Below are 57,497 nucleotides of genomic sequence, written 5' to 3' on the forward strand. Positions count from 1 at the left end.
TTGCTTTCAAGTTACTACCTCCGTTCTTCCTCACTTTCAAAAAAAGCAGAACGAACCAGTCAGTCCGGTGTTCGCAGCAAAAGTCCATAAATTCCATATTTTATTTTAGGTAAATCATCTCCGGGTCCTGCTGCCACATCCGGAGACCTGTTATTCTGCCTCCAAATCCATATCTTCGATCAACTGTTCAAAAATTTTGAAAACCGACGCAAGCTCTGCCTCATCTTCCACCATCTCATAGGTCTTCATGCCGTTTTCCTCCTCGGCACTCTCCTTCATGATATAAACGAGGGTCTCCTCATCGTCTTCCCCTTCCGATTCATTCAAATCATCGGAAACGAGCAGATAGTTCACCCCGTTGATCCTGGTCTGTTCTATGACGCAGAATTCGATTTCCAAACCGTCGTCCGTCAGAAATGGAATACTCTCATACTTTTTCATTCCAACCTCTCTCTTCCGTTCTGCCGACCCGTTATCACCTGTCCGGGACCGGATGGGAATCCATATAACTTTGCAAAATGAGTGCTGCCGCCATCCAGTCAATCCGTTCCTTACGGTGTTCTCTTCTCACGCCGCCACTCATAAGAATACGTTCTGATTCCATTGTCGTCAGCCTTTCATCCCATAATATGACCTCAAGTCCTGTTCTCCGCTCCAGCATCTCCTGAAACGCTGCTGTTTCATCCGCACGCGCGCCCAGTGTATTGTTCATATTCTTTGGTAATCCAAGCACAATCTTTTCAACCTGATATTCTTCTATCAATGCCTCAATTCTTGCCAGTGTCTGCCTCAGTTTCTTACCGGACTTCCTGGTGATCGTCTCCACGCCCTGGGCAGTGATCCCTAACGAATCGCTCACGGCGACGCCGACAGTCTTTGACCCGAAGTCCAGACCCATCCAACGTTCCTTCATATCACTTTAACTGAGTATCAATATAGTTTTCAAATAAAACTTCCAGAATCTCGTCTCGTTCTACTTTCATAATCAGGCTTCTGGCATTCTTATGACTGGTAATATACGTCGGGTCTCCGGACATAATATAACCCACAATCTGATTAATCGGATTATATCCTTTTTCTTTCAGGGCTTCATAGACATCCTTCAAAATAGACGCAACGTCATATTCCTGTTCTTTGACTACCTGAAAAAACTGTGTATTATTTCTACCCATGTTAACCTCCTTTTACAGATTTGCACTCATAAATTATTCTACTATGAGTCTGGTTAAAATTCAATCGAAACTTTTCCATACAGTAAATTTTCATCTATAAAACCTTGAATTTTCACCACAATTATATTATTTTGTCGCAAAATTTTAAGATTTTCGTCAAATTTCACTACAACTTTCACATAACGTTCCGTGTGTCCCTGCATGTATTTTGTACCATTGATCTCGACCATTTCTTCCAGCAGTACTTTCTCTTCTTTTCCAATATACCTCTGTTCGAAGTCTTTTTTGTGTCTTTCGGCCATGGCGAGAAGCACTGCCGACCGTCTTGTCTTGATGTCTTCCGGCACCTGTCCGGGCATTTTTTCTGCACGGGTGCCCTTCCGCACGGAATATTTGAAAATATGCATCTCATAGAGGTTAATCTCCTCCAGATATGCCCTTGTCTTTTCAAATTCTTCCTCCGTCTCTCCGGCAAATCCCACGATCACATCCGTGGTGAGAGCCGGGTGTTCAAAAGTGTTCCGGAGAATGGCGAGAGCCTTCCGGTATTCTTCCGTGGTATACTTCCGGTTCATCCGCTTCAGCGTCTCATCACAGCCGCTCTGGAGGGACAGATGAAAATGCGGGCAGACTTTATCACATTCCTTTAATCCCTGCGCGAATTCTTCTGTGATGATCCTCGGTTCCAGAGAACCCAGACGAATCCGGTCAATGCCGTCAATCTTCTGTACTTTCTGAATGATACTTAACAGATTGACATTCTTTTCTCCCTCAAAATCCATTCCGTAAGAACTAAGATGGATGCCGGTAAGCACCACCTCCCGGTATCCTTTTTCCGCCAGCGTCCGGATCTCCCGGATCACCTCCTCCGGACGTTTACTCCGGATTCGTCCCCTGGTATAAGGAATGATGCAGTAAGAGCAGAACTGATTGCATCCGTCCTGTATTTTAATATATGCTCTCGTATGCTCACTTACCTTATGGATCGTCAGGGATTCATATTCTTTTGTGGCGGAAATATCGAGTACTTCCGAGGTTTTCTCTCTTTTTTGGAAATATTCATCAAGAATCCGGACGATGTCCTTCTTCTTATTATTGCCAATGAGCACATCGGCGGTCTCTTTTGCTTTCAGTTCCTCCTCCGCCGACTGAACATAGCAGCCTGCTGCCACAATGACAGCATCCGGATTATGTTTTCTGGCACGATGAATCATCTGGCGGCTTTTTCTGTCCGCCATATTGGTCACAGAACAGGTATTGATAATATAAACATCCGCCGGATCCTTAAAATCCACGATATCATAACCTGCTGTCTCTAAGAGTTCCCGCATGGCGTCGGTCTCATACTGGTTGACCTTGCAGCCGAGGGTCAGGAACGCCGCTTTTAAAGTTTCTCCCAATGTATCGCCTCCCTTTTCCCGGTCTTTCTTTCCCGCATTTTTTGCTGTGATTCTTTCCTGGTCCCGCGCCCGGCGCCGCCAGAATTTTCCCTCCGAAACGCCGGAATATCCCCCCTGTAAAACAGGTCTTTCTATTGACTTTTGTGTCTGAAAAAGGTACTATAATTACAATATAATTATTAGAAAACCCGAGGAGGATATGTCCAATGAAAACAGTAAAAATCTCTTTAAATTCTATTGATAAGGTTAAAACTTTCGTCAATGTCATCAATCGTTTTGACGCTGAGTTTGACTTAGTTTCCGGCCGTTATGTGATTGACGCCAAATCCATTATGGGCATCTTCAGTCTGGATATCTCCAAGCCAATCGACTTAAATATTCATAACGCCGACAACATGGATGAGATTCTCGAACAGCTGCAGCCGTACATCGTAACAGAAGAATAATAATCCGACAGCACAGATATCCGATTTCTTAAAAATACCATTCCCGGAGCCACAGGCTCCGGGATTTTTCTGTTCCGCATTTAGTGCGCGTGAACTTTTATCACTTCTTCTGTCTCAATGGCGGTTTTCAACAGCTCATCGATACAGTCATCAAGCTTTCTCTCCGACTTCCTGATCACGTCAAGCCGCGGCTTTGTCACCGGATGCTTTGCCACAAAAATGGTACAGCAGTCCTCATATGGCAAAATTGACGTCTCATAAGTACCGATTCGCTCGGAAAGTTCCACGATATCCTGCTTATCCATGCCGATACACGGCCGGAACACCGGCATCTCGCAGACTTCGTTGGTCACATAAAGACTCTGCATGGTCTGGCTTGCCACCTGTCCGATGCTCTCTCCGGTTACCAGGGCCAGACATCCGCTCTCTTTCGCGAAATGTTCCGCAATCTTCATCATATAACGGCGCATGATGATGGTCAGTTCATCGTGCGGGCACTTCTCATAAATGGCCATCTGAATATCCGTAAAATTGACCACGTGCAAAGTGATCGGTCCCGTATAACGGGCAATGAGTTTTGCCAGATCGACCACCTTCTGCTTTGCCCTCTCGCTGGTGTACGGCGGCGCGTGAAAATAAGTCGCCTCCAGACTCACTCCTCTTTTTGAAATCATGTAGCCCGCCACCGGACTGTCGATACCGCCGGAAAGCAGCAGCATAGCTCTTCCTCCGGTCCCCACCGGCATACCGCCCGGTCCCGGTATCTCATCGGAATAAATGTACACTTTATCGCGGATTTCTACGGTGAGCAGTACATCCGGCTCATGGACATCCACATGGAGGCCTTCTTCCTCATACCGTTCCAGCAGTTTCTCGCCCAGCAGAGCCGCCACTTCCATAGACTTGATCGGATATTTCTTATCGGCTCTTCTCACATTTACCTTAAAAGAAAAAGCCCGGTTTTCATACCGCTCTCCCACGTAATCGCAGACCACCGCTGCAATGTGGTCAAAATCTTTATTTTCCTCCACCACGATCGGGCAGATGCCGGCAATGCCGAATACCCGGGACAGCGCCTCCACTGCCTCATCATAGTCATATTCTTCCAGAGCGTCCACAAAAATCCGGCCGGACTCTTTCCGGATACTGAACTCTCCCACCGGCTGCAATGCATAGCGCATCTGCTGGATCAGCGCATCCTCAAACCGGAACCGGTTCTTTCCCTTAACGCCAATCTCCGCATATTTAATCAGAAATGCTTTGAAATCCATAAAATCTCCTTTCACATTTTCTCTCATTTTTATCATGATACCAACCGCCGCCGGCCACAGCTCTTATCGGCACAGCAGTCAGTTTATCTTCTTGTAAACCGCCGCAGTATCGGCAGGATCTCCTTCAGGGCATCCACACAAATGTCTGTTTCCTCCACAGTATTATAGATAGAAAAAGAGAAACGCAGGGTGGATTCATAATGATCTTTATCAAGGCCGATTCCCCGGAGAGTTCCACTGACTTCCGGCTTGTTGGATGAACAGGCAGATCCGGCGGACACATAGATGCCTTTTTCCTCTAGGGAATGAAGCAGCACCTCGCTTCGCACGCCCAGAAATGAAATGCTGGCAATGTGCGGCGCCTCTCCCGAATTATCTTTCACATCAGGAATCTCCGCCATGACCCTCTGCCGGAAATGATCCTTGATCTCCCGGAGCTTCTCCACCTTTTCTTTGTGATCCTTATAAATCAGCTCTGCCGCTTTTCCCATACCGGCAATCCCCGGTACGTTTTCTGTTCCGGAACGCATCCCTTTCTGCTGATTACCGCCCCAGATGATCGGCTTAATCTTAGTTCCTTCCTTAATATAAAGAAAACCAATCCCTTTCGGGCCGTGGATCTTGTGGCCGCTGACAGACAACATGTCCACTTTCCATTTTTTAGGGAAAAGCTTCATCTTACCGTAAGCCTGAATACAATCCGTATGGAACAAAATCTCCGGATTATATTTCTTCACAATGCGCCCGATCTCAGCGATGGGCTCCACGGCACCAATCTCATTGTTGACACACATGACAGACACAAGAAAGGTATCCGGCCGAAGTGCCTCCTGCAAGGCTTCCAGGCTGACAATCCCCTTCTCATCCACCGGAAGGTAGGTCACCTCAAAACCTTCCTCCTCCAGAAATCCCAGGGGATTATATACCGATGCATGTTCAATACAGGTAGTGATGATGTGCTTTCCTGTCCTCTTATGGGCCATGGCCGTTCCGATGAGTGCCAGATTATTGGCCTCCGTGCCGCCGGACGTAAAATAAATCTCCTTCGGCTCCACCTTGAGACTTCTGGCAATCTCCTCTTTCGCTCTGTTCACATATTGTTCCGCATGATATCCCTTCAAATGCATAGATGAAGGGTTTCCATATTCTATGTCCAGAACCTCAGACATAATCTCTTTTACTTCCGGAAAAACACGGGTCGTCGCTCCGTTATCAAAATAAATTTCTGGCATATCTTTCACCTCACAATTAAGATAGAATAACACAGAACAGGTGGGTTGTAAACGGGAAAATCATTCTTCTTTCACACCTTTTTCAATATCATTTATAAATACCAACCGAATGTATCTTGACAGGCATCCATTTTTCCCATATACTGAATACATAACGAATGTATGTAAATGAAAGGAGGACAGGGTATGGCCCGAAATAAATATCCGGAAGTCACGGTTGAAAAGATTCTTGATGCGGCCCAACGCCTTTTTCTGGAAAAAGGCTATGACAACACCACGATCCAGGACATTGTCAATGAACTGGACGGTCTGTCAAAGGGAGCAGTCTACCATCATTTCAAATCAAAGGAAGAGATCATGGACGCGGTGGGCGACCGGATGTTCTCTGCCAATAATCCTTTTGAGGCCGTCCGGAATCGTTCTGACCTGAATGGATTGCAGAAGCTTAAGGAAGCAATCCGGCTGAATCAGTCTGACGAAGCCCGTACAGATATGACCATCCAGGCTATCCCTCTCACAAGGAATCCCCGGCTTCTGGTGGAGATGATCGAATCCAACAGGCGGATCCTCACCCCTTATTATCAGGAGCTGCTGGAAGAGGGCAACCGGGACGGATCCCTGCACACAGAGTATGCCAAAGAACTGGCGGAATTAATGCCCCTGCTCACCAGCCTGTGGCTGCTACCCTCTGTATTTCCGGCTGACAAGGAAGGCATGAAGCACAAATTTCATTTTCTCGGCGATATGCTGGAAAAGATGGGCGTTCCGCTGATGGATGACTCCATCTACGAGCTGGTGGAGCAGTTCTTTGAGAAAATGCCGGATGAATCCTGAAGACACAACCCCGCCGCGCCCGGTTCAGAGTTCCTTTTACGGAACTCTATTCTTCTGGATTATATACATTCGTTCAGACGGTATTAAAATACCGCATTTTTTCTTATCTATTATACATACCAACGTTCGGTATTGAAAGGAGGAACCTATGCAGGAAACCGCAATATCCACAAATCACCTCACAAAAACATTTTCCGGAAAAGAGATCCTAAAGAATTGCAATATTTCTGTGAAAAAAGGAACTATTTACGGGCTCTTAGGAAAAAACGGAGCCGGGAAAACCACTCTCTTTAAATTGCTGCTGGGTCTGCTAAAACCCACTGCCGGAACCGCTTCTGTCCTGGGCCGGGACAGTGTAAAAAACCGGATTCAAATTCTGAGACACACCGGGAGTCTCATCGGGACTCCTGTCTTTTATGAACATTTGTCAGCCGCTGATAATCTCCGGCTCCATCTGGCCTACATGGGCCTGGACGACACGGAGGCCGAACCGGCCCTTGACCGGGTAGGTCTTTCCGGAACCGGTCCGCAGCCTGTCAGAGAATTCTCCCTGGGAATGCGGGAGCGTCTGGCCATTGCCCGCTCCATCGTTCACAGACCGGAAATCCTCATCCTGGATGAGCCGACCAACGGACTGGACCCTGCCGGCATACGGGAAATCCGCTTTCTTTTCCGGCAGCTTGCAGAAGAAAGTGGAATGACTATTCTTCTTTCCAGTCATTTTTTATCTGAAATCCTTCAAAATACTGACCGCATAGGAGTACTGGCAGAAGGAAGAATCGCTCTGGAAGAAGATACTGCACGAATCCGCGCCCGTCATCCCAATGATCTGGAAGATTATCTGATCACCGTCATGGAAGCAGCCACATCCTATGAACCACAAAACGACCACTATAAAAGGAGGAACTCTCAATGAAAGCTCTCATATCACTGGAAATCAGACGAAGCAGTCTGCGGCCATATCACAGGGCAGCACTGATCTGTTCTGTCACTATGCTGTTTTTTTATTATTTTATGGCATCCATTCCTCTCATCGATCCGACAGAGACAGACATCGGACTGTTCTCTTCCTATGAATTTCTGTTCAGTCTGAATCATCTGCTGAGTATGGCTGCCTTTACCATTCTGGGATCAGTGATGGGCGCCCGTTTTATCGTGGAGGAATATACCGGCGCCAGAGCCATTTTGTTATTTTCTTACCCAGTCAGCCGGAGAAAAATCATGGGTGCCAAACTGTGCCTGGTCTTTTTCTATTCCACGGCCGCCATGCTGCTGTGCGGAATCGCAACCGGGTTTTTCTTTATGCTGACAGAGTGCTTCTTCCCCATCTGTACCGATACCATGACAGGCACCATGGCAGCATGGATTTTCTTTTCTCTTCTCTTTCATTCTCTGCTGGCTGGTTTTCTGGCACTGCTGTCTTCATGGATCGGCTTTCTGAAAACATCCGTGCCTGTCACCATCGTATCCGGAGTTATCATCTCCTGTGTCGTGTGTCAGATATTGTCTGCTGTTTATATCTTCCATCCGGCACTTTTTCTGGTGACCGGCGTGGCGGCGGCCGGTGCCGTGACAGCCATAAAACATTTGTCTCGTTATGTGGAAAATATGGAAGTATAAGCGCCGGCAGAAATGCCGGATTCTGAAAAACCTAGATATGAACGGAAAGGAATAAAAATGAAACAGAAGCTTTTTACCCGAAATTTTATCTTTTTGATCGCGGGGCAGACCAGCTCCCCGATTGGTAATTACACACTGAAATTTGCCTTGTCCATGTATGTGCTGGAAAGTACTGGTTCTGCCTCTGTGTTCGCAGGCCTTTTATCACTTTCCATACTTCCCACCATCCTTCTCTCCCCTTTTGGAGGGATTCTTGCCGACCGGGCCAACCGGCGAAATATCATGGCAGCGCTGGACGCCCTCTCCGGTCTGTCCGTGTTCCTGGCCAGCTTCGCCATGGCAGAAAGACGGGATATCATCGTCATCGGCGCACTGCTGGTGATTCTGTCCATGCTGGGAGCCTTCGAATCTCCCACCGTGCAGGCCTGCATTCCGCAGATGCTTTCCGGCAGTAACATCGTAAAAGGAAATGCCATCGTCAATCAGGTTTCATCCATCACCTCCCTCATCACCCCGTTCCTGGGAAGCGTTTTTTATGCGGCTTTTGGCATCTGCCCTGTCTTTTATGGGGCAGTCCTATGCTTTTTCCTCACGGCCCTGCTGGAATGTTTTATCCAGCTTGATTATCAAAAACCGGCAGACCACATGGGAATCGGCGCTATAATTAAAGAAGACTTCTCTGTCAGTATGCATTTTCTGCGCCGGGAGCAGCCAGATATTCTGAAACTGCTTCTGCTGGCGGCAGCCGTAAGTCTTTTTGTAGCCGGAACTGCCGTCGTTGGCTTTCCATACCTGGTGCGCACGGTTCTCGGACTTCCTGCCGCATATTACGGCGTTGCGGAGAGTGCCATGGGTGCGGCATCTATTCTGGGCAGCCTTTGTGTCATGGCGCTGGCGAAAAAAATCCGGCCGCCGCATCTTGTCGGCATACTGGCCGGTTTCGGCCTGTGCCTGTTTCCCTGCGGCCTTGCCTTTTTATTCCCCCTTCATGCCTTTACCCGCTATCTGATCCTTCTTATTATGTTCTGCACCTGCCAGCTGGGATGCAGCCTGTTTTCCACCTATGCCATCTCCGTGATACAAGCCCATACACCGGAAGACCTGATGGGAAAGGTGATGTCTTATGTATTTACTCTCTCCCTATGCGCTCAGCCGGCCGGACAGATCATTTATGGCTTTCTGTTTGATCTGTTTTCTGACAGTGTCAGCCGGGTACTGGTTCCCAGCGGAGTTATCATTATCATCATCAGTCTGGCCTCCGCCAGATTTTTCAGACAGCTGGCAAAACCAGACTTTGACAGCTGACATTCTCCGCATGCAGCCTGACTTTTAAACGTCGGCAACAGAAAAAAAGGACCATGACAGCGGTATCCTGCCCGAAAGCGGAATATCACATGGCATGGTTCTTTTCTCAGAATATTGGTCCTTTTTTTCAGAACATTTTAAAATGTTTTGTTATAATTCTTCATATTTTTCTTAATGACAATTTTGCCTTTGAAACCAAACTTCTTCAGCTGTTTCCTGACCGAAGCATTTCTGACATAGATTGTACTGGACTTTGGCGCGCCCTTCAGATTACCCTTTTTCAGGTTCTTACTGTACAGATAGATCTTTTTGACGCTCTTGATCTTTTTCTCCACATAATTATAGTGAATCTCTTTCACCTGTGCCGGCACATAAACCGTTTTTACTTTTGGATTACCTTCCATCCATCCCCAGTGGAAGATATCCATTTTCTTTCCAAAACGAATCTTTCTAAGATTCGGCAGATTATTTATCGTATCTGTTCTGATTTCGGTCACTGAATCCGGAAGATAAAGCTTCTCAATGGAAGTGTTATGGCTGAGACCGCTTCCCGCGATCTTCTTCACGCCTTTTCTCACACAGTATACCCGGCTGCCGTTGACCACATCGTAGAGCGTCTTCCCGTCTTTGGAATAAATATCTTTTCCGATGACCTTCATATATGGATTGGCGCTGTCAATGGTCACCTGGAGAGACGGACAGTTTTTAATATCAAGATTATAATCCGAAATCCTGGACCCGAGATGGAGAGTCTTCAGCTTCGGACACTGGTTATAGTAGGCGTCCAGCATGTTGTTGGAATCTTCCAGCACCACTTCCTCCAGCTGATCAAACTGATAAGCCATGCCCTGCACCAGTACCCCTTTGGCAATGGTTATCTTTTTCAGGCAGGCATAGTACGAACGTTTCTGGTCCGGAATGTTCACCGTTTTCCAGGCAAGACGGTCAAAAGACGGCCTTCTCTGATCATAGGTTCCCATATCCCCCCAGTAAAATTGTCTCACACGATATGTTTTTCCATTGTATTCCACTGTGGAAGGAATATAGAGTTCACTTTTCAAATGATCCCCCCGCACCCGGTCAATGGATGCCACGGCATTCTGAGGTCTTGTCAGATTATATTCTACCCCGTCAATAAACACTGATGACAAATCTTCTGCGGATACCGGTGTTTTTACTGCCAGAAACAGGCCAAACACCAGCAGAAGAAAACAGGCCACGGTATATTTTTTGATTGCTTTCATTGTAATCTCCTTTCTGTCCTCCGTAAACGTTTTATTTCGGCTTATCTTTCATACAAGAATTCCGCTCATAAACATTCTACAATATTGCCTATAAGATGAAAATTTTTCCTTTAAAACCATACTGGCGAAGCTGATTTCTTACCTTGCTGTTTCGCACATAAACTTTGCATTTTGAAGAAAGGCTGCTAAAATTTCCCTTTTTCAGACTTTTCGCGCGAATGGTTATCTTTTTGAATTTGTTAAAGGCATTTCCTCCAAATTCACCTGTAAACGTGCGCATCTTCTTCGGCAGATCCAGCTTTTTAAGTTTTGTGGAGTGTTTGAAAACTCCTGCGTTGAGCTTCTTTACAGATTTACTCATGCGGACAGAGCGGAGATTATCCATACACCCCATGGCATGATCTCCAATCTTCTTCACAGAGTTTGGAATGTATACACTCTTAATCTGGTTATTACCATTGAGCGCATATTCTTCAATCTTTGTCACGCCTTTTCTTACCCGGTAATTCTTTACATTATTGGTCACATTATAAAGGATTTTTCCGTCTTTGGAGTATACATCATTGTCAATGACCCGGAAATACGGGCTTCTCTCATCGACAGTGATCGTCACAGACGGACACCTCTTAATATCCACAGCACTTCTCTTGTTCTCCGATGTGCGGTAATCCGCCGGAATATACACGTTTTTCAGTTTCGGACAGTTATAGTAATAGATGCCATACGGATAAGAAATTTTTCCTTCAAAAGAGACTTCTTCCAGGTTCGGGAAATTGACGGCCCGTCCGACCACGTCCACATCCGATGCGATGGTGACCTTGCGAAGATTCTGATGCACCGGGATATATTTGTCCATATCCAGCTCTTCCCAGCCATCCCCGTATCCTCTTTCTCTGCTGACAAATTCGTCATCATCCCACTCAAAAGTAGCGATAGGATAATATTCTCCCTGGTACTCTACTTCATTGCGCACATAGACTTCTGTCTGTGTGGAGATTTCATCCAGCCGTGCCTCTCCGTATGATCCGCTGTCCGGATCTTCCAGAGTATATACCACTCCGTCTATGGACACCGTCACCTCATCTTCGGCTGCTTTCGTCTCCATCGGAGAAACGGCCAGAAGCACCGCCGCCGCAAATGCGCTGAAAACAATGGATGCAAAATAATTTGTGAATTTTTTCATTCTCCTTTTCCTCCTGTCAATTATGAAATCTTTTATTTTACTGCCGGAAAACACTCTGACTTTCATCAGCTATACCGGCACATTTAACGATTCCGCCACTTCCTCCATGGCCTCCTCCATAAAGCTCTGCCTGGTCACCTCATCGATATCCGGCAGCTCCTCGATGGAAGATACTCCAAAACAACGCAGGAACTCTTCCGTGGTACCGAAAACGATCGGTTTTCCGATGGTATCCAGACGTCCCAGCTCCTTTACCAGCTTGTACTCCACCAGCTTGTTGACGGCAAAGTCACACTTCACCCCGCGGATGGCCTCAATCTCCTGCTTGGTTACCGGCTGTTTGTATGCGATAATGGAGAGCGTCTCCAGCATCACATCCGTAAGAGAACGCTTCTTCGGCTGGCTGACCAGCTTACGCACATAGTCATAAGTCTCAATCTTGGTACAAATCTGCCAGGAATCATCCAGCTCAATGAGACAGATGCCTCTCTCTTCTTCTTTCGCATACTGTTCTTTCATCTCAAGAAGAATCTCCCGGAGCGGTTCCCTGTCCATTTCCAGCACATTCATGAGCTGCTCCAGGGGAACAGAACGCCCCATGGTAAACAGAATTGCCTCAATAATGCCTTTTATTTTCTTTTTATCTTCCAAACCTTACTGCTTCCTTCCTGTTGATTATTTCCCTCATGCATCCACCGCATCCATATATATTTCGCCAAAATTACTCTCCTGACTGACAGTAACCTGTCCCACTTTCATAAGCTCCAGCACCGCAAGAAACGTCACAATGACCATTTCTTTGGTGGGCTGGATGTCAAGAAGGGTACGGAAATTAATTCTCCGAAGACCATGTATCTGACGTCGGATGTCTCTCATGCGGTCCTCCACCTTATATTTCTCCTTCTCAATCTTTCCGAAGCGGCTGCGCACCGGATCTTCCCGGTCTTTCTTTCTTCGCATGACCATCTGAAAAATCTGATTCAATTTCTCCAAAGTCACATCTCCCACAATCTCCGAAGGCTTCACGGGTTCTTCGTACTCCCTGATCTCTTTCGGGATGGTCTCCGGCTTATAAAAAACCTTCTCCGCGTCCACACTCATGTCTTTCAGTTCTCCGGCGGCATACCGGCACATTTTATATTCCACCAGCCGCTGCACCAGTTCCTCCCTCGGATCTTCTTCCTCCTCTTTTTCTTCTTTGGGAAGAAGCATCCGGGACTTGATCTTCAGAAGAGTCGCCGCCATGACCAGGAACTCACTCATGGATTCCATGGAAGTGCTCCTCTCCATCTCCTGTATGTACTCCATGTACTGATTGGTAATCTCCACAATAGGGATATCATAAATACTTACTTTATTTTTTTCAATGAGATGCAAAAGAAGGTCCAGCGGACCTTCAAATGCCTCAAGCTTTACATCGATTTTCATTCTCTGACCGTAATCCTTTTGTCAAACTCGTATCCTGAAAATGTGTGAGTCTGCGTGTTTCTTCTTTCGGCTCCGGCAAAAACTCCACACGGTACACGATAGCCGCCAGCGCAGGGACCACGATGCCAAACTTCCGTTTCCACCATTTGTATCCCTTGATCTGAGCCGGTATATCTTCTTTCGGGCCATCAAAATAACCGCCGTATTCCTTTCTCTCTCCGGAAAGGACCTCGTGAAGCACCGCATTTCTGTCATAGCCGAATTCAAAATTATTATACTGCTCATCGCTCATGTTGATAACGACGATAAAGTTCTGTCCCGCTGACATTCTTTCATAGACATACACCCGCTCTTCGGCGGCATCCGCTTCCAGCCATCGGAAACAGGCGGAATTATATTCTCCGTCATAGAAAGCCGGTTCCGTTAAATACAGATGCTGCAGATCCTTCATGAAGCGCTTAAAATCACTGTGTTTCGGATACTCCAGCAGGGACCAGTCACATTCTCTTTTCTCGTCCCACTCCCGGAACTGCCCGATTTCATTGCCCATGAAATTCAATTTTTTACCCGGGCGCGTAAACATATACGTATATAAAGTCTTCGCCTGCTGGAACTTAAAGTCATAATCGCCCCACATCTTCTGCAGAATGGTTGCCTTTCCATGCACCACCTCATCATGGGACAATGGCAGCAGATAGTGTTCATTATAAAAATACATCATGGAAAATGTAAAGGTATGATAGCGGTACTTTCTGTCGTGAGGATGGATCTTGAAATATTCCAGAGTATCGTTCATCCAGCCCATATCCCATTTGTAATCAAATCCGAGACCGTCGTATTCCACCGGAGCCGTCACCTTCGGATAGTTGGTGGAATCCTCCGCGATGAGCATGGCCGTCGGATGTCTCCTCTGCAGTCCCTGGTTCATGCCGCGGATGAACTCGATAGCCCCTTCGTTGACACCTCTGGCTGCATCTCCCGACCAGAAAATCGCATTGCTGATGGCATCCATCCTGAGCCCGTCAAAATGGAACCGGGTCAGCCAGAAATCCGCCGCCGACTGCAGGAAGCTCCGCACTTCTCCCCGGAAATAATTAAAATTACAGGTCCCCCATTCACTGCGTCCCGTATCGTCTGCCGGATGCTCATACAGCGCTGTTCCGTCAAAATAACTTAACGCATAGTCATTGACCACAAAATGCACCGGCACAAAGTCCATGATCACGCCGATCCCCGCCTGATGGAAAATGTCCACCATCTCCATCAGATCCTCTGCCGTTCCATACCGGGAAGTCGGACAGAAGAATCCACTCACCTGATACCCCCAGGAGCCGTCAAACGGATGCTCCGAGAGCGGCAGGAACTCCACATGAGTATACCCCATTTCCTTCACATAGTCCACCAAAAGATGTGCCAGTTCCTGATAGGTATACCAGTCATCTTCTCCTTCGCCCTTTTTCTTCCAGGAGCCCGCATGCACCTCATAGATATTCAGCGGCTGATTATAGTTCTTCGTCCGCTTTCTCATCCACTCCCAGTCATGGAACGAATAGGTGTCAAGATCACGGATGATCGCCGCCGTGTCAGGACGAAGCTCCGAACCAAACCCGTAAGGGTCAAACCTGTCCTCAATCCTGCCGCTCTTCTGATAAATCCGGTACTTGTACATCATACCCGGGCGTGCATCCTTATTGATCACCTCAAAGATTCCGGACTGTCCCTCCTGGTGCATCTCATCTTCACTGCCATCCCACTGGTTAAACTCTCCAATGACTTCTATCTTTTCCGCGTTGGGCGCATAAACCCGGAACAGCACGCCTTCCGTAAGAGGATGCGCTCCAAAGAACTCGTAAGCATTAAAAGCTCTTCCCGTGTAAAATTCATGCAGTATCATAGATTTCATCTCCTTTTTCCCTCTTCTTATCTCCGGTTACGGCCGGAAAACTATCTATACAGATTTTAAACATTTTCTGCTGAAATAGCAACAAAGAAATGCATATTTTTAGACAAATCCCATAAACTGTACTAAATTCTATCTGGAGATTTCTATGAACCACTATCTTGTCCGAAAAAATATCTTTCGCATGTTATCGTTCTTCTCTGTCCTTCTTCTCCTGTTCCTGCCGGCTGTTCCGTCTTCCGCCGTCAGCGCTTCATTTGACAATGCCGCTTTCCCCTCTCCCGGAAATGTTCTGGCGGAAACTCCCGCCGATGGCTCCTCATCTTCCGCAAGCGGCAGCTCTGCCAGCGAAAATACTGCTGCCGGCACAGAAAGTTCTTCTTCCGGCGACGACACAGCCGGCGCAGGAACCGGCTTTCACGTAGACGCTCCCTGCGCCATCGTCATGGAAGCTTCCACCGGCACCGTTCTCTATGAACAGGACGCTGACCTGCAGAAACCGCCGGCCAGCGTCACCAAAGTCATGACCCTCCTTCTGATTTTTGAAGCCCTCGACGCCGGACAGATCAGTCTCACAGATACCGTCACTACCAGCGAACACGCCGCTTCCATGGGCGGCTCCCAGGTATTCCTGGAAGCCGGAGAATCCCAGACTGTGGAGACCATGATCAAATGCATCGCCGTGGCATCGGGGAATGACGCATGTGTGGCTATGGCCGAATACATCGCCGGCAGTGAAGATGCCTTCGTGGCCAAAATGAACGAGCGTGCCGCCGCTCTCGGCATGACAAACACCCACTTTGTCAACTGCTGTGGTCTGGACGCCGACGGGCATTATACATCTGCCAGGGATATCGCCATCATGTCCCGGGAGCTGACCATAAACCATCCGGAAATCTTTGATTATACCACCATCTGGATGGAGAACATCACCCATGTCACCACCCGGGGTTCCTCAGAATTCGGTCTCACCAACACCAACAAACTGATCCGCCAGTATGAGGGAGCCACCGGCTTAAAAACCGGCAGCACATCCAAAGCCGGATTCTGCCTGAGCGCCACCGCCACCCGAAACGACATTTCTTTAATCGCGGTGGTCATGGGCTGCGACAGCTCCAAAGCGAGAATCGCCGCCTCCGCCTCCCTCCTTGACTACGGATTTTCCGTCTGCCGGATCTTCACCGATAACAATCCACCCGCCCTGCCTGCCGTCCCTGTCCGCGGCGGCACCGCCGAAGAGATCACCTGCCGCTATGAGCGGAACTTCTCCCATGTGGCGACCTCCGACCTGGACGAATCGAAAATAGAAAAGAAACTGGTCATGGACGATACCGTCAAGGCTCCCGTCAAAGAAGGCCAGAAAATCGGCACCCTGGACTACTACTATGACGGCACAAAACTTGGCAGCGTCGCCGTCCTGTCCGGAGAAACTGTTCCAAAAGCACATTATACGGATTATTTTCAGCGGCTGGTGCTGGCGCTGTGAGGCAGCGGCATATTACAAAAAGAAGGGGCATTCCGATATGCTCCCTTCTTCTTAATTCTTATTATGATACTTTATTCTATTATAATCTTGCTAAAATCAATCTGAAAGCCATCATAAATATTACATTGGATATTATCGGTAAAACTGTATATGTCGCCATTTTCGTTCGTAAAGTCGTATACTGTGATACGATTCTTCTCTGGGTCTACAATCCAGTATTCCCGAACTCCCGCCGTGCGATATTTAAAAAGTTTAATTATATAATCCATACGTCGGCTGCTTAATAAAACGACCTCAATAATCCAATCCGGCGCACCACTGCAGCCCTTGTCATTGAGCTTGTCACAGTCACATATGACAGAAATATCCGGTTCCACATAGTTTCTGCTGTCCTCGTTCAAAAAGACGGCAAAAGTGAGCTGGATAGACCTCACAGGAACTATTATTCACTTCAATATACTTATAAATTTCCGCATGTAATATACTTACAATCTTTTGATGTATCCTACTTGGCGGTGCCATCATATACATATTGCCGGCAATCAGTTCTGCACGTTGGCCGTCCGGTAAATTATAGATATCTTCTGTCGTATAATCAGAATATTGTTTTGCCATTACCAGAGCTTCACCTCTTCCTACATCGCTGTTTTTCCATATTTTCCAAATTTAACAAAAATATCGTATTTCATTAAATTGTTCTACCCATTTCTCAATGATAACGGAACTATTTGCTTCAATAAAACGTAACATCTTTTTTAAAATTTTCTGCGGAATATGAGACTTATTATTGCACAACAATGCCTTTCCTGAACTGGTAATCCATATCTTGGTTGCACTTGCTGTGGCACGTCCTTCTGCGATGTGTACATGTATTGGCTCAAGAGGTTCATTTTCATTTGACCAGAAATAAATAGTATATGAACCAATTTTAAACAGCTGAGGCATTCAGAATACCTCCTTCTTGCGAAAATTCCATTATCAGATGTGCATTATCCCGAACTAATTGTTTAAAATATGTCATTTCTGCTTCTGAGTATCCATGATTTTCCCATGTATAGTCAGGAAGCCAACAGACAGCATGGTGAAAACCGCCTGTTTCATCTGGGGTTTCAATATAAACTTTAACCCGCCCGTCCGCTTTCATCTCAGAATGTGTAATCTCTGTATCATCATTTAAAGTCATATAAGGATACATCATAAATACCACGCTCCCTTCTAATCTCTCTTTATACTCTCAAAGCGCCATTTCTCTCATTTTTCCTGCACTGCACCCGGTTCTGGTGGAATGTATTCTATTATATCCCCTGGCTGGCAATTTAATAATTCACATAACATATTCAAATTATCAAAATAAATATATTCTTGTTTTCTAAATTTTGTCATTGTAGCTTCGCCAAAAATTTTGTCTTTTCTTAATTTATCACTTGTATATCCATTATTTTTCAATTCTTCCATAATATTGATTTTATATTTTATTATTCAACCACCACTTTTTTTTAGTGATTATATCTTACTATTGAATAAAAATCAATATTCACTAATTATTGGTGTGCATTATACTCAACAACAAAAACAAAGCACCAATCAAACGGAGGTAAACACAATGAGAAAAGAAAAATAAAGCCAACCGGCAGGAAAGACGCAAGAGGCAATGGAATTTTTACTTGCTATGACCGGTTTGCCGTTGAACAGATAATTTATGACGATAAAAAGATTGTTTCGTTATCTTTCAAGCACAATATATGATTATAAAAATCGAGTAGGAGGGGTATTTAGCCAATCCCCCGCCTCTCACACCACCGCTCATGCGGTTCCGCAAGCGGCGGTTCAATTAACTGATTGAGTTTCTCCACCTTGTACGCGTTGCTCACTCCCCAGCTTCTGTTTGTGTACTTTTTCATCTGCTCCTTAAACTTTTCGATCGCTTTCGTGTGTGGCCTGGCTTTGTATCCAGACTTCCCCATATTTCCCAGCCTTATATGTGATTCCTGTCCGTCAGGCCAAGGGTTTGCCTACAGCTTCCTTCAGCTTCCACCTCACAATGGACAACCCTTACTGTTCAGCTATGTGCTTCGTTGTTGCCTACGCGCACTCACGACCTTCACCCGTTAGAGCCCGCCCATGGCGGGCGAACGAAAAACAGGCACACCAGAATTAATTCTGATATGCCTGTCTGTATGCCGGTCTGTTTTATCTCACATTCTCAACCATTTCTTGTTTTTTCTGATTCTGAAGAATCCTCACTCCCATTTATCAAACAGTTCCTTACTGCTGCTAATCTTTTTCATTTTGACAAATTTACCGCCGGTATCCAGGGTGGAACGATTCCACTGTGCCGTATAGGTCTGTTTTATTTTCAGTTTCACATAGCCGTTAAAGAGCTTCAGCTTTCCGGTTCCGCTGTTGCCCCAGGTATCTTTCCACTGAAATGATGCTTTGTTATTTTTCAGTTTTGCCTTAATAATGTTGGAGTTGTAAATTGGCGAGCCGTTGACGCCTGCCTTGCTGATCTGGAAACGTATTTTTCCGTTTTTGATGCGGTTGACAGCCACTCCGTAGGCTGGCTGTACCCATACCGGAAAACTGACCTGCGCTTTGTATTTTTTCTGGTATTGTCCGGTTTTGGATGCCGCCTGCACGGCCCCTGCCGGCATCATCGCAGCCAGGAGAAGCAGCGCCATTATTGTGATTCCCGTCTTTTTCCACATTTTACTGATCCATTTCATAAAAAATCCCTCCCTGGTTTTTGTCTTTGATTATAGCAACATTCGGGAGAGAAAACAATATCTGGCACTTACTGTATTTTTCGCATGCTTTTGTTCTTTCCCATATCTATATCTTTATACCGTTTTTTCCGTCCTGTCAGATATCCAGCTCATAGATTCCTTCTGCCACAATGCCTTCTCTTTCCATCATGGCAAGCACCGGTTCCTTTTCTGACGGATACATAGCCCACGACAGACCGCATCCGGCGGTGATGGCAGTGGGTACAGGAATCAGTCTTCCCGGCAGCTGCTCTTTTTTACAGCATTGTTCCATATGAATGGCGGCTGTGGTGGTTGCAAAAGTAATCACCGTTTTTCGCTCTTTTTTTCTCATAGGTCCCGGCTTCCTTTCCGCCTGTTATTCTCCGGCTGGCTTCCATGTCCCGGGTACTTACTGCTTTCCTTCTGCCTGCAGGCTTCCGGCCGGCCGCCATACTCCAGTGTCTTAGCATTCTTCATTTGCCCTTCTCTCTTTTCCTGTTTGCTCTGCATCAGCTGCAGATGAAGGATGGCTTCCAGTACACCGCCTGCCACGCAGCGGGCCTTATCGGAAATGTGATGGCAGTTGTCTTTTTCTGTGATTCGGGGATCGATATCCGCCATCTTCAACCCTTTATATGCCGGATATCCCTCCCGCAGCATTCCCCGGATAATACCGGATATGGTCGCCTTCACAGGGACATCTCCAACCCAGGCGACGATGTCGTCTTTGGCGACCTCTTCCCCAATCTGCTTCTCAATATGAAGGGTTCCTGACGCCGGGGCATGAATGACGCGCTCTTTTCCGTAACCGGCAATGACGCCCGGCACGCCGGTGTTCGGCGCAGCCTCCCCTTCGTACAGTACTCTTCCGAGATTATGTCCCCGCTGGGTCTCCACCACCGCATGGACATCTTTTCCTGCGCAAAAGCCCGGGCCCACGCCGATGACCACCGGAGCGTCGGTGATCCGGGTACCCAGATTCTTTTTTGCCAGAATGGCGTCAATGACCACCGCCGGGGATGCCTGCCGGATCATCACCGCCTCTCCGTCCACCATCACAGGGACCTGGCCGAGGCAGTAGCACTGATATGCCTCTTCCAGAGAATCCACCCGTCTGGCATGTACCCCTTCCACTTCCACATCCTCATCAAAGACCGCTTCGCAGAAGCTGATGGTGCGGCGGATACAGCTTGGATTGTCAATTTCCAGCACCAGAAGCGGAAATCCGCATTGAAACAGTTTATAAATCGTTCCAGTGGCAATATCTCCGCCGCCTCGTATGATACATAATTTTTCTTTCCACTGTTTAAATTCCAATTGTTCTTCGTCCTTTTCTATTTATCGTAATCTGTAATGATACCGAGCATTACGGACAGATGATCGTGTCGGCTTCGGACATTTTCTCCGCGATGGCGTACATGTTGGTGACGGAACCCACCGCCAGCTTATCTGTGAGCCCATAATAATTCAGGCAGGTACCGCAGGTGAGGATTTCCACTCCCTGAGCTTCCAGGGTCTTTAAATCTTCCAGGGAATCGGAGCCCTCACAGGATAATGGCGCGCCGCCGTTATACAAAAGAATGGTTTCCGGCAGCTGATCAAGCTCCGTCAGCGCATAAATAAATCCCTTCATCAGCACAGCGCCCAGCTCGTCGTTACCTTCACCCATCTTGCCGGAGCGGAGTACCACGATTTTTTTCTTTCTGCGTCCATCCGGAATACAGGCGGTGTCTTCCGCACCACGGGATGCCTCCGGCGCAGCGCCTGTTTGCGCAGCGTCTCCTTTCCGGGAAGCCTCGTTTCCTTCTTCCTGCCCTTTGGCCGGTACGGTGATGATCACTCTGTATTCATCCCCGGACAGTTTCTCCGATTTACATTCGTACTGTTTCTGCTTCGCCATCTTGGTCAGATTCTGCACAGCAATCTCATTATCCACAAGGACTTCCACCTCACCGGCTCCGTTCATCTCCTTGATCGCATTTTTTGTCTTTATGACCGGGATTGGGCAGGTGTCGCCCATGGCATTTACTTTTATCATTTTTCTCGTTCCTTTCGTATTTTACTTCATAACATATATCTCTTTTTCCTGTTTTTCTGTGACCTCACCCACCATGCCGCACGGCAGGGACAGCATTTTTAATTCCTCCAAAAGGGCTTCGGCGTCCTCCGGAGCCACACTGATCAGCAGCCCTCCGGAAGTCTGCGGATCCAGCAGGATTTCTTCCATGGCAAATTCGACTCCTCCAAAGTCCACAAAAGATTCCACATAATTCCGGTTCCGCTGTCCGGCAGCCGTCAGAAGAAATTCATCGGCGCACCGGCGGGCGTCCTCTATATAAGGCACACAGGAAGCGTAAATCCGGCAGGAATATTCGCCGTGCATCATCTCATGGAGATGGCCGAGAAAACCAAATCCTGTCACGTCTGTGCAGCCGTGAACAGTGTATTTCGCCGCGACCTCCGCCGCATATTTATTTAAGGTAGTCATGGAAGCAACCGCCTCGTCCATGGCTTCTTTTGTGGTCTCTCCCACCCGGTTGGCCGTGGCAATGATACCGACACCCAATGGCTTCGTGAGGATCAGCTTATCTCCCGCACAACATCCGTCGTTGGGAAGAATACGGTCCGGATGCACCACGCCGGTGACGGAAAGCCCGTATTTTACACTGTCATCAGCGATGGAATGGCCGCCGGCCAGGGTTCCGCCCGCCTCATTGACTTTCTCCTGACCGCCCTGCATGATGGCGCCCAGAATATTCAAGTCCATTTTCTCCGGAAAGCACACGATGTTCAGCGCCGTGATCACCTTTCCTCCCATGGCGTACACATCACTCAGCGCGTTGGCCGCCGCAATCTTTCCAAATGTATAAGGATCTTCCACCATAGGAGGAAAGAAATCCAGCGTCTGCACGATGGCTGTGTCGCTGCTGATTTTGTAGACGGCGGCGTCATCGTGACTGTCAAAACCAATGAGCAGATTCTCGTCTCTTTTTCCCTTCGGAAGCCGCTCCAGCACTCTCTCCAAAATGCCCGGGCCCAGCTTGGCGGTACATCCGCCGCCCCGGCAAAATTCTATTTTTTCACTCACCTTTTATTTCTCATCCAATCCTTCCTGTCCGGCAATATCGCCAGTCGGATCGGACTCTCTCCTTTCTTCTCCTCTTCTTTTCATTTACTTTAACAAATCCTCCCGGGCTTTGCAACGAATGTACAGGACTTATAGCAAAAGTTGATACGGACTTTTCTTTTATTTTCTTTTTCTATAAATATTTTCTTTTTTTATCCTTTCATTTATAATATCTATACTTTAATCATCCACCATGATACCTGCTTTGCCGGCGGCTGTTACTAAAATCAGCCACAGAAAGGACAAACCATGGAACTCTCTCTTCTCTCAAAAATGCATATAGAAGACAGCCGGATCATCACTTTTGTGGGCGCCGGAGGTAAAACCTCTCTGATGTACTCCCTGGGGAAAGAAATGTCTCTCCATCACAAAACTCTGCTGACCACCACCACGCATATCATGGAACCCCGGGACCTTCCCGGCGTCCGGCTGGTCACCAACGAGAACCAGGAACAGCTTGTCACAGCTTTCCAAAACTCCCGGCTTGTAGCGTTGGGGATTCCTCTTTCTGGCGCAGACCGCAGGATAACTTCCGGTGATCCGGGCTTTCTTTCCAATTTTTCCGATATCTCCACCGGTCAAAATGCTGCCCCCGTTCCCAAATGGGCTTCGCCTTCCCTCTCTTTTCTTGAACAGATGCATGCTATCCCTGAACGGATTCTCTGCGAGGGAGATGGCTCCCGGCGGCTTCCGGTCAAAGTTCCCCGGGCGGGCGAACCGGTTTTTTATCCCGGTACAGATACGGTGATCGGCGTCATTGGCCTCTCCTGTCTGGGCTGTCCGGCGGAGTCCTGTCTGTTCGGACGGACGCCGGATCTGGATTTTCCGGCCCTTCATGCTGCTCTGCAAAAAAGCGGCGGACAGATGACACCGGAAGCGCTGGCCGTGATCGCCCTGTCGCAAAACGGACTGAAGAAGAATGTCACCACTCAACAGTATCGTGTGGTCTTCAATCAGGCCGACTGTCTGTCCGGCAAGGAATGGCGAGATATGCAAAAAACTGTACAGAAAATAAGAGACAACGGGACATACTGCCACATTGTCTCTTTGAAAAAAGGTATTATTTATTAATCTCTTATCCAGGCAAACCTTTTCTTACCGGCTGTCTGAAATCTTTATTCGCTGGCCTCCGAAGCCAGATCAGCCGCCGGAGCATCCTCATCCAGGAACTCGATCACGCCTTCCCCGAGCTTTCCAATCCGCGCCTGGGAATATACGTTGTAACCGGCTTCCTCCAGACGGTTTCTGCCCTTCTGGAAAGACTTTTCAATGAGAATCCCGATACCTGCCAATGTCGCACCGGACTCTGCGATAATCCTGCTGGCTCCCATGGCAGCCTCGCCATTTGCCAAAAAATCATCAATGAGCAGAATCCTGTCCTCCGGCTGAATATAATCGGCAAAGAGAGTCAGCTCGTAACTGGTCCCCTTCGTAAAGGAAGTGATACGGGTCTGATACACATTTCCGTTCAGAATTTTAGAAGTCTGTTTTTTCAGAATGACCATAGGCACATCCAGATGCTTTGCCGTCATCAGCGCGGGAGCAATCCCGGAACTTTCGATGGTAAATACTTTGGTAATCCCCGCATCCTTAAAATGCTCGGCAAAATCTTCTCCCAGAGCGTCCATAAACTCGGAATCCACCTGATGATTGATAAAACTGTCTACTTTCAGCACCGTTTCACTTAATGCCTTTCCTTCCTTTTTGATTCTATCTTCCAGTAATTTCACACTCTTCACCTCATATGTATTTTTCTATATATTATAATCTTTTTTTCGTCATTGCAAGAGTCAAAGACTCTTTTTCAAAAATTCCAGATCTTTTGCGGAGTCAATATCACAAAGCTCCTCCGGACGGGCCGCAATAATCTCCCGGATCCGCCCGGGATATTTTCTCAGGATCTGCCGTCCCCCGCTGTCGCCGGTCAGCTGCATCAGCTCTCCAAACAACTCCTTGGGAAACAGCACCGGATTGCCCCGCCGGCGTCCGTCGCTGCACACAAAGATGGCGTCCGGATTGCAACAAAATGCCTTCATCATCCGACGAAGTGTTCCCGACGTAAGCAGAGGCTGATCACAGACCATGAAACAGCAGCCGTCCGCCTCCGGACGGGCCGAAAGCCCCAGACGGAGAGATTCTGAAATTCCTCTTTCCGGATGGGAATTCCAGACGACACAAGTATTTCGGATGACAGGAGAACTTACAGATGTCCGTACCGGACGGGAAAATTGCCGGTCTTCCGAAAGCGTTTCCCCATCCATGGAATCCCTGCGCCCGGCCTTCTTCCATCTGTCCACATAATCCCGGATTTCCAGATACCGGGTCACCACACAGATGCTGTCCGCCCCGCTTCCCGCCGCCTGTTCCAGAGCATGGACAAACAACGGTTTGCCGCGGAACTCTTCCAGCAGTTTGTTGCTGCCGTACCGCCTTCCGTAACCGGAGGCCATGAGCACCAGAGCGATGTGGCGTTCGTTTTTCTCCGGTTGGTCTGCCGCGCTTTGCCGGACAGTAATTCCTCTTTCCCCGGAAAATATATCAGCCTGCCGCTTCACTTTCTCACCCGGAAATGTACCGGCCTGTCCCATCATTTCTTATGAAGACCCATAAACACCTGCTCGCTGGTGATCGGCAGGGTGCGGAACCGGAGACCGGTGCCGTTATAGACTGCGTCGGCGATGGCCGGCGACGGGGTGTTGATGACCACTTCGCCGATGGATTTGGCCCCATAAGGTCCGGTCTTTTCGTAACTGCTCTCAAAATCCACCCGGATGCGTCCCATGTCCAGACGGGTCGGGATCTTATAGCTGATAAAGTTTCTGTTCTTAAGCTTGCCCTTTTCTGTGTACTGAATATCCTCGTAGAGGGCCATGCCAATGCCCTGTACCAGACCGCCTTCGGTCTGTACCCGGGCCAGATTGCTGTTGATGACCGTTCCGCAGTCCACAACAGCGGCATAGTCCACCGGTGTGATCTTACCGGTCTGCAGATCAATCTCAATCTCAGCGGCGCCCGCCATAAACGGGGGCGGAGACACGCTGGACGTGTTGGAGGCCGCTGCCGTGATCAATGTTCCGGAACCTGCCTGAAGACGGGTCACCAGATCAGAAAGCTTCATGAAATGCTCCGGATTATCCTTCTCGCTGATCAGTGCACCATCAAACTCCACCTGCTCCGGTGTAAGTCCCATGAGCGGCGCCGCCTCCTCACAGATACGTTTCTTCATCTGTTCACAGGCTTTCACCACCGCCATACCGGTCACATAGGTGGTACTGGATGCGTAGGAACCACTGTCATACGGGGACTGATCAGTATCCACGCCCCGGACGATGATATTGTCATAGTCACAGCCCAGGCCGTCGGCGGCCATCTGCGCAAGAATCGTATCACAGCCGGTTCCCATGTCGGAACAGCCGATCATCAGTGTATAGAACCCATCGTCATTTAATTTGATCTGCACGGATCCCACATCACAGTCATTGATGCCGGAACTCTGCATGGACAGCGCCATGCCCACCGCCCGGACGGTGTGCGGGCCGGTCTTCACATAAGGATATTTATTATCCCAGTCAATCATTTCTTTTACTCTTTTGATACAACGGTCCAGGGCACAGGATTCCGTCACCTGTCCGTAATAATTGGCCAGGCGGTCTCCCTCGTGGACAATATTTTTCTCTCGCAGCACGGAAGGGTCCATGTTCATTTTGTGAGCCAGCTCGTTGACCGCGGACTCCACCGCAAAGATGCCCTGGGTTGCCCCGTATCCCCGGTACGCTCCGGCTGAGAGCACGTTGGTGTACACCACGTCCGAGCTGAACCGGAAAGCATCCAGATTCCGGTACAAAGAGATGGACTTCGTTCCGGACAGGTCCACCGTGGTCGGCCCGTGTTCTCCGAAGGCTCCGGTATTGGACAGCGTATGCAGATCAATGGCCCGGATCTTTCCGTTTTTATCTGCACCGATACGGACGGACATCTGCATTTCATGACGCGGCGAACCGTGGATGAAACACTCTTCTCTTGTGTAGATGATCTTTGATGGTTTTCCCGTCTTGTAGGTAACGAAAGCCGGATACACCTCACAGACCGCCGTCTGTTTCGCGCCGAAACCGCCGCCGATCCGCGGTTTTACCACCCGGACATTGGACTTGGAAATATTCAGCGCCCGCGCCACGATTCTCCGCACATGAAACGGAATCTGTGTGGAAGACGTAATTTTTAAACGTCCGTAAATATCTTTTTCAGCAAAGGCTCCGAAAGGCTCCATCATCGCCTGGTTCACCGCCTTGGTATGGTAGACTTCTTCCACCACATAGTCGCAGTCAGCCAGCACCTGGTCCACATCTCCCTCGCCCCGGCTCTGGGAAGCACAGAGGTTGCGCTTCGGATCTGTTCCTCTGCCCTCCTTTGCCACATAATTATCTTCCGGATGAATAATGATCTCATTATCCAGCGATTTCGTAAAATCAAGAATCGGCTCCAGCACCTGATATTTTACTTTGATGATACGCAGAGCCCGGTTGACGCAGGCTTCATCTTTTCCTGCCACGATGGCCACCGGATCTCCCACATAGCGGACCCTCTTATCAAGGATCAGGCGGTCATCAGGGCTTGGCTCCGGAAAGGTCTGCCCTGCCTCCGTAAAACGGTCTGGCGGCACATCTTCATAGGTAAAAATGGCCTCAATACCCGGCACCTTTCTGGCTGCATCGGTCTTGATCTCCTCTATAACAGCGTGAGCATAAGGACTGCGCAGCAGTTTGATGATCAGACAATTGTCCGGCGCCAGATCATCCGTGTATACCGGTCTTCCGGAAAGAAGTGCCTCCGCATCCTTTTTTACGATTCCTTTTCCAACAAATCTGTTTCCTTCCATAAGGCCTACTGCACCTCCTCTAACTCAAAATATCTGGCCAGCGCCCGGTACTGTCCCTGATACCCCGTACAGCGGCAGAGATTACCTGCCAGATACTCTTTCATCTCTTCTTCCGTTGGATGCGGATTCTCCTTCTTCAGTGCCAGTACATTCATGATCAGTCCCGGACTGCAGAATCCGCACTGATCGGCGCCTTCCGCTGCCAGGAACTGGGAAAATTCCTCCGCTTCTTTCTGCACGCCCTCCAGCGTTGTGATATGCGCTCCCTGTACCCGGGCCGCAGGCACGCCGCAGGATAACACCGGTTTTCCGTCCACCCAGACTGTGCACAGACCGCAGTTCCCCGTATCGCATCCCCGTTTCATACTTTTTAAATTCATACTTCTCAGGAAGTCCAGCAGCATCATATCCGGATGAATGTCCGCCTGTACTTTTTCCTCATTTAAAAATACTTCTATCTGCATGTTTTATCCTCCGTTAATTCCAAAAGCGCCCGGCCAATCAGCACTTTGGCAAGTTCTGCCCGGTATGCGGCGCTGCCGCGCATGTTGCTTCCAAACTCTGTCCGCGCAGCCACCTGTTGTGCATAGTCTTCTCTCGCCTCTTCTTTCTCCGGTGCTTTCAGCTCCACATCGCTGATACAGACCGCCCGCTTTGGTCTTGCGCCCAGTACCGTCTCAAATCCGTCCGCTTTCCGCACAACGGCACAGGTCAGCACCGGAAAATCCGTCTCTGTCAGACGATAACTCTGATAACAGACACGCCTTCCGTCTTTTTTCACATAAATGTGTGTCAGAATGTCGTTATCCAGCGGCATCTCAGCAAACTCCCAGATAGGAATCCTTCCTCCGTGGTAAAGTTCCACATAGCTGTCGCAGGCGAGAAAGGCCGTCAGCACGTCCGAAAATCCAAACCGGGGAAAAATACTTCCTCCCACCGACGCCAGATTACGGAACTGCACACCCACGATATGCCGGACTGCCTCCTGAAAAAGGGAACCGAAGGCCTGTCTCAATCCCTCATGGACCTCCAGCTGCCGCAACGTAACCATACAGCCAATGCGGAACCCTTCCGCGTCTTCCTCAATCTGATCCAATCCCAGCCGGGACAGGTCAATGGCATTCTGAATCGCCCGGTGTCCCATCTTCAGCCACAGATTTCCACCGATGATCACATTATTCCGCCCTTTTTGCTTCCACTCATATGCCTGCTCCAGGGAATCGGCCATCACATAGTTTCTTATCGTATACATACGTACTCTCCTTTGTACTGCATTTCTTGATACTGTCTGTCAGCGTACCGGGCTTTCCCCACGCACAGGCGCACCAGTACACCAGTATAGTTCTTCCATTATACATGAAAACATGCATTAATGAAAGAATATTTTCAGTATTCCCGGATTCAAATAGGCCTCTCCATAACACCCGATCACAAACATCAGCAGACAAAATCCGGCCACCACAATTTTATTTTCAAAAATTTTTCTATTTTTTATAAAAGAAAATCTTTTTCCAGCCGAAAACATGTACATTTTGGACAAAGGTGTCTTTTGAAACAGATAAATATATATCACACATAGCACAATTCCGTAAAAAAAATAATGGGGGATCAGAAATCCAATGCCTTTGATCATTCCCGCCCATCCATAGTAGTTTACCAGCGTGGAAATAAAAAATCCCATGAGTAAAGAGACAAGAAAATCCAGCACACAGTAAACCACATAGGGAGAAAAAAGAAACAGACAGATAAAAAACAGCAGAAGCTGCCGGAACCGGATCAGACACACGTAAGAAAAAAAGGCGCTGGTATCCAGCCCGTTCAGCGTCTGTATGTACTCCACGAATCCCAGAAAATCTGTCGTGCGAAACAGATTCATCCGAATGGATATATTCAGAAAAATGGAGCCAGACAAAAGCCCCGCCACATAAAGAATACAAAGAAAACGTTTTCCCTCAATCGTATAATACATACTGCACAGATGTCCAAAGACACCCTTCCTCCTCCCCTTATTCTTCCTTTTATCCATTGTATTCGGAAAACTTGTATTTATACATGGGAAAATCCATAAATCGGGATACAAGAGAGAATCCTGCTTTGCAGGATTCTCCGCCTGCGGCGGGTCGCAAAAGCGGCATCTTCCTATCCGCCGCAGTACGATCCTTGCGGAGCTTTTTTTATTTCATAGGAATGCAATTCCTATGAAACAAAAAAAGCAGAATGCTTTATTTCTCATAAAACATTCTGCTTTTCTATGATTTTTGACGATTCCCTATCGTCTTGTTTTCTCAAGCATTACTTCGCGTAAGCGACTGATCTGGATTCACGGATCACATTAACTTTAATCTGTCCAGGATAATCAAGCTCACTCTCAATCTGCTTGGAAATATCTCTGGCCAGTAAGACCATATCCGCATCGCTTACCTGTTCAGGAACTACCATTACTCGAATTTCTCTACCCGCCTGAATGGCAAAAGTCTTATCAACACCTTTGAAGGTGTTAGCTATTTCTTCCAACTGTTTCAATCTCGTCGTATACGTCTCCAATGTCTCACGTCTGGCACCAGGTCTCGCAGCGGAAATAGTATCTGCCGCCTGTACAAGACAGGCAATCAAACTGGTCGGTTCAACGTCTCCATGATGAGATTCCACAGCGTTTATTACGACTTGAGATTCTTTGTATCTCTTACATAAATCAACACCTATTGAAATATGAGAACCTTCCATTTCATGATCCACGGCCTTACCGATATCATGAAGTAATCCGGCTCTTTTTGCCAAACGTACATCTTCCCCAATCTCTCCAGCAAGGAGACCGGCCAGCTGTGCTACTTCGATGGAATGTTTGAGAGCATTCTGTCCATAGCTTGTCCGATATTTCATCTTTCCAAGCAGACGAACCAGTTCCGGACGAATGCCGTGAACGCCGACCTCCAGTACGGCGGCTTCGCCTTCCTCCCTCATGGTCTGCTCCACTTCATTCTTAGCCTTTTCGACCATCTCTTCAATTCTCGCTGGATGAATCCTTCCGTCCACAATCAGCTTCTCAAGAGCGATTCTTGCCACTTCTCTTCTGACAGGATCAAAACTTGACAAGATGACTGCCTCCGGAGTATCATCAATTATTAAATCAACGCCGGTCAATGTCTCAAGAGTACGGATATTACGGCCTTCACGTCCGATGATCCTTCCCTTCATCTCATCATTCGGCAGCTGAACTAAAGAAATTGTTGCTTCCGCCACATGGTCTGCCGCACATTTCTGAATCGCTGTGACGACATACTCTTTGGCTTTCTTGGCTGCATCTTCCTTGGCTCTGGTTTCCATTTCCTTCACCATCACAGCCATCTCTCGTTTTACATCATCTTCGACAGTTTTAAGCAGATAGTCTTTTGCTTGTTCAGAGGTTAAACCTGAAATTCTTTCCAGTTCCTGCAGACGTTTTGCATGCAATTCCTCAACCTTTGCTCTTTGCTTATCAAGCGCACTCTCCTTATGAGAAAGAGACTGTTCCTTCTTCTCAAGGGCATCTGCCTTACGGTCGATGGCTTCTTCCTTGTTCAGAACACGTTTCTCATATCTCTGGAGCTCCGCTCTGCGTTCTCTGCTTTCTTTTTCAAAATCGTTCTTTGCCTTGATGGATTCTTCTTTTGCTTCCAGCAATGCCTCCCTCTTCTTCGATTCGGCAGTCTTCAAAGCATCATCAATAATCTCTCTGGCCTTCTCCTCCGCGCTGCCAATCTTCGCCTCTGAAACCTTCTTGCGGTAATTCATGGCGATTACGGCTGATATCGGAGCAGTCAGAACAACTGCAATAAGAACAGCAATCACAGTGATTGGACCCATATCTACAGGAGCACCTCCTTATTTAATTTTCATTATACGAAAACATAACCTATAAAATGATATAAGTCATGCCAAAGTACAACACTTAGATTCTAAACTTTTTTTAATGAAAAGTCAAGCAAAATCTATGTCTCTTTTTTCTTTTTATTATTCACATTGCACATATTGCCATGTGAAGTCATTTCTTTTTCTGTCATTTTACGACAAAAAGGAAACAGTGCCACTTAATAATAAAAAGTGACCTGCTTCCTGTATGTATTTTCAGTCTTCTGCCCGTCCGTCCTTTTCCTCCTCCAGTATCTTCCGGATCGCGCCGGCCGGATATCCTTTCCGGAAAAAATGAGCACAGGTTTTCTGGACAGCCACCGCGTCCAGCTCAGAAAACTTCCGTATATACTTTATAACCTGGGGACGGATATCTTCCTCCTGCTGACTGCCCGCCTCCTCAAATACCATATCAAGAATCTGCCCGGAGATTCCTTTCCGGGTAAGTTCCATCCGAATCTGCCGGTAACTCTTCCTGCCTTTTTTGTCATTCAGATATTCTCTGGCATAATTCTCATCATTCACATAGCCGTGGTCTCTCACAAAGTCAAGAGCCGCGTCCACGGAGCGGGTGTCATTGAGTGAAGCTGTCAGCTTATCCCGGAGCTCCTGCTCCGTGCAGTCTTTTTTGACTAAAATTCCGAGGGCCCTCTTTTTGGCCCTCGGAACAGCATATTCTTCCCGAAGCTTCTGAAACGTTTCCGCGCTGACCGCATCTCCGTCCGCAAGCTTCTGCTTTTTAATCTCTCCCGGATAGAGGTAAATCCCCTCCTCATATTCCGGCTCCACATAGATCTTCTTTCCCCTGGTGGAGTGCAGATGAATGATATAATCCATGACTGTTCTCCGGCTTATTCTGCCTTATCAGCAGGTCTTCCGGCAGGATTCCCGGAACCTCCCGCCTTCGCAGCCTCGCCTCCTGCGGCCTTCGGTCCCGGTGCACTCTTTGCCGAACCATCCTCCTCCGGAGCGTCCGCCAGCACATCGGTCGGAAGTCCGTAATAAGTACGAACCTTATTCTCCACATCTTTCATAATATCCGGATGTTCTTTCAGGAAAATCTTGGCGTTCTCCCGCCCCTGTCCGATCTTCTCGCCCTCGTAGGAGTACCAGGAACCGCTCTTGGCGACGGCGCCGACCTTCACTCCAAGATCCAGGACATCTCCCTCTCTGGAAATCCCCTGTCCGAACATAATATCGAACTCTGCCTCTCGGAACGGAGGCGCCACCTTATTCTTGACCACCTTCACACGGGTATGATTGCCGACGATCTCTCCATTCTGCTTGATGGCCTCCACCCGGCGCACATCCATACGCACGGAAGCGTAGAACTTGAGCGCCCGGCCGCCGGTAGTGGTCTCCGGATTACCGAACATGACGCCCACCTTCTCACGGAGCTGGTTGATAAATACCACCACACAGTTGGACTTGTCAATAACACCGGTGAGCTTACGCATGGCCTTGGACATCAGACGGGCATGAAGACCTACCTGCAGGTCATCCATATCTCCGTCAATCTCGGCCTTCGGCACCAGCGCCGCCACAGAGTCAATGATCACAATATCAAGAGCGCCGGAACGGATCATTGTCTCGGCGATCTCCAGCGCCTGCTCGCCGTGGTCCGGCTGAGAAATGTACAGATTATCGATATCCACACCGATCTTCTTAGCATACTGGGGATCCAGGGCATGTTCCGCGTCGATAAATCCGGCAATGCCGCCTCTCTTCTGCGCCTCGGCGATCATATGTAACGCCACCGTGGTCTTACCGCTGGACTCCGGTCCGTAGATCTCAATGATTCTTCCCCGCGGGATGCCTCCCACGCCCAGTGCCACATCCAGGCTGATGGACCCTGTTGGAATGGCCTCCACATTAATATTGGCAGAAGCGTCTCCCAGCTTCATCACAGAACCCTTGCCAAAATTCTTCTCAATCGCTGCCACCGCATTATTCAGGGCAGTCATCTTTTCTTCTCTACTGCTCATAATTCCATCTCCTTTTCACCGCAGAACATCCGCGGCCGCGGCGCCGTCCTCCGCGCCGACATCTATCCTTTCTTCATCAATATCTGAAACTTATATATGGAAGAATGCATCCGGAAACATCGCTTCCGCCCTCCTGCCTTCCATTTTCCCGGATAGTATATCATAAACCCGGAAACAAAACAAGTGTTCCCGAAAATTTGTTCGTTTTTTATCGGTTGTCCACCTTTTCCGGATAAAGATCATGACGCTCCAGACGATAAGCCGCCACTTCCTCCCACCGGGTGCCCGGTCTGCCGTAATTGGTATACGGATCAATGGAAATGCCGCCCCTTGGCGTAAACTTTCCCCACACTTCAATGTACTTTGGATCCATGACGCGGATCAGATCCTTCATGATGATATTCACACAGTCCTCGTGGAAGTCTCCGTGATTACGGAAACTGAACAGATACAGCTTCAAAGACTTACTTTCCACCATGCGCACATCCGGCACATAAGAAATATAGATAGTGGCAAAATCCGGCTGTCCTGTCATCGGACAGAGACTGGTGAACTCCGGACAGTTAAATTTAACAAAATAATCGTGGTCCTGATGTTTATTGATAAAAGTCTCCAGCATCTCCGGGGCATAATCGGTCGGATACTTCGTTCCCTGATTTCCCAGGAGAGAAACGCCGGAAAGCTCTTCTTTCGTTCTTGTACTCATTTTCTCATTTCCTTTTTCTGGTTTATTTTTAAATGTATCGTCTGTTTCAGACGTATTATCTGTATCTTTTCCTTACTTTCTACTTTCGCTTCTTTTAAACGCATATTTCATGACGGCCGCAGACGCGGCTCCGGCCGTTACAGCAGCCGCCCGTTGACGCCAAAATTATCGCTGAACGCAAAAGACACATAAATATTTCCCGCCGGAATCTTCAGATCCTCTTCCAGTATCTTAAAGATTGCCCCGTTGAGCCGTTCGCAATCCTCTCTGGACGGCCCGGTTTTCAGCACAACGCCCACATAGGCTCCGTACTCGATGAATTCACCGCCTTTGTAAATGTGTTCATCAGAGGAAATATTGATCATGAGTCCTCCGGGAGTCTTCCCCGGAATCAGCGTGATCGCCTCTCCTAGTTTTTCTGTCAGTATTCTTTCCTGTTTTCTTGACGCCTGCTTTGCAAGCTTAACTTCAATGTACTGCATAATCGACTCCTTTATCTTTCCCATATATGGTGTAAATTCTATTTCAGCACTCTTAAAATTCTTTCCAGCTGGTATTTTTGTAGACCGTGAAATAATAGATCAGATCAAAATACGTCTGTTCCTCTCCGGTCTGATCCAGATCCCAGTTCTCCGCCTGATCCAGATCCGGCATCCAGGTATCCGCCTCGTAGGCATAATCCAGCCGGGTCACATAGGCGTCCTGACAGTACGGAAGCATCATGCGGTAAATGCTCTCTCCTCCGATGATAAAAATCTCTTCCTTATACTTCTTCAGTTCTTCCCGAAGCTCATCCTCACTGTGCACCACCACCGCGCCTTTTCCATCATAGTTTTCCTGGCGGGTCAGCACGATATTGACACGATTCGGAAGGGGTCTGCCTCCCGGAAAACTCTCCAGAGTCTTTCTTCCCATGACCACTACATTTCCTTCTGTCAGGCGGCGGAAATTCTTCATATCGTTGGAAATGCGCACCAGCAGTTCATTGTTTCTTCCAATCCCCCAGTTTTTATCTGCCGCTACAATTATATGCATGGTTATTTCCTCCTCTTTTCCTTTTCTAAATAGCCACCGGTATATTCTTTACCTGCGGACCGGCTTCATAGTTCTCAATGGTAAAATCATCCACCGTAAAATCATAAAAGTTCTTCACTTCCGGATTCAGCATCACCTTCGGAGCGTCATAGGTCGGTCTGGTGATCAGTTCTTTGATGATCGGAATATGACGGTCATAAATATGAGCGTCCGCGATCACGTGTACCAGCTCGCCCGGCTCAAACCCGCTCACCTGGCTGATCATCATAAGAAGGGCCGCATACTGCACCACATTCCAGTTGCCTGCGGTCAGCACATCCTGTGAACGCTGATTGAGGATCGCATTGAGCTTGTTGCCCGTCACGTTAAAGGTCATGCTGTACGCACAGGGATAGAGATTCATCTCGTGCAGATCCGCATGGACATAAATATTGGTCATGATCCTGCGGCTGTAAGGATTGTTCCTGAGGTCAAAGAGCACCCGGTCCACCTGATCCATCTCTCCTTCTTTATACTGATGTTTTACTCCCAGCTGATATCCGTAGGCTTTTCCGATGGAACCGTCCTCGTCGGCCCAGGCATCCCAGATATGGCTGTTCAAATCATGAACATTGTTGGATTTTTTCTGCCAGATCCACAGAATCTCGTCGATGGCAGAGCGGATGTATGTCTTTCTCAGCGTGATTGCCGGAAATTCTTTTGACAGATCATAGCGGTTGATGATGCCAAAACGTTTCATAGTGTAAGCATAGGAACCATCTTCCCATTTCGGACGCACCTTTTCTCCCTCGGTGCTGTAACCATTCTCGATGATGTCCCTGCACATAGCGATAAATACTGTATCTGCGTAGCTCATTTTCTTCCCTCCAACATATTTTCCGGTGTTTTTCCTTATATTTTTAAAAATTTGATATCTGTTTCTTTTTTCTTCCAATTTCAGCCCTGCGGTCTTTCCCACGATTGATTTTCCCTGAAAAAAGTATTAGAATATAGAGAACAGGCAATACTAAATCGTAAGTAGAATCCACAGGGATTTTACATTACAGGAAGGATGTTACCATGAAAAAATCTAAAGTACTTTTTGCTGCAGCTGTTATCATTGGCATTGCCGCCGGTTTTTATCTTCTTCTCCGTTTTGTGAAGAATCTGTTTGAAGATTATGTGGAAGAAGACCTGTTCGACGAAGATGCTGACCTTGATTACATTGATGAAGACTTCGAAGAAGAAGACGAGGTTCCTCCGGTAAAGGAGGAGAAACCTGCGAAGGCCGCTGCCAAGGTGCGCCGCGGCTACATCCCGATCAAGCTTCATCAGAGCGAAGCTGCCGAATAATCAGTTCTTTCGGAAAAGGCTGCGGAATTTATTTCGCGGCCTTTAACATTTCTTCCATTTCCTCCACCGTAAATGTATAGTGGGAGTTACAGAAATGACAATTCACCTCGATTGGTTTTCCTTCCTGAATCATCTCCTGCAGATCTTTCTTTCCGACGCTGATGACAGCCTTTGATACCCGTTCTTTGGAACAATTACAGTAAAACTGTGTCGGAATCTTATCCTCGATATCGATATCATATCCTTCAAAGAGTTTTTTCATCATATCTTCCGGTGTTTCCCCTGCGTCCAGATGACTGGTCACTGAAGAAAACTCTTTCAGACGGTCTTCCAGAGTGGCGATCAGTCCGTCTTCAGCAAACGGCATCATCTGAATAATAAATCCGCCCGCCTGACGAACGGTATTATCTTTATTCATGAGCACACCCAGAGCCACAGAAGTCGGGATCTGCTCTGAGGTGGCAAAATAATAGGTAAGATCCTCCGCGATCTCTCCGGAAACCAGATGTGTCTGTCCGGAATACGGCTCTTTCAATCCCAGATCTTTGATGACCGTGAGCACTCCCAGATCAAGAGCCTTTCCCACATCAAGCTTGCCTGCCTTGCTCGGCGGCAGCATGACATCCTTGTTATACACATATCCTTTTACATTTGCCTTTGCGTCCGCAGTCACCACAAGTCCGCCGATAGGTCCGCTGCATTTTATCTGAATGGTAATCACATCCGTGTCATTTTTACACATGGTTCCCATCATGGCGCCTGCGGTCAGAAGTCTTCCCAGGGCTGCCGTTGCCACCGGGCTTGTATCATGACGCTTTCTTGCTTCCTCTACCAGATTTCTGGAGCTGGCGGCAAAAAAACGAACCTGATGGTCCGCCGCCATTCCCCGAATAATGTAATCTTCCATTTTGAGTCCTCCTTCCGGCCGCCGTTACTGCGGCCTCTTTTTCGTCGTTGCTTATTTGCCCTGCTCCCTGGCCGCGACCACAATGCGCTCGCTGTCCTCCCGGGCAGGTTCCATGGTATATCCGTCATAGGCTTTCAAAAAGAGAAGCCCCGCTCCCTTAAGGAGCTGACAAATTCTTTCAAGAGTATATCCTTTTTGTACATGCTGTTCCTGGAACTTGCGGAACAGGTCGTCTTTCTCCTGCACAAATACACTCAGATCAATATAATTTAAGTGTTCTTCCTCATCGTACTCGTTGTACCAGATAAAGCTCACATCGTCCCGGTCCTCGGCAATGACGCTCTCACCCACCACATCCCGGTATTTGTGTTCCGTATTAAAATCAAACAGGAAAATCCCTCCCGGATCCAGGTAATTGTTGACCAGGGAAAATACGTGAAGGAGGTCTTCCTCCTCCGTCACATAATTGATACTGTCACAGACCGAAATCACCGACCGGACTGTCCCGTATAATTCAAACTCCCGCATATCCTGAAGCAGATACAGACAGGAGTCGGCTTTTTCCGAACCTCTTTCTCTGGCAATCTGAAGCATATCCATGGACGAATCCACGCCGATCAGGTCAAACCCCCGGCCGGCCATGAGCGTCGTCATCCTGCCGGTACCGCAGGCCAGATCCAGCATCAGACCGTCTGTGATCCCGTATTCCCGCAGTCTCTCCTGCAAGAACTCCGCCCACGCTTCATAGGGTACATTATCCATCAGCTCATCATATACCCTTGCAAAATTTTCATATGTTTTCATTTTATTCCTCTTTCCTATCCTCCTGGTCACAGGGCCTGCTGAAGGTCTACAAAAGCGGCGCAAAAATCCGCAGAATTCCCTGTATCAGCTGGAAAAACATATTTTTCTGGCAAAGTTCTTTTGTGATATTGGTACAGTCCTCCAGCGTCTTTAAAATATCATTTTTAATATCCATCACCGCCGGACATTTGTAAAGATAGACCCCATTTTCAAAATGAAAATACAGACTGCGGTAGTCCAGATTAATGGTACCCACCGTGGCAAATTTATCATCGCAGACTGCCACCTTGCTGTGGACAAAACCAGGGCGATACTGAAAAATCATCACGCCGCCTTCCACCAGCTGCTGGTAATAGGACTGTGTCTCCAGAAATACCATCTTTTTGTCAGGGATCCCCGGGGTGATGATCCGCACGTCCACTCCCCGTTTGGCCGCCAGAATCAGGGCAGTCACCAGCTCATTGTCAATAATCAGATACGGGGTAAAGAAATAAATGTAATGAACGGCGCTGTTGATCAGATTCAGATACACACTCTCCCCGACACACTCCGAGTCCAGCGGATGATCGGAATACGGCAGGATGATTCCCGGCGCATCAGGTTTTACATACTTCTTGTAAGCTTCTTCTTTATATAAGAAACGGTTATAGTCAATCTTATCGGCCGCAAACGTATTCCACATCTGTAAAAACATCATGGTCATGCTGTGAACTGCCTTTCCGGTCAGACGCACGCCGTTATCTTTCCAGTATCCGAATCTCTGCTTCTCATTGATATACTCATCGGCAAAATTAATACCGCCGGTGTAGGCTGCCTGATCATCAATGACCAGGATCTTCCGGTGGTCACGGTTATTAAACACCGTGGAAAGCACCGGGACATACCGGTTAAACACCACGCATTTGATGCCCTTTTCCCGCAATGTCCTGTCGTAGTGGGACGGCAGCACGAAAATACTGCCCACATCGTCATACATCACCCGGACATCCACGCCTTCCTTCACTTTCTCAGTGAGGATCTTGAGAATCGAGTTCCACATGATTCCTTCTTCTATAATAAAGTATTCCAGAAAAATGTAGCGTTTGGCTTTTTTCAGATCTTCCAGCATGGCTTCGAAACACTCTTCTCCTGTGGGATAATAGGTGATTTCCGAATCTCTGCAGGCCGGAAAACCTGACTGTTGTTCCAGATAGTAGACCTGCCCGGCCGCCACCGTATCTTCTTTGTTGAGAGATTCCTGAATCTTTGGATCAAAGACCAGATATTTCGCGCTCTCCTGCAGCGTGGATTCCATCTTTCTGCGCATCTTACGGATCGGCTTCTTTCCCCCGATATACAGATACAGCAATCCGCCAAAAAGCGGAAACATCAATATGACCACGATCCACGCCAGCTTCACCGCCGGATTATCATTGCGCCGGATAATGTACAAGACAACAAGTATACTTAAGATCCGCAAACCAATGGACAGCATCTGGCTGTAGGAAGTAAAGCGGATAAACAGAAATGCGATCCATCCGATTTGCAGCAGTATCAGCAGAGACACGATAACCATGCGATGTGTAAGATATTTAAAAATTTTTCTCATATCGTCCCCTCCTGCTTTTGTATTTTTCTTTTTTATTTCCGAGCTTATACCCCGGGCATAAACTCCTGCCAGTGGATCTCCAAATATTTTCCCAGAGAAAAGGAATAAATATAACTGTGTATTACCTTTTTCCCGAGAATCTGCTCCAGGGCTGACTTATAATATACCATCTGCGTCTTGTATCGGTCAAGAAGAAGACTCTCTTCCCCTTCAGAAACATAATCCGTTTTATAGTCAAAAAGCCACAGTCCCTCCGCATCTTCCCCGCAGGCGTCAATGACGCCCTGGACGACGATCATCTCTTCTTCCTGCTTATCCGCGCAGTCTTTGGTTTTCCCGGCTGATCCGGACAGCAGACCCTTATCGGCATCGGTTTTGCCGGCCGCGTCCGGTACATCGCCTGTATCTGCATAAAACAGCGCTGACGAAAGTCCCGCGGTGAATGGCAGCTCCTTTCGAAGTCTCCCTTCCCGGTCCATTCCGCGTATTTTCTCTCCCACTTCCGAGAACAAAAACTGTTCCACGCCCCGGTACACGGTCTTCATGGAGATGCGGGAACATTCCGGATAAGATTTCTCAATATCCTGCAATGCCTCAAACAATTCTTTCTTGGTCTGAATCTCCCCAAAGGGCAGCAATTCCATGATTTTGTGGACAATGGTTCCCCGGGCAGCGCCGGAGACTTCCTGCTCTGTCTCTGACAGGAACCGGGGTTTTGGAACTTCTTCCTCCTCCGGCGCAAGAACTTCTTCCGGCGCGATGATCTCTTCCGCCGGCAGGTCTTCCCCCTCAAGCGGCATCATGGACAATTTCTTCAGTTCAGAAACCGAATATTTCCGCTTCCATCCGGAAGCTTCCCGGTGCGGGTATTCAAAAGAAAACGCCTGCTCCAGCGGAGAGACATCCAGCTGCATCTTTTCCTGCTGCATATAATCTTCCAGAGAACGGACGTCCGCCCCTTTTTCTTCCCGTAAAAATTCTCCTTCCAGCTGATGAAAATGTATTTTTTTCACCGGAAGCTTAGGCAGAAGCGGCAGCAGCCAGTCCATGAAACTCCGGGCCCCCAGCTTCTTCTCCAGAGAAAGCGCCGGGATCAAAATGTCTGACACATCTGTGGTCTGCCCGGCCTCTGCAGCATCTATTTTTTCCGATTTGGCGATACCGGTCAGGATCAGCTTCCTCTGAGCTCTGGTCATGGCCACGTAGAGAATCCGCAGCTCTTCCTCCAGGGTTTCCTTCTTCATCTGCTCGCGGACTGCCTTCTTTAAGAGCGACGGATGGTGCACCCGCGCTTTAAGGTCCACATACTCAAGACCGATTCCCATTTCCGGATGGAAGAGCACCGGCCGGTTTCCATCCATGAGATTAAACCTGCGGGAAAGACCGCTGACAAACACCACCGGAAACTCTAAGCCCTTGCTTTTGTGAATGGTCATGATCCGCACCCGGTCACTGCCTTCTTCCTTTAATGAAGCGCTTCCCAGTTCCACTTCATAGGTTCTGAGCTGCTCCATATAACGCAAAAAATAAAAGAGGCCTTTAAATACAGTTTTTTCATAATCTTCCGCCTTCTGAAGGAGCATGAGCAGGTTTTCTTTCCGGCTTTCTCCTCCCGGCAGCATCTGCATCTGATAAAAGATTCCGGTTTCCCGGTAGATTTCCCACAGCAGTTCATGGAGAGGCATTTCTTTTTTCTTCCTGCGGAAATAGAGAAGCAGTCTGTTAAAATGAGACAGTTTATCTTTAAGCGCCCCCTCTTCTCCCTCCGCCAGATATATTTCTATCAGATCATAGATGGCGTATTCCTGCCGGGACAGGATCTCCGTGAGCACCCGCAGTTTGGCCAGCTCCTCCTCGGTCAGGCCGCCGATGGAAGATAAGAGCACCGACGCCATGGGGATATCCTGATACACATTATCTACGATAGCCAGATAATTTAAGACCAGCTGTACTTCCCGGCTCTGGAAATAACCGGTCTTACTCTCGCAGACCGCCGGGATTCCCGCATGGTTCAAAAGTTCCGCCATGACCTCCGCCCGCCCGGCGCCGGAACGCAGCAGAATCACCATGTCTTTATACGCATATCCTTCTTCCAGAAGCTCCCGGATTCTCCGGGCGATCATGGCTGTCTCCGCCTCTACGGAATTCACTTCCACCGCCAGATTTTCCTTTTCTTCATCTTCCACCAGAAGAAGCATCTCCGACTGCTCCGTCTCCTGTTCCATGGGGCCGCCTTTTCCCGGACGAAGGGCAATCTTTCCCGTATAGTCCACGCCGCCAAATTGCCGGTCCATCAGGTTCTCAAAGACCAGATTACAAAAAGACAGCACTCCCGGCACACTCCGGAAGTTATCTCTCAGTTCAATCTGCGCGCCGTTTTTCTCCTCCCGGCTCTCCGGAGGCTGATATCTGTCATACCGGGATAAAAACAGATCCGGCCTCGCCTGACGGAAACGATAGATGCTCTGCTTTACATCCCCCACCACAAACAGGTGATTGCGGCCTTCCCGGCAGATGGCATTCAGAATCGTCTCCTGCACCAGATTGGTGTCCTGGTATTCATCCACGAAAACCGCTTTATACTTCCTGGACAGTTCCTCCGCCACACCGGAAGGCACCGGTCGCCCGTCGTCATCATAAGAAGCAACCAGCAGAGACAGGGCGATGTGTTCCAGATCATCAAAATCAAATACATTTTTCTCTTTTTTGGACTGATAATATAAATCTTCGTACCGGGAAGATAAGGTGATGAGCTCCTCCAGAAACGGCCGCAGCTCCCGGTTTTCCAGGCAGAGTTTCTCTGTCCCGCATAAGAAGAAGGAGTCCTTTATCTGCTGCAGTTCCTCCCGGACAGCTTTGTGGAGCGTCTTGATTTCTTCCAGATACGGCCATTCCTTTTCCTTTTTGTTGGCTCTCGGCAGATCCGTCACCGATATTTGAGAAAACTTCTCATAAAACTCGTCAAATCGCTGTGCCTGCAGCAGCGCCGACACGATCTCCTGATCTTTTTCCAGCAGTGCAAAAAAGCGTTCCGGCTCCGGAACTCCCTCAAATACCGTCATTCCTCCGGCAATCTGTCCAGAAAGCTCCTGAAGCTGTCCCCGTACCTTTCCGACAATACTCCGAAGTGCCCGGCTGTCTTTGATGGTTTCCGGCGATTCCAGCTTTTCTTCTTCTCTTCGCACCCGGGAAAGCCACTGTTCCCTGTCCGGGAACCCCCGGGAAAACCGGTAAAACTCTTCGACAAGGGTCTCGATCATCCTGTCATTCTTACCCGGAGCATAGGCCTCCACAAAACGGAGGAAAGACTCCCTGCCACTGGCGTAGGCTTCCTCCAGCACATCTTCCATGGCCTTCTGGCGCAGCAGAAATAATTCGCCCTCCTCTCCGATCCGGAAGGACGGGTCGATGCCCGCTTCATTAAAATGGGTGCGGATCAGACGGTTACAAAAACTGTGTACCGTAGAAATATCCGCATGTTTCATCATCCGGATCTGCCGGCGCAGCCGGCGGTTCTCCGGTTCCTTTTCCAGGCGGGCATCCAGTTCGGCGGTGATTCTGTCCCGCATTTCTTCCGCCGCCGCGTTGGTAAAGGTCATCACCAGGAAATCATCCACCGACAGCGGATGTTCCTCATCGAGAATCATCTCTGCCATGCGGCTGACCAGCACCCGGGTCTTTCCGGCTCCGGCTCCGGCGGACACCAGGATATCGCATCCCCGCAGATATATGGCCTGTTCCTGCTCTTTTGTAAAATTCATCTAGTCCACCTGCCTTTCCCCGTGTTCCGAATTCTCTTTCCGTATGGACTCCAGCACTTCTTCCGAAGATTCTTTCTTGAAATCCCGGTACGTATATCCCTCCAGACGGGCATCAAAACCACACACAGAATTATAAGGACAGTAATCACAGGCTGTCCCCTTTTCATTTTTATAAGGACTCACCGGAATCTTCCCGTCATAAATGGCTTCTCCCATCTCCGTGATTTTCCGGCGCATGTAACGGCCAATGGCACGGAAATCATCGGTGGCAAGAACCGACGCGTTTTTATAAGGCATCCCCTTCTTTGTGAGACGTACAGACGCCGACACAAAGTTTTCCTGCCCCTCTTCCAGTTTCTCCAGAATATCCTTGTCACTGTTGGCATATCCGGACATCCGGAAACTCTTCCGGGCACTCTCCTCATCACCGCTCTCCGCCCTGAGAATCGGGTCTTTCAGATTATAATAAAACATTCCCGCCGGCACGGCTTCTTTGCCTGTCTCATTCTGATAAATTTCCGCCGCCACATTCATGTAAATGACCAGCTGCATCTGAAGGCCGTGATAGAGATCTCCCAGATCAAAATTCTCTACGCCGGATTTATAATCAATGATCCTAAGCAGGATCCGGTCTTCTTCCTCGCAGACGTCCACACGGTCGATAAAGCCTTCCAGCTGCATCCGGTTCCCGTCTTTTAAAGGCAAATGTACGGCATTCAGCCGGTCGGTGCGCCCGAAATGCAGCTCAAACCGGTCCGGTTCCATCTGGCTGTGCTCCAGATGCATTTTCAAAACCCGCACGGTCCGCCGCAAAATCCGCTCCACCATGCGGACTTTGTACTGATTTCTGGCCGTACTTTTCAGGACATCCCCGGTATCTTCTCCGGCTGCGGCCTCCACCGCTTCTCTGATCCAGTCATCAGCCACCGCCTCCGGCACATCTTTCCAGCGCCAGCCGGATTGCTTTACGCGCCGGGAAAAAGATTCCAGCGCATGGTGAAACAGATTGCCAAGATCGACCGGGCGAACGGTATATTCTTCCCGCTCCCGGAGCTCCAGACCATAAATGCAATAATACTGATACGGGCACGCCGCAAACCGTTCCAGACGGGTAACACTTCCTTTTAACTCCCTGCCAAACAGCTCCAGCATCAATTCCTTCGGCAGCATTTTTCCGGCTTCCGTCCTGTCATTCTGCGCCCAGAAAGCCTGCAGTGTATCCCGAAGTTCCTCCTTATCATACCAGTACCGAAGCAGCAGCCGGAACGGCACTGAGGTCTCCTCTCCGTTTTTCATTTTCTGCAGACCTTCTATGAGAAGCTCTCTGCTGTCTTCCTCATTAAAATAATACCGCGGTTCTTCACCGGGATAACTGCGCTCTCTTAAATACGGAAACAACCGGAGGCATTCTTTTAAGAGCGGAGACGGACTTTTCGCGGCACCGCCGTTATCCTGGGCCGCATAGGTAAAATACAGTTCCCTCTCCGGCTTCGACAAGGCAAGATAAATGTACAGATCGTCTTCCATAGACTGTTCCTCCAGACAGAGGGACAGATGGATGCCCCACTCTTCCAGAATCTGCTTCTCATCGTCGTTGATCATCCCTCCATCTTCCAGGGACGGCGGAATACTTCCGTCGTTCATGCCGGCAATAAAAAGTACCCGGACATCCGGAAGTCTTGTCCTCTTTAAATCTCCGAGAATCAAGGCATCCATGGACAAAGGCGGCGTCCCCAGCTCCAGGGCGTCCAGTCCCGCATCCAGGATCTGCGCCAGCTCCTCCACAGGAAGATTCTCCTCACCGAAAATCCCCACAATCTTATCCAGAAGATCAAGGATCAGCGAAAACAGCTGCCGGTATTCTTTTTCCCGGACATAATCTCCCTCTTTCTCAGCAGTCTCCGCCAGCTCTTTTAACTTTTTGTCATACCGGAGCCGGCACATGGCGTTATAAAGCGCCTCCATCTTCTCCCGGACATTTTTCTCCCGGTCTTTTAAGATCCGCGTACACTCCCCGGTTTCCGCCAGCAGTTTCTCCCGCAGCATCTGGAGACGCTGCGCCCGGCTTTCCCCGATCCGGTTCATTCTTCTCATAAAAGGATTTTTCCACATGGAATATCCGCGGATTCCCGCCCAGATCACATAATTTTCCAGGGTGTCCGTCTCCTCATCGGTAAAATCAGACATACCGGACTTCAGATACCGGAACACACTCTCATAAGAATAATCGGTCACCGCCAGATGAAAAAGCGCCCGCAGAGTCTCCACACCGGAATGGTAAGATACCCGCTTTTTGGTATCTTCAAAAAGCGGGATCTTTAAGATATCCGCCTTTCTGCGAAAGGAAGACGCGTATTCCTCCACATTTCCTGTCAAAATGGCAAAATCCCGGTACCGGTATCCCTCCCTCCGGACCATCCTCTCAATCTGATGGAGAATATATTCCGCTTCCCCGTCCGGATTGCGGCAGGCGGTCAGATGGATGTGGGATACCTCTTTCCCGTAGCATGTTCTTCGGGAACGAAATACATGCCTCTCCAGAAAAGCCAGTTCCTCATTCTGAAACCGCGGCGGCGTTTCATGGGCAAGCCAGACCGGCTCTTCCATCTCCACCCCGGTCTCCCGGCAGAGTTCCGCCAGGGCATGCAATGTCTTTTCGCTGAAATGAAAAAGTTCCCCATTGTCTGCTGTTCCCCGGCCCGGCATTCCGGCTTTTTGTCCCGGAGATCTCTCTTGTTCTCTTGCACCCCTGCGCATTCCCGGTCCTTTGATGAAAGGCGGCTCATCCATGGTGATGGATATGTTTACCTGACCGGACACTTTCAGCAGCTCACGCAGGAACTTCATCTGTACCGGGGTAAAGCCGGTAAATCCATCAAAGTAAAATACACCTTCCCGGAGCATTTTCGAGGACGGCACCAGCTCGCTGAGCACATCAAGGATCTGTTCTGCCACCATGAACCGGCTGGATATCTCCTGATCAAAGTATTCAAAAACGGTTCCCAGTTCCGCGCATTTTTCCATGAGCCCCGGATATTCCGTGAGTTTCCCGTCCATCTCCTTCATCTGCTCCCAGGTAACGCCATAGCCGATACACTCGATGAGTATGGATTTCAGCTCGTCCACAAAACCTGCCTTCCGGATATTTCTCTTAAAAAACGGAAACTCTTCTTCATGCTCCGCAAGAATCTTCCGCAGGATGAGCGACACGCCCAGATCCTCCAGAATATCCTTCGGCACAAACCCGCACTCATCAAATACCCGGTAGGCAAGACGGTAGAAACTCAGCACATCAATATTAAAATACCCATGATTCGGATGGCTTTCCACCAGCTTCCGCTGCATTTCCAGACTGAACTGTTCCGGAACAATGATATAGCAATTCTGTTTAGGATTTTCCCCGGACAGACGGATGGCCTCCTCCAGCACCCGTCTGGTTTTGCCCTGTCCGCTGCCCCCTGCAATGATTCTAAGTGACATACCGTCCTCCTGCTCTTACTTCCAGTTTGCCAGTTCCTCCCGCAGGGTGGAGAGCAGTTCCGCTTCCGGAACTTTCCGGACGATCTCTCCTTTTTTGATGAGAAGTCCCTCTCCTACGCCCCCGGCGATTCCGATATCTGCCTCTCTGGCCTCTCCCGGGCCATTGACCACGCAGCCCATGACTGCTACTTTGATATTCAGGTGATCGAACTCCGTCACCATTTTTTCCACTTCATTGGCCAGTGAGATCAGATCAATATTCGTTCTGCCGCAGGTCGGACAGGAAACGACCTCAATGCCACCCTGACGAAGCCCCAGCGTCCGCAGAATCTGTTTGGCCGAAGCAATCTCATTGACCGGATCGCCGGTCAGGGATACCCGGATGGTATCGCCGATGCCCTCATGAAGAATGATTCCCAGACCAATGGCTGATTTGATATTGCCGGAATAGACGGTTCCCGCCTCGGTAATTCCCACATGGAGCGGGTACGGGCACTGCGGCGCCAGAAGCTCGTGGGCGCGGACGCACATGAGCACATCGGAAGACTTGATACTGACTACCAGATTGTCATATCCCATCTCCTCGATCATTTTTACTTTATCAAGGGCGCTCTCCACCAGTCCTTCCGCTGTGACTTTTCCGTATTTTTCAATGAGATTTTTCTCCAGAGAACCGCTGTTGACTCCCACCCGGATAGGAACCCCGTATTCTTTAGCCTTATCCACCACAGCCTGCACTTTCTCCGCAGACCCGATATTTCCCGGATTAATGCGGATCTTATCGGCTCCGTTTTCAATGGCGGCGATGGCCATCCGGTAGTCAAAATGGATATCAGCCACAATAGGGATATGGATCCGTTTCTTGATCTCTCCCAGCGCCTTTGCGGCCTCCGTGGTCGGTACCGTGGAACGGATAATCTCGCAGCCTGCTTTCTCCAGAGCAAGGATCTGCGCCACCGTGGCTTCCACATCCTCTGTCTTTGTGTTGGTCATGGACTGAATGAGGATTGGATTGCCTCCGCCGATGACACGGTCGCCGATCCTGATTACTTTTGTGTTTTCTCGATACATTTTCCTTTTCCCTTTCTTTTATATTTTTACATTGAATAACATATGGCGCTTTGCCTAAACTGAGGATTTAGCTGCGTGAGCAGCAAAAAGCAACGATCGTTGCAAATCCGAAGCTGGCTGAACCGCTGCTATTTCTTTATCATCCTAAAGGAACAAAAGACTGCCGCATAAACTCCCGGTTTCCTTTCCGTTTTTTCTGCAGCAGTCTTGTTTTTTCACTATGTGAATTATGAAATAAAAATATTTCTGATATCGTTTGCCATCACAAAAACCATAAACGCCAGTAAGATCACCAGTCCCGCAAAGTGGACGAATCCTTCTTTTTCCGGATCGATCTTCTTGCGCCGGATCATCTCGACGATGATAAACAACAGACGTCCGCCGTCCAGCGCCGGGATCGGCAGAAGATTCATCACGCCCAGGTTGGCGCTTAACAAAATGGCAAAGCTGGCAAGGCTCAGCGCCGCCGCACCGATGCCGTAAACGATGGACTGTTCATAGGTATCTCCGATCATATTGACAATTCCCACCGGTCCTGACATATCACTCATGGACGCTCTGCCGCTCACCAGATATTTCAGACTTAAAAATGTCGATTTAATCTGATACCGCACCTCCAGCAGACTGTATTTCAGCGTGCCCAGAGGGCCCACTTCCGTATTGCCGGTCATGGTAATGCCTAAAAGATAGGAACCATTCTCTTCATGGCGGTCCACTTCCACAGTGTTTTTCACACCATCTCTTTCGTAAGTCACATCCACCTCCGGCGTATCCGTATGCATGAAATTATACAGACTGATTTCCCGGAAATTATAAATACGAGAACCGTCCAGGCGTATGATACGGTCTCCTTCCTGCAGTCCCGCCTCGTAAGCCGCACTGCCCGGCTCCACCGTGCCGACCACCGCCGGGTCTGCTCCTCCGAAGCCCACCACAAACAACGCCAGAACAAAGGCCAGGATAAAATTGAAAAACGGGCCGGCAAAAATTACGGAGAAACGGGCCAGCGCGGATTTGCTCCCGAAGGCTCTCGGATCGCTGCTTTCGCCGTCCTCCCCAAGCATCACACAACATCCTCCGAAAGGAAGACACTTGATGGAATATTTCGTCTCTCCCTTCTGAATACCGAACAGAGTCGGACCGATACCGATGGCAAATTCCTCCACACAGATTCCGTTTTTCTTTGCCAGAAGAAAATGTCCCAGCTCATGTATGATGACAATCACACTGAAAATAAGTATTGCCAGAATAATTCTTAACATGCTTCATCCTTTCTAAAATTTACCTGCACAGACATATGCCTGGCTTCCACACATTTCTTTTATTCCAGTCATAGATTTTATTTTCTTACCCGATAAAGGAATATACCCACTGTTCTGTGGCGAGAATCTCCTCCAGGGACGGATTCTCTTTGACCGGGTGAGCATTCATACATTTCTCTATCAGACGGATAATATCCAGGTATCCGATTTCTCTCTTCAAAAACTTCGCCACTGCCCTTTCATTGGCAGCGTTAAATACGGTCGGCATGGTTCCGCCTGCTTTTCCCGCGTCAAGAGCCAGGGAGAGTCCCCGGAACACTTCATAGTCCGGTTTCTCAAAGGTGATACTCTTTAAAGTACCAAAATCCAGCCGTTCACCGGAAAGAGTCCTTCTCTCCGGATAAAAAAGCGCATATTCGATAGGCACCTTCATATCCGGGGTACCCAGCTGCGCCAGGATAGCACCGTCCACAAACTGCACCATGGAATGAATGATACTCTGCGGCTGCACCACAACCTCAATCTGGTCATAATCCACATCAAAAAGCCAGTGGGCCTCCATCACTTCCAGTCCCTTGTTGACCATGGTGGACGAATCAATGGTGATCTTTCGTCCCATGGACCAGTTCGGATGCTTCAGCGCATCCTCCAGCGTCACCTTTTCAAGATCTGCCAGCGTTTTCCCCCGGAACGGACCGCCGGACGCCGTCAGAAGAATCTTATCCACATCCTGCCTGCGGGCGGAATGCAGACACTGGAAAATCGCTGAGTGTTCGCTGTCCACCGGAAGAATGGACACTCCGTATTCTTTTGCCATAGGAATGATCAGATGTCCGGCTGTCACCAGCGTCTCCTTATTGGCCAGCGCAATATCCTTTCCCCTGCGTATGGCTTCCATGGTCGGGAGGATTCCCATCATTCCCACCACGGCGGTCACGACCACATCGCTGTCCTCCGCGCCGGCCACAGCCACCAGACCGTCCATGCCATGGAGAACCGTGACACCGCTTCCGGCCAGTTCCTGTTCCAGTTCCATGGCCAGTTTCTCATCGGCCAGGCTCACCAGCGACGGGTGAAACTCTTTAATCTGTTCTTTCAATCTCTCTTTGTTGCGTCCGGCCGCCAGGGCTGTGACGCACAATTCCTCTTTATGCTCCCGCACCACTTCCAGGGTCTGTGTCCCGATGGAACCGGTGGAGCCCAGTATCGCTATCTTTTTCATCAAAAATCCACCACCAAAGTCAATAAATAGTAAATAATAGGCGCAGTAAAAATAATACTGTCAAACCGGTCCAGGATGCCTCCGTGTCCCGGGATCAGATTGCTGTAATCTTTGATGTCATAATTTCTCTTTATGGCCGACGCTCCCAGATCGCCCACAATACTGATAAGGCCTCCCACGGCACAGACCAGGGCAAAGGCCGGCGCCAGAGCGAAATCTTCCGTGATAAAATTCTCCGCAATGAGACCGTAAAGAAAGCCCAGCACACCCGCTCCGATGACGCCTCCCACAGCGCCCTCGATGGTCTTCTTCGGGCTCAATACCGGTGACATCTTATGCTTTCCAAACAGTCTGCCGCAGCAGTAAGCCAGCGTGTCGTTACCCCAGGCACTCAGGAACACCAGAACCACCATGCAGGCTCCGTTCTCCAGAACACGAATCTTGTAAATGCATGACAGCATGACCGACACATAGAAAATTGAAAAAAATGCGATGGACACACCGGATATCTTATATTTTGGAAATGTAAAGACATACACGGCAAAAAGCATCACAAGAATCAACAGCATCAGCGGCAGGTCATACTGATCCAGATTCAGCAAAACCAGCACATAATAAAGCACTGCTCCTGAGTAGGCGATCACCGCCAGCGCAGACTTTTCGATATGAATCACTCTCAATAATTCGTACATTCCAATGAGGGATATTCCCGCCGTCACGAGAAACGTCAGCATACCTCCAAAATATAAGGTTACAAACGCAATGATGACAAGAACGATCCCGCTGATCAACCTTTGTTTAAACATAAATCTCCTCTCCGTCAGATACCCCCGAATCTTCTTTCCCTTGTATTATAGTACTCAATGGCCCGTATTAATTCCTTTTTATTAAAATCCGGCCACAGCACATCGGTGAAATAAAACTCGGTGTAAGCCAGCTGCCAGAGCAGCCAGTTGGACAGACGCTGCTCCCCGCTGGTGCGGATCATCAGATCCGGATCCGGAAGCTCCCGTGTATCAAGATAAGAGGCAAAAACCTTCTCCGTGATCTCCTCCGGCTTCAGCACGCCCTCACAGCAGTCTGCCGCCATATGGCGCATGGCGCGCACCATCTCGTCCCGGCTGCCGTAGTTGAGGGCGATGGTGAAATTCAGCCCGGTATTGGCAGCGGAAACCCTTTCCAGCTCTTCAATGGCCTCCCGGATATCATCGGCCAGTCTTGACTTCTCCCCGATCACTCTGACACGCATGTTATTTTTGGAAGTTCTCTCGATACAGTCCACCAGATATCTTCGCAGAAGCTTCATCAGGGCACGGACTTCTTTTTCCGGCCGGTTCCAGTTCTCCGTGGAGAACGCATAGACCGTCAGGTACTTGATTCCCAGATCCCAGGCATCCTCACAAATCTGCTCTACCACTTTCGCTCCCTGGGAATGTCCCATATTTCTCGGCATCAGACGTTTTTTGGCCCAGCGTCCGTTCCCGTCAAGAATAATCGCTACATGTTCCGGAATCTGACACATCTTTCCATTCAGTTCCTTTTCCATAATCTTTCCTCCGGCTGTTTATTTGGGTATATTATCACATATCCCATGCTGTTACGGCTCTGCCATACATCATGGCTCTGTCCGCAAAAAAACCAGGAAGCCAGTCATCCCGGCTGCCTGGTTTTCGAAAATCATTCTCCATCCACATGTTCAAAACAAGGATTGCAGCAGATAACTTTTACACTGTCAGAATCTCCTGTGACTTCTTTTCCATCTCTTCGTCAACAACTTTAATGTACTTATCTGTTTCCTTCTGAACCTTGTTCTGCTCTGTCTTCAGTTCATCTTCTGTAATGTCCCCGTTCTTGTTCGCCTTCTTCAGGAAATCATTGGCATCTCTCCGGATGTTGCGGATAGCGACCTTAGCGCCCTCTGCCTTCTTCTTCACATCTTTGACCAGTTCTTTTCTGTGCTCTTCCGTCAGCTCAGGGAAAATCAGACGGATCATCTTTCCATCGTTGGTCGGATGAATTCCCACGTCGGACTGCTGAATCGCCTTCTCAATGGCTTTGAGAAGGGAAGTCTCCCAAGGCTGAATACAAAGAATACGCGGCTCCGGAACGGTGATATTACCTACCTGCTGAAGCGGTGTAGGTGTTCCATAATAGTCTACCTTAATTCTGTCGAGAACATGCGGGTTCGCTCTTCCTGCCCGGATGGAATTATATTCTTTCTCCAGGTTCTCCACGGACTTCTGCATCTTCTCCGTATATTTTTCTATCATAATGTAACCTCCTGCATCCTGTGTTCAGTCTCTGTGCCACTTCTTCACATCGAAAAATGTGGCTCTGATATACACATAATTTACATCAATCATACTGTTTTGTCAATCATTTTCCAGTCAGCCAGATCATGGCCGCGCGGGCATCTTTCTGTCCGCATTCCGCGCAAAAATACATGATCAAACTGTCACATAAGTTCCGTTAAACTGACCGCCCATGGCAGCGGCAATGCTGTCTTTTTCATTGAGTCCGAAAATCATCAGCGGCATCTTGTTCTCCAGACACATGATGGTGGCTGTCAGATCGATGACGCCCAGCTTCTTGGCGAGCACCTCATCCAGAGAAATCTCGTCGTATTTCACCGCATTCGGATTTACCTTCGGATCACTGTCATATACACCGTCAATGGCTTTTGCCAGGAGAATAGCGTCCGCCTCAATCTCAATGGCACGGAGCGCTGTCGCCGTATCTGTGGAAAAATACGGATGCCCGGTTCCGCCGGCAAAAAATGTCACCGTACCCTTTTCCAGTTCTGCCACTGCATCGTCTTTGGAAAACAGCTCCGTAAACGCGCCGCAGACAAACGGAGTGTAAACCTTCGTCTTCATACCTGCATGACGGAACATATCTGCCACATAAATACAGTTCATCACCGTAGCCAGCATTCCGATCTGGTCCGCCTTTGTCCGGTCCATATTCTCGCTGGTTCTTCCTCTCCAGAAATTACCTCCGCCGATCACGATGGCAACCTGAACGCCGGAATCCACCACCTGTTTTACCTGCCGGGCCACGTCCAGAACCGTTGCCTCGTCAAAACCGGTCTTCTTTTCTCCTGCCAGCGCCTCTCCGCTTAATTTTAATAATACGCGGTTTAACTTTTTCAAATCTTTCATCAGGGCCTCCCACTTTATTCTTTCGTTATGAAATCGTATATACAGTTATGCGTCCGGAAGATCCGCTCTTCCAGACGCAGTTACTCACCGTAAATCTTTTATCCTACCTGTGCCATATCCGCCAGAGTCTCTGTTACCAGATTATTTAAAACGGTACGGTTCACATAAGCTCTTGTATAGTAGCTCACATAGCTGTCATAATTATCGGTATTATAGAATTCTTTGAAATAATTGCTGACCTCGTCATCGGTCGCAGACAGGTTCTGTTCTTTTGCCACCTTATCGGCAATCAGATACGTCTTTACCATGTTCTCGCAGTCTGCATAGTAAGCATCTCTCAAAGCGTCTTCATCCTCATATCCGCTGCTGGACAGGTAATCTTCCATGGTTGCTCCCTGTAAAGACAGGCTGGCTTCCAGACCGTCCATCATAACGTCAAGCTGCGGATCCACCAGTTCTTCCGGAATCTCCTCAAAAGTGGAATTATCCATCATATAACTCCAGATATAATTATATTTTTTATTGTCCTGCAGATTCTGACGGATCTTTTCTTTCATATCATCCACGGAAGTATATCCATATGCTTCCTTCAGGTTCTCCTTGACAAAATCATCGGTCAGATCCGGTGTGACAGTCTCGCTGATGTAGTTGATCGTCGTATCAAACACCGCATCCTTGCCGGCCAGGTCTTCGGAAGAGTAATCATCCGGGAACGTTACCTCCACTTTCACCTCGTCACCAGGATTGTGTCCGATCAGCTGATCTTCAAAGTCGTCGATAAAGGAACCGGAACCGATGGTCAGATTGTATCCTTCGGCGCTGCCGCCGTCAAACTCTTTTCCGTCCACAGTGCCGACATAGTCGATGTTGACCACATCTCCGTCCTTTACTGCCCGGTCTTTCACCTGATTCTCTGTCTGGAAGTTGGTCATCAGAGAATCCACTTCTGTATCTACTTCGCTGTCTTCCACGGAGATTTCACTTTCCGGAATCTCAATGGAGGAATAATCACAGAGGGTCACATAAGCACCGTCATCGCCCTTCAGCGTACCGTCGTCATTCAGCCCCTGGCTGTAGTCCACGGTCGGTGTTGTCTGCGCCTGGCTCTCTGTGGTCTGTTCCTGTGCAGTGTCATTCTTTTTGCTGTTTCCACAGCCGCTCATCATGGCTGCAGCAAGCGCCAGCGTCAGGCTGGCCGCCAAAACTTTCTTTGTCATGGTTTTAATTTCCTTCCTTTTTTATCAATTTCGGTGGCACCGTCGAAATACGGTCCTACCGGTTCATTTTCTCAAGAATCTCTTTTTCCAGCGGTTCCGCGATGACGCCGCCCTGTACGATGGCCTTCCGGGCATAGTAAAGCGCCTCGCTTAAAGAAGCGTCCACGCCCTTTCCTTCCATATACATCATGGCGAGGCTGTAGCAGGCCATCCGGTAATCTGCCATCTCCACCGCGTTTAAAAAGCAGGCAGCGGCTTCGGTGTACTGTCCGGAATGATAATACTTGGTTCCCATCTGGTACATTTTCTTAGCCTTAGGCAGAGATTCTTCCTTTGCCTTCTCCTGCTCCAGCTGGTAGGCTCTGGCGATCTTGCGGGCCTTCACCACTGTATTCTCATACTTGGTATTGACCTCATACGAGCCGTCTTCCTTCTTTAAAAGAAGCGTCTGTGTTGCCAGACCATCCAGCAGATACTGCATATATGTCTCAAGCTCATCAAGCGGCACGGTAACGTTCACAATCCGTTCTGTCTTCTCCACATCCACCACATGATTCTCTTTCAGCGGCAGCTGACCGACAAAAAAAACGGAATGCTTCATCACATTCTTTTTCTCCTCCGCATCCGAAGCATTCTGGACCATCTGATACATATTTAAAATATTCTCTTTTGTAAGAGTCCTGCCATCCATCATGGCTTCGATCTTTGACTGTTCCAATTTCCTGTCCTCCTGACAACTGTTTGGTTTACCTTGTATTTTCTCTATATAAATACAACAAAATTATATTGCATTCCCCAGCAATTGTCAATCGGCTTCCATCATCGACGATACTTTTCCCGGCTGTTGTCCGCCATTCGAAGACATTGTACCGCATCCACATACTCCACAGAAACTTCTCTCTCCCGGATACTTTCCGCATCACTGCAGCAGACACATATCATATACTCTTCCAGCCGCCGTTCATAAAAACCCGTTCCGGACAGACAGGACAGTTCTCCGGGCTCTCTCGTCAGCCCCTCCCCTGTCATTTTGAGGAAGCTCTCCTTCCTGCTCCAGAGTAGGATAAACCGCTCATCCCGCTCCTTCCCCTGAACCGATAAAATGTACTCCTGCTCGTCCGGGGCAAAAAAGCGCCGCACCATGGATTCCCGGCACGGCCGGATCTTTTGTATGTCACAGCCAATCTCTCCCTCTCCCACAGCGCAGATCACATAGCTTCCGGAATGGGAGAGATTAAAGTGCAGCGCCTCATGGCAGGGCTTGCCATGGGGCCCCAGCGTCACCGAATCTCTGACAAAAGGAACTCCCTCTTTCTCAAACACATACCGGAGCAGCCATCCCGCCCCGGCACTGTTTCTTCTGTCCTCGATCCTGAGAGGTAGCACCGCCTTCTGCCATCTGCCCGCCGGCAGCTCTGCTTCCCATTCTTCATGTTCTCCCGGATCATCCAGACTGTCCGTCCGCATGATATAAAGACGTATTGTCCCCGGCCTCATCATTTGCCAATGAGCGCCAGGATCTCGTCTTTTCCGATAAATCCCACAGACTGATTCACAACCTTGCCCTGATCCATCACAACCAGCGTCGGAATGCTCATAACACCGAACTGCGTTGTCAGTTCCGGCTCCTCATCCACGTTGAGCTTGCCAACCTTCACATCGCTGACCTCGCCGGCCACTTCCTCAATCAGAGGAGAGATCATCTGACACGGTCCACACCAGGACGCCCAGAAATCAATCAATACCGGCTTATCCGACTGCAGCACTTCTTTATCAAAATTATCACTCGTGATCTTAATCATTGCCATATTCGTTCCCTTTCTTATCTTATTCTCATTTACAATCACGGTCCACCAGCGGATTTCCCGCTTGTAAACCAAACCGCATGTTATGTTTTTATTATTATACACGTCTGTGAGGTTTGTCAATCTTATTTTATCTTACAAAAATGTGACGGAGGAGAAGAGGAACCAGCACATTTACAAGAAATGATCCATTATGCAATCGTTCATTGATTGAACATATATCTAAGTCGCACGCAAACAACAAAAAAAGACCGCTGCAAATACTGCCCGGCAAAAGAGCTGTATCTGTCTATATCAGACACAGCCCATATGCGGACAGCTGCTGCAGCAGTCCCTTAAATGACTTTTCTCATAATTAGTTAACATCAATCCAATGCGGATCAACCCAATAACCTCTGGTTTCATTCCAGCGGCGTTTCTGGATAGTACCATCACTCAATGCACGGTATACCCAATAAACCACATCAGCTCGTGGCTCTATCTCCGCTGCTTCCACTGCTGTCGGCGTCTGAATCATCGCCGGAATTGCTGCCGGCATCGCTGAGAATGCCATGGTAGCCACTATCACACTAATTGCTAATCTTTTCATTAATTTCATAACTATTCCTCCTCTGAAAATATATTTTTAATGTTTTCCTGTATTTCTATAAAGAATTCCAAAAAAACATTTTTCTCTTTTTCCTGATATTCTATGATAGGATAAAAGTCGTACAATCCTGACTCCACATCTTCTGCAGATACTTCTGTATATGTTCCATAAAAATAAAAGATATATGAACCATCCTCTTGTTCAAGAAGATATGCGTTTTCTTTACCCGCCACATCTACAACAGTTCGATCAGCAACTTCTTCATTTCTAACCGATTGTTCCGAAAAACTATACTTCGTCTGCAATATAAAGTAATACGAACAAAACATCCACGCCAGTCCCAGCAATACAATCAGCGCCTGCGGCAGCCATCTGTGCCGGGTGACTGTATAGCGGTGAAGCAACAGGTCAAA

The 57,497-nt window shown here is 48.5% G+C and carries 62 protein-coding genes (2 of these 62 running past the window's edge); 8 read left to right on the forward strand and 54 right to left on the reverse strand.

The features are described 5' to 3' along the window. The 5 genes from B5E53_RS02735 to mtaB all read right to left on the reverse strand — a co-directional run. A protein-coding gene (locus tag B5E53_RS02735; protein ID WP_087312504.1) for a ribonuclease J crosses the window boundary here: on the reverse strand, positions 1-10 show its beginning. Its footprint begins 1,655 nt before the window's first position; only the first 10 of its 1,665 coding nucleotides appear in the window; its start codon is at positions 8-10; the stop codon falls past the left edge of the window. Between the two features lie 140 nt (positions 11-150). Then, entirely contained in the window at positions 151-441 is a 291-nt protein-coding gene (locus B5E53_RS02740; protein WP_087312505.1) for a DUF1292 domain-containing protein, read from the reverse strand. A 34-nt stretch (positions 442-475) separates the two neighbouring features. Continuing rightward, positions 476-913 (reverse strand): Holliday junction resolvase RuvX, encoded by a 438-nt coding sequence (gene ruvX, locus B5E53_RS02745; protein ID WP_087312506.1) that lies wholly within the window; start codon positions 911-913, stop codon positions 476-478. 1 nt (position 914) lies between these two features. Next, positions 915-1,172 carry an IreB family regulatory phosphoprotein gene (locus B5E53_RS02750; RefSeq protein WP_087279101.1) on the reverse strand — a complete coding sequence of 86 codons (258 nt, stop codon included), beginning with the start codon at positions 1,170-1,172 and terminating at the stop codon, positions 915-917. A 53-nt stretch (positions 1,173-1,225) separates the two neighbouring features. After that, complete coding sequence (mtaB, locus tag B5E53_RS02755; protein WP_087312507.1) at positions 1,226-2,572, reverse strand: tRNA (N(6)-L-threonylcarbamoyladenosine(37)-C(2))-methylthiotransferase MtaB; 1,347 nt, start codon at positions 2,570-2,572, stop codon at positions 1,226-1,228. A 206-nt stretch (positions 2,573-2,778) separates the two neighbouring features. On the opposite strand from mtaB, the gene B5E53_RS02760 reads away from it, so the two are divergent. Next, a complete protein-coding gene (locus B5E53_RS02760) occupies positions 2,779-3,018 on the forward strand; it encodes an HPr family phosphocarrier protein (RefSeq protein ID WP_087312508.1) in 240 nt (79 codons plus the stop codon). Between the two features lie 80 nt (positions 3,019-3,098). On the opposite strand, the gene thiI is transcribed toward B5E53_RS02760, so the two are convergent. Together thiI and B5E53_RS02770 are read right to left on the reverse strand one after the other, a co-directional pair. Next, a complete protein-coding gene (thiI, locus tag B5E53_RS02765; RefSeq protein WP_087312631.1) occupies positions 3,099-4,289 on the reverse strand; it encodes a tRNA uracil 4-sulfurtransferase ThiI in 1,191 nt (396 codons plus the stop codon). A gap of 83 nt (positions 4,290-4,372) precedes the next feature. Then, positions 4,373-5,521, reverse strand: coding sequence for a cysteine desulfurase family protein (locus tag B5E53_RS02770; RefSeq protein WP_087312509.1), 1,149 nt, complete (start codon positions 5,519-5,521; stop codon positions 4,373-4,375). A 186-nt stretch (positions 5,522-5,707) separates the two neighbouring features. Between B5E53_RS02770 and B5E53_RS02775 the strand changes: the two genes are divergently transcribed. The 4 genes from B5E53_RS02775 to B5E53_RS02790 all read left to right on the forward strand — a co-directional run bounded on the left by B5E53_RS02775 (position 5,708) and on the right by B5E53_RS02790 (position 9,280). Further along, a complete protein-coding gene (locus tag B5E53_RS02775; RefSeq protein WP_087312510.1) occupies positions 5,708-6,355 on the forward strand; it encodes a TetR/AcrR family transcriptional regulator in 648 nt (215 codons plus the stop codon). A gap of 148 nt (positions 6,356-6,503) precedes the next feature. Beyond that, positions 6,504-7,271: an ATP-binding cassette domain-containing protein gene (locus B5E53_RS02780; RefSeq protein WP_087312511.1), complete on the forward strand. Its 768-nt coding sequence runs from the start codon at positions 6,504-6,506 to the stop codon at positions 7,269-7,271. Next, a complete protein-coding gene (locus tag B5E53_RS02785; RefSeq protein ID WP_087312512.1) occupies positions 7,268-7,975 on the forward strand; it encodes a hypothetical protein in 708 nt (235 codons plus the stop codon). Before B5E53_RS02780 ends, B5E53_RS02785 begins: the two co-directional genes overlap by 4 nt. 57 nt (positions 7,976-8,032) lie before the next feature. Further along, positions 8,033-9,280, forward strand: a complete 1,248-nt coding sequence (locus tag B5E53_RS02790) for an MFS transporter (protein WP_087312632.1) — start codon at positions 8,033-8,035, stop codon at positions 9,278-9,280. A 137-nt stretch (positions 9,281-9,417) separates the two neighbouring features. On the opposite strand, the gene B5E53_RS02795 is transcribed toward B5E53_RS02790, so the two are convergent. The 5 genes from B5E53_RS02795 to glgB all read right to left on the reverse strand — a co-directional run bounded on the left by B5E53_RS02795 (position 9,418) and on the right by glgB (position 15,029). Then, positions 9,418-10,524, reverse strand: coding sequence for a leucine-rich repeat protein (locus B5E53_RS02795; RefSeq protein ID WP_087312513.1), 1,107 nt, complete (start codon positions 10,522-10,524; stop codon positions 9,418-9,420). Positions 10,525-10,612: 88 nt separating this feature from the next. Continuing rightward, a complete protein-coding gene (locus B5E53_RS02800; RefSeq protein WP_162611763.1) occupies positions 10,613-11,707 on the reverse strand; it encodes a leucine-rich repeat protein in 1,095 nt (364 codons plus the stop codon). A gap of 69 nt (positions 11,708-11,776) precedes the next feature. Next, complete coding sequence (gene scpB / locus B5E53_RS02805) at positions 11,777-12,358, reverse strand: SMC-Scp complex subunit ScpB (protein WP_087312515.1); 582 nt, start codon at positions 12,356-12,358, stop codon at positions 11,777-11,779. Positions 12,359-12,391: 33 nt separating this feature from the next. Continuing rightward, positions 12,392-13,135 carry a segregation/condensation protein A gene (locus B5E53_RS02810; protein ID WP_087312516.1) on the reverse strand — a complete coding sequence of 248 codons (744 nt, stop codon included), beginning with the start codon at positions 13,133-13,135 and terminating at the stop codon, positions 12,392-12,394. Further along, a complete protein-coding gene (gene glgB / locus B5E53_RS02815; RefSeq protein WP_087312517.1) occupies positions 13,113-15,029 on the reverse strand; it encodes a 1,4-alpha-glucan branching protein GlgB in 1,917 nt (638 codons plus the stop codon). The genes B5E53_RS02810 and glgB overlap by 23 nt, the downstream gene beginning before the upstream one ends. Before the next feature lie 154 nt (positions 15,030-15,183). Here glgB and B5E53_RS02820 point away from each other — a divergent pair, with 154 nt between their 5' ends. After that, positions 15,184-16,521: a D-alanyl-D-alanine carboxypeptidase family protein gene (locus tag B5E53_RS02820; RefSeq protein ID WP_242963491.1), complete on the forward strand. Its 1,338-nt coding sequence runs from the start codon at positions 15,184-15,186 to the stop codon at positions 16,519-16,521. 71 nt (positions 16,522-16,592) lie between these two features. Here B5E53_RS02820 and B5E53_RS02825 read toward each other — a convergent pair whose 3' ends face one another. The 11 genes from B5E53_RS02825 to selD form a co-directional block, all read right to left on the reverse strand. Continuing rightward, positions 16,593-16,955 carry a Uma2 family endonuclease gene (locus B5E53_RS02825; RefSeq protein ID WP_343215572.1) on the reverse strand — a complete coding sequence of 121 codons (363 nt, stop codon included), beginning with the start codon at positions 16,953-16,955 and terminating at the stop codon, positions 16,593-16,595. After that, positions 16,870-17,136, reverse strand: coding sequence for a Uma2 family endonuclease (locus tag B5E53_RS20035; RefSeq protein WP_343215573.1), 267 nt, complete (start codon positions 17,134-17,136; stop codon positions 16,870-16,872). The genes B5E53_RS02825 and B5E53_RS20035 overlap by 86 nt, the downstream gene beginning before the upstream one ends. 51 nt (positions 17,137-17,187) lie before the next feature. After that, positions 17,188-17,466, reverse strand: a complete 279-nt coding sequence (locus B5E53_RS02830) for a DUF4160 domain-containing protein (protein ID WP_087312518.1) — start codon at positions 17,464-17,466, stop codon at positions 17,188-17,190. Next, positions 17,450-17,719: a hypothetical protein gene (locus B5E53_RS02835; protein WP_087312519.1), complete on the reverse strand. Its 270-nt coding sequence runs from the start codon at positions 17,717-17,719 to the stop codon at positions 17,450-17,452. The genes B5E53_RS02830 and B5E53_RS02835 overlap by 17 nt, the downstream gene beginning before the upstream one ends. A gap of 53 nt (positions 17,720-17,772) precedes the next feature. Next, positions 17,773-17,976: a helix-turn-helix transcriptional regulator gene (locus B5E53_RS02840; RefSeq protein ID WP_242963492.1), complete on the reverse strand. Its 204-nt coding sequence runs from the start codon at positions 17,974-17,976 to the stop codon at positions 17,773-17,775. Positions 17,977-18,293: 317 nt separating this feature from the next. Next, a complete protein-coding gene (locus tag B5E53_RS19435) occupies positions 18,294-18,485 on the reverse strand; it encodes a hypothetical protein (RefSeq protein ID WP_087312521.1) in 192 nt (63 codons plus the stop codon). Positions 18,486-18,761: 276 nt separating this feature from the next. Next, positions 18,762-19,247 (reverse strand): hypothetical protein, encoded by a 486-nt coding sequence (locus B5E53_RS02850; protein ID WP_087312522.1) that lies wholly within the window; start codon positions 19,245-19,247, stop codon positions 18,762-18,764. A 136-nt stretch (positions 19,248-19,383) separates the two neighbouring features. Then, positions 19,384-19,620, reverse strand: a complete 237-nt coding sequence (locus tag B5E53_RS02855; protein ID WP_087312523.1) for a DUF3343 domain-containing protein — start codon at positions 19,618-19,620, stop codon at positions 19,384-19,386. Beyond that, complete coding sequence (gene yqeB / locus B5E53_RS02860; protein ID WP_087312524.1) at positions 19,617-20,585, reverse strand: selenium-dependent molybdenum cofactor biosynthesis protein YqeB; 969 nt, start codon at positions 20,583-20,585, stop codon at positions 19,617-19,619. Before yqeB ends, B5E53_RS02855 begins: the two co-directional genes overlap by 4 nt. Positions 20,586-20,634: 49 nt before the next feature. Beyond that, a complete protein-coding gene (yedF, locus tag B5E53_RS02865; protein ID WP_087312525.1) occupies positions 20,635-21,306 on the reverse strand; it encodes a sulfurtransferase-like selenium metabolism protein YedF in 672 nt (223 codons plus the stop codon). Between the two features lie 21 nt (positions 21,307-21,327). Beyond that, positions 21,328-22,356, reverse strand: a complete 1,029-nt coding sequence (selD, locus tag B5E53_RS02870) for a selenide, water dikinase SelD (protein WP_087312526.1) — start codon at positions 22,354-22,356, stop codon at positions 21,328-21,330. Between the two features lie 312 nt (positions 22,357-22,668). Between selD and yqeC the strand changes: the two genes are divergently transcribed. Continuing rightward, positions 22,669-23,466, forward strand: a complete 798-nt coding sequence (yqeC, locus tag B5E53_RS02875) for a selenium cofactor biosynthesis protein YqeC (RefSeq protein ID WP_162611764.1) — start codon at positions 22,669-22,671, stop codon at positions 23,464-23,466. A gap of 44 nt (positions 23,467-23,510) precedes the next feature. Here the strand turns inward: yqeC and B5E53_RS02880 are convergent, their stop codons facing one another. The 13 genes from B5E53_RS02880 to thyA form a co-directional block, all read right to left on the reverse strand. After that, a complete protein-coding gene (locus B5E53_RS02880; RefSeq protein ID WP_087312528.1) occupies positions 23,511-24,125 on the reverse strand; it encodes a xanthine phosphoribosyltransferase in 615 nt (204 codons plus the stop codon). 60 nt (positions 24,126-24,185) lie between these two features. Next, entirely contained in the window at positions 24,186-24,986 is an 801-nt protein-coding gene (locus B5E53_RS02885; RefSeq protein ID WP_087312529.1) for a nucleotidyltransferase family protein, read from the reverse strand. After that, positions 24,983-27,271 carry a molybdopterin cofactor-binding domain-containing protein gene (locus B5E53_RS02890; RefSeq protein ID WP_087312530.1) on the reverse strand — a complete coding sequence of 763 codons (2,289 nt, stop codon included), beginning with the start codon at positions 27,269-27,271 and terminating at the stop codon, positions 24,983-24,985. Before B5E53_RS02890 ends, B5E53_RS02885 begins: the two co-directional genes overlap by 4 nt. Before the next feature lie 5 nt (positions 27,272-27,276). After that, positions 27,277-27,735, reverse strand: coding sequence for a (2Fe-2S)-binding protein (locus B5E53_RS02895; protein WP_087312531.1), 459 nt, complete (start codon positions 27,733-27,735; stop codon positions 27,277-27,279). Beyond that, complete coding sequence (locus B5E53_RS02900) at positions 27,726-28,523, reverse strand: FAD binding domain-containing protein (protein WP_087312532.1); 798 nt, start codon at positions 28,521-28,523, stop codon at positions 27,726-27,728. Before B5E53_RS02900 ends, B5E53_RS02895 begins: the two co-directional genes overlap by 10 nt. A gap of 117 nt (positions 28,524-28,640) precedes the next feature. Next, positions 28,641-29,240 carry a hypothetical protein gene (locus tag B5E53_RS02905; protein WP_087312533.1) on the reverse strand — a complete coding sequence of 200 codons (600 nt, stop codon included), beginning with the start codon at positions 29,238-29,240 and terminating at the stop codon, positions 28,641-28,643. 323 nt (positions 29,241-29,563) lie between these two features. Then, positions 29,564-31,114, reverse strand: a complete 1,551-nt coding sequence (gene rny / locus B5E53_RS02910; protein ID WP_087312534.1) for a ribonuclease Y — start codon at positions 31,112-31,114, stop codon at positions 29,564-29,566. A 261-nt stretch (positions 31,115-31,375) separates the two neighbouring features. Next, positions 31,376-31,996: a regulatory protein RecX gene (locus B5E53_RS02915; protein ID WP_087312535.1), complete on the reverse strand. Its 621-nt coding sequence runs from the start codon at positions 31,994-31,996 to the stop codon at positions 31,376-31,378. 14 nt (positions 31,997-32,010) lie between these two features. Further along, on the reverse strand, positions 32,011-33,144 hold the full coding sequence (gene recA, locus B5E53_RS02920; protein WP_087312536.1) for a recombinase RecA: 1,134 nt from the start codon (positions 33,142-33,144) through the stop codon (positions 32,011-32,013). Positions 33,145-33,352: 208 nt separating this feature from the next. After that, a complete protein-coding gene (gene queF / locus B5E53_RS02925) occupies positions 33,353-33,850 on the reverse strand; it encodes a preQ(1) synthase (RefSeq protein WP_087312537.1) in 498 nt (165 codons plus the stop codon). A 137-nt stretch (positions 33,851-33,987) separates the two neighbouring features. Beyond that, positions 33,988-34,356, reverse strand: coding sequence for a hypothetical protein (locus B5E53_RS02930; RefSeq protein WP_162611765.1), 369 nt, complete (start codon positions 34,354-34,356; stop codon positions 33,988-33,990). 28 nt (positions 34,357-34,384) lie between these two features. After that, on the reverse strand, positions 34,385-34,885 hold the full coding sequence (locus B5E53_RS02935) for a dihydrofolate reductase (protein WP_087312539.1): 501 nt from the start codon (positions 34,883-34,885) through the stop codon (positions 34,385-34,387). 25 nt (positions 34,886-34,910) lie between these two features. Further along, positions 34,911-35,741, reverse strand: a complete 831-nt coding sequence (gene thyA, locus B5E53_RS02940; RefSeq protein ID WP_087312634.1) for a thymidylate synthase — start codon at positions 35,739-35,741, stop codon at positions 34,911-34,913. Between the two features lie 203 nt (positions 35,742-35,944). Here thyA and B5E53_RS02945 point away from each other — a divergent pair, with 203 nt between their 5' ends. Continuing rightward, on the forward strand, positions 35,945-36,217 hold the full coding sequence (locus tag B5E53_RS02945) for a hypothetical protein (protein ID WP_087312540.1): 273 nt from the start codon (positions 35,945-35,947) through the stop codon (positions 36,215-36,217). 28 nt (positions 36,218-36,245) lie between these two features. Here the strand turns inward: B5E53_RS02945 and hslO are convergent, their stop codons facing one another. The 18 genes from hslO to B5E53_RS03035 form a co-directional block, all read right to left on the reverse strand. Continuing rightward, on the reverse strand, positions 36,246-37,124 hold the full coding sequence (hslO, locus tag B5E53_RS02950) for an Hsp33 family molecular chaperone HslO (RefSeq protein WP_087312541.1): 879 nt from the start codon (positions 37,122-37,124) through the stop codon (positions 36,246-36,248). 51 nt (positions 37,125-37,175) lie between these two features. Continuing rightward, entirely contained in the window at positions 37,176-37,928 is a 753-nt protein-coding gene (locus tag B5E53_RS02955; RefSeq protein ID WP_087312542.1) for a class I SAM-dependent methyltransferase, read from the reverse strand. Positions 37,929-37,974: 46 nt separating this feature from the next. Continuing rightward, positions 37,975-39,516 (reverse strand): cardiolipin synthase, encoded by a 1,542-nt coding sequence (gene cls / locus B5E53_RS02960; protein ID WP_087312543.1) that lies wholly within the window; start codon positions 39,514-39,516, stop codon positions 37,975-37,977. Between the two features lie 44 nt (positions 39,517-39,560). After that, positions 39,561-43,277, reverse strand: coding sequence for a helicase-exonuclease AddAB subunit AddA (gene addA, locus B5E53_RS02965; protein ID WP_087312544.1), 3,717 nt, complete (start codon positions 43,275-43,277; stop codon positions 39,561-39,563). Further along, positions 43,278-46,757: a PD-(D/E)XK nuclease family protein gene (locus tag B5E53_RS02970; protein ID WP_087312545.1), complete on the reverse strand. Its 3,480-nt coding sequence runs from the start codon at positions 46,755-46,757 to the stop codon at positions 43,278-43,280. A gap of 15 nt (positions 46,758-46,772) precedes the next feature. Then, positions 46,773-47,828 (reverse strand): flavodoxin-dependent (E)-4-hydroxy-3-methylbut-2-enyl-diphosphate synthase, encoded by a 1,056-nt coding sequence (gene ispG, locus B5E53_RS02975; protein ID WP_087312546.1) that lies wholly within the window; start codon positions 47,826-47,828, stop codon positions 46,773-46,775. A 227-nt stretch (positions 47,829-48,055) separates the two neighbouring features. Next, positions 48,056-49,090 carry an RIP metalloprotease RseP gene (gene rseP / locus B5E53_RS02980; RefSeq protein ID WP_087312547.1) on the reverse strand — a complete coding sequence of 345 codons (1,035 nt, stop codon included), beginning with the start codon at positions 49,088-49,090 and terminating at the stop codon, positions 48,056-48,058. Positions 49,091-49,175: 85 nt separating this feature from the next. Beyond that, positions 49,176-50,312: a 1-deoxy-D-xylulose-5-phosphate reductoisomerase gene (locus tag B5E53_RS02985; protein ID WP_087312548.1), complete on the reverse strand. Its 1,137-nt coding sequence runs from the start codon at positions 50,310-50,312 to the stop codon at positions 49,176-49,178. Then, positions 50,312-51,118, reverse strand: coding sequence for a phosphatidate cytidylyltransferase (locus B5E53_RS02990; protein WP_087312549.1), 807 nt, complete (start codon positions 51,116-51,118; stop codon positions 50,312-50,314). The genes B5E53_RS02985 and B5E53_RS02990 overlap by 1 nt, the downstream gene beginning before the upstream one ends. A 14-nt stretch (positions 51,119-51,132) precedes the next feature. Beyond that, the gene (locus B5E53_RS02995; RefSeq protein ID WP_087312550.1) at positions 51,133-51,858 is read right to left on the reverse strand and encodes an isoprenyl transferase; all 726 of its coding nucleotides are present in this window, start codon (positions 51,856-51,858) and stop codon (positions 51,133-51,135) included. Positions 51,859-52,036: 178 nt separating this feature from the next. Next, positions 52,037-52,582, reverse strand: a complete 546-nt coding sequence (gene frr, locus B5E53_RS03000) for a ribosome recycling factor (RefSeq protein ID WP_087312551.1) — start codon at positions 52,580-52,582, stop codon at positions 52,037-52,039. 177 nt (positions 52,583-52,759) lie between these two features. Then, the gene (pyrH, locus tag B5E53_RS03005; protein ID WP_087312552.1) at positions 52,760-53,473 is read right to left on the reverse strand and encodes a UMP kinase; all 714 of its coding nucleotides are present in this window, start codon (positions 53,471-53,473) and stop codon (positions 52,760-52,762) included. Positions 53,474-53,571: 98 nt separating this feature from the next. Beyond that, a complete protein-coding gene (gene tig / locus B5E53_RS03010) occupies positions 53,572-54,690 on the reverse strand; it encodes a trigger factor (RefSeq protein ID WP_087312553.1) in 1,119 nt (372 codons plus the stop codon). 55 nt (positions 54,691-54,745) lie between these two features. Then, complete coding sequence (locus B5E53_RS03015) at positions 54,746-55,408, reverse strand: SEL1-like repeat protein (RefSeq protein WP_087312554.1); 663 nt, start codon at positions 55,406-55,408, stop codon at positions 54,746-54,748. 101 nt (positions 55,409-55,509) lie between these two features. Beyond that, positions 55,510-56,157, reverse strand: coding sequence for a 4'-phosphopantetheinyl transferase superfamily protein (locus B5E53_RS03020; RefSeq protein ID WP_162611766.1), 648 nt, complete (start codon positions 56,155-56,157; stop codon positions 55,510-55,512). A 29-nt stretch (positions 56,158-56,186) separates the two neighbouring features. Continuing rightward, positions 56,187-56,498, reverse strand: a complete 312-nt coding sequence (gene trxA, locus B5E53_RS03025; protein ID WP_087312635.1) for a thioredoxin — start codon at positions 56,496-56,498, stop codon at positions 56,187-56,189. Positions 56,499-56,850: 352 nt separating this feature from the next. Continuing rightward, positions 56,851-57,093, reverse strand: a complete 243-nt coding sequence (locus tag B5E53_RS03030) for a hypothetical protein (protein ID WP_087312556.1) — start codon at positions 57,091-57,093, stop codon at positions 56,851-56,853. A gap of 2 nt (positions 57,094-57,095) precedes the next feature. Beyond that, positions 57,096-57,497, reverse strand: partial view of a M56 family metallopeptidase gene (locus tag B5E53_RS03035; RefSeq protein ID WP_162611767.1) — the 3' end only. The gene runs 618 nt beyond the window's last position; 402 of the gene's 1,020 nt are visible here — the last part of the coding sequence; the start codon falls outside the window, past its right edge; its stop codon occupies positions 57,096-57,098.

The organism is Eubacterium sp. An11 (assembly GCF_002161065.1).
Lineage (GTDB): Bacteria > Bacillota > Clostridia > Lachnospirales > Lachnospiraceae > Anaerobutyricum > Anaerobutyricum faecale.

Excerpts from the sequence above, each read along its gene's own strand:
- B5E53_RS02740 (WP_087312505.1), bottom strand. The coding sequence starts at position 441 with ATGAAAAAGTATGAGAGTATTCCATTTCTGACGGACGACGGTTTGGAA.
- ruvX (WP_087312506.1), bottom strand. The coding sequence starts at position 913 with ATGAAGGAACGTTGGATGGGTCTGGACTTCGGGTCAAAGACTGTCGGC.
- B5E53_RS02750 (WP_087279101.1), bottom strand. The coding sequence starts at position 1,172 with ATGGGTAGAAATAATACACAGTTTTTTCAGGTAGTCAAAGAACAGGAA.
- B5E53_RS02760 (WP_087312508.1), top strand. The coding sequence starts at position 2,779 with ATGAAAACAGTAAAAATCTCTTTAAATTCTATTGATAAGGTTAAAACT.
- thiI (WP_087312631.1), bottom strand. The coding sequence starts at position 4,289 with ATGGATTTCAAAGCATTTCTGATTAAATATGCGGAGATTGGCGTTAAG.
- B5E53_RS02770 (WP_087312509.1), bottom strand. The coding sequence starts at position 5,521 with ATGCCAGAAATTTATTTTGATAACGGAGCGACGACCCGTGTTTTTCCG.
- B5E53_RS02775 (WP_087312510.1), top strand. The coding sequence starts at position 5,708 with ATGGCCCGAAATAAATATCCGGAAGTCACGGTTGAAAAGATTCTTGAT.
- B5E53_RS02780 (WP_087312511.1), top strand. The coding sequence starts at position 6,504 with ATGCAGGAAACCGCAATATCCACAAATCACCTCACAAAAACATTTTCC.
- B5E53_RS02785 (WP_087312512.1), top strand. The coding sequence starts at position 7,268 with ATGAAAGCTCTCATATCACTGGAAATCAGACGAAGCAGTCTGCGGCCA.
- B5E53_RS02790 (WP_087312632.1), top strand. The coding sequence starts at position 8,033 with ATGAAACAGAAGCTTTTTACCCGAAATTTTATCTTTTTGATCGCGGGG.
- B5E53_RS02795 (WP_087312513.1), bottom strand. The coding sequence starts at position 10,524 with ATGAAAGCAATCAAAAAATATACCGTGGCCTGTTTTCTTCTGCTGGTG.
- B5E53_RS02800 (WP_162611763.1), bottom strand. The coding sequence starts at position 11,707 with ATGAAAAAATTCACAAATTATTTTGCATCCATTGTTTTCAGCGCATTT.
- B5E53_RS02810 (WP_087312516.1), bottom strand. The coding sequence starts at position 13,135 with ATGAAAATCGATGTAAAGCTTGAGGCATTTGAAGGTCCGCTGGACCTT.
- glgB (WP_087312517.1), bottom strand. The coding sequence starts at position 15,029 with ATGATACTGCATGAATTTTACACGGGAAGAGCTTTTAATGCTTACGAG.
- B5E53_RS02820 (WP_242963491.1), top strand. The coding sequence starts at position 15,184 with ATGAACCACTATCTTGTCCGAAAAAATATCTTTCGCATGTTATCGTTC.
- B5E53_RS20035 (WP_343215573.1), bottom strand. The coding sequence starts at position 17,136 with ATGGCAAAACAATATTCTGATTATACGACAGAAGATATCTATAATTTA.
- B5E53_RS02830 (WP_087312518.1), bottom strand. The coding sequence starts at position 17,466 with ATGCCTCAGCTGTTTAAAATTGGTTCATATACTATTTATTTCTGGTCA.
- B5E53_RS02835 (WP_087312519.1), bottom strand. The coding sequence starts at position 17,719 with ATGATGTATCCTTATATGACTTTAAATGATGATACAGAGATTACACAT.
- B5E53_RS02840 (WP_242963492.1), bottom strand. The coding sequence starts at position 17,976 with ATGGAAGAATTGAAAAATAATGGATATACAAGTGATAAATTAAGAAAA.
- B5E53_RS19435 (WP_087312521.1), bottom strand. The coding sequence starts at position 18,485 with ATGGGGAAGTCTGGATACAAAGCCAGGCCACACACGAAAGCGATCGAA.
- B5E53_RS02850 (WP_087312522.1), bottom strand. The coding sequence starts at position 19,247 with ATGAAATGGATCAGTAAAATGTGGAAAAAGACGGGAATCACAATAATG.
- B5E53_RS02855 (WP_087312523.1), bottom strand. The coding sequence starts at position 19,620 with ATGAGAAAAAAAGAGCGAAAAACGGTGATTACTTTTGCAACCACCACA.
- yedF (WP_087312525.1), bottom strand. The coding sequence starts at position 21,306 with ATGATAAAAGTAAATGCCATGGGCGACACCTGCCCAATCCCGGTCATA.
- yqeC (WP_162611764.1), top strand. The coding sequence starts at position 22,669 with ATGCATATAGAAGACAGCCGGATCATCACTTTTGTGGGCGCCGGAGGT.
- B5E53_RS02885 (WP_087312529.1), bottom strand. The coding sequence starts at position 24,986 with ATGATGGGACAGGCCGGTACATTTCCGGGTGAGAAAGTGAAGCGGCAG.
- B5E53_RS02890 (WP_087312530.1), bottom strand. The coding sequence starts at position 27,271 with ATGGAAGGAAACAGATTTGTTGGAAAAGGAATCGTAAAAAAGGATGCG.
- B5E53_RS02895 (WP_087312531.1), bottom strand. The coding sequence starts at position 27,735 with ATGCAGATAGAAGTATTTTTAAATGAGGAAAAAGTACAGGCGGACATT.
- B5E53_RS02900 (WP_087312532.1), bottom strand. The coding sequence starts at position 28,523 with ATGTATACGATAAGAAACTATGTGATGGCCGATTCCCTGGAGCAGGCA.
- B5E53_RS02905 (WP_087312533.1), bottom strand. The coding sequence starts at position 29,240 with ATGTATTATACGATTGAGGGAAAACGTTTTCTTTGTATTCTTTATGTG.
- rny (WP_087312534.1), bottom strand. The coding sequence starts at position 31,114 with ATGGGTCCAATCACTGTGATTGCTGTTCTTATTGCAGTTGTTCTGACT.
- B5E53_RS02915 (WP_087312535.1), bottom strand. The coding sequence starts at position 31,996 with ATGGATTATATCATTCATCTGCACTCCACCAGGGGAAAGAAGATCTAT.
- recA (WP_087312536.1), bottom strand. The coding sequence starts at position 33,144 with ATGAGCAGTAGAGAAGAAAAGATGACTGCCCTGAATAATGCGGTGGCA.
- queF (WP_087312537.1), bottom strand. The coding sequence starts at position 33,850 with ATGAGTACAAGAACGAAAGAAGAGCTTTCCGGCGTTTCTCTCCTGGGA.
- B5E53_RS02930 (WP_162611765.1), bottom strand. The coding sequence starts at position 34,356 with ATGGGAAAGATAAAGGAGTCGATTATGCAGTACATTGAAGTTAAGCTT.
- B5E53_RS02935 (WP_087312539.1), bottom strand. The coding sequence starts at position 34,885 with ATGCATATAATTGTAGCGGCAGATAAAAACTGGGGGATTGGAAGAAAC.
- thyA (WP_087312634.1), bottom strand. The coding sequence starts at position 35,741 with ATGAGCTACGCAGATACAGTATTTATCGCTATGTGCAGGGACATCATC.
- B5E53_RS02945 (WP_087312540.1), top strand. The coding sequence starts at position 35,945 with ATGAAAAAATCTAAAGTACTTTTTGCTGCAGCTGTTATCATTGGCATT.
- hslO (WP_087312541.1), bottom strand. The coding sequence starts at position 37,124 with ATGGAAGATTACATTATTCGGGGAATGGCGGCGGACCATCAGGTTCGT.
- B5E53_RS02955 (WP_087312542.1), bottom strand. The coding sequence starts at position 37,928 with ATGAAAACATATGAAAATTTTGCAAGGGTATATGATGAGCTGATGGAT.
- cls (WP_087312543.1), bottom strand. The coding sequence starts at position 39,516 with ATGAGAAAAATTTTTAAATATCTTACACATCGCATGGTTATCGTGTCT.
- addA (WP_087312544.1), bottom strand. The coding sequence starts at position 43,277 with ATGAATTTTACAAAAGAGCAGGAACAGGCCATATATCTGCGGGGATGC.
- B5E53_RS02970 (WP_087312545.1), bottom strand. The coding sequence starts at position 46,757 with ATGTCACTTAGAATCATTGCAGGGGGCAGCGGACAGGGCAAAACCAGA.
- ispG (WP_087312546.1), bottom strand. The coding sequence starts at position 47,828 with ATGTATCGAGAAAACACAAAAGTAATCAGGATCGGCGACCGTGTCATC.
- rseP (WP_087312547.1), bottom strand. The coding sequence starts at position 49,090 with ATGTTAAGAATTATTCTGGCAATACTTATTTTCAGTGTGATTGTCATC.
- B5E53_RS02985 (WP_087312548.1), bottom strand. The coding sequence starts at position 50,312 with ATGAAAAAGATAGCGATACTGGGCTCCACCGGTTCCATCGGGACACAG.
- B5E53_RS02990 (WP_087312549.1), bottom strand. The coding sequence starts at position 51,118 with ATGTTTAAACAAAGGTTGATCAGCGGGATCGTTCTTGTCATCATTGCG.
- B5E53_RS02995 (WP_087312550.1), bottom strand. The coding sequence starts at position 51,858 with ATGGAAAAGGAACTGAATGGAAAGATGTGTCAGATTCCGGAACATGTA.
- frr (WP_087312551.1), bottom strand. The coding sequence starts at position 52,582 with ATGATAGAAAAATATACGGAGAAGATGCAGAAGTCCGTGGAGAACCTG.
- pyrH (WP_087312552.1), bottom strand. The coding sequence starts at position 53,473 with ATGAAAGATTTGAAAAAGTTAAACCGCGTATTATTAAAATTAAGCGGA.
- tig (WP_087312553.1), bottom strand. The coding sequence starts at position 54,690 with ATGACAAAGAAAGTTTTGGCGGCCAGCCTGACGCTGGCGCTTGCTGCA.
- B5E53_RS03020 (WP_162611766.1), bottom strand. The coding sequence starts at position 56,157 with ATGCGGACGGACAGTCTGGATGATCCGGGAGAACATGAAGAATGGGAA.
- trxA (WP_087312635.1), bottom strand. The coding sequence starts at position 56,498 with ATGGCAATGATTAAGATCACGAGTGATAATTTTGATAAAGAAGTGCTG.
- B5E53_RS03030 (WP_087312556.1), bottom strand. The coding sequence starts at position 57,093 with ATGAAATTAATGAAAAGATTAGCAATTAGTGTGATAGTGGCTACCATG.